General features: G+C 33.2%; 43 protein-coding genes. 41 read left to right on the top strand and 2 right to left on the bottom strand.

Going from position 1 to position 52,162, the window contains the following annotated elements; translation table 11 throughout:
* The 17 genes from JOC47_RS12680 to gatB form a co-directional block, all read left to right on the top strand.
* Positions 1–461, top strand: a 461-nt coding sequence (locus tag JOC47_RS12680) for an InlB B-repeat-containing protein (protein WP_204702461.1), incomplete at its 5' end; no start/stop codon positions are given.
* Positions 462–550: 89 nt separating this feature from the next.
* Positions 551–2,419 (top strand): Ig-like domain-containing protein, encoded by a 1,869-nt coding sequence (locus JOC47_RS12685; protein WP_204702462.1) that lies wholly within the window; start codon positions 551–553, stop codon positions 2,417–2,419.
* Between the two features lie 60 nt (positions 2,420–2,479).
* Positions 2,480–2,905, top strand: coding sequence for a hypothetical protein (locus JOC47_RS12690; RefSeq protein WP_204702463.1), 426 nt, complete (start codon positions 2,480–2,482; stop codon positions 2,903–2,905).
* Positions 2,906–3,147: 242 nt separating this feature from the next.
* Entirely contained in the window at positions 3,148–3,903 is a 756-nt protein-coding gene (locus JOC47_RS12695; protein WP_204702464.1) for a hypothetical protein, read from the top strand.
* A gap of 139 nt (positions 3,904–4,042) precedes the next feature.
* Positions 4,043–4,792, top strand: a complete 750-nt coding sequence (locus JOC47_RS12700) for a curlin repeat-containing protein (protein ID WP_204702465.1) — start codon at positions 4,043–4,045, stop codon at positions 4,790–4,792.
* Positions 4,793–4,929: 137 nt separating this feature from the next.
* Positions 4,930–5,661: a hypothetical protein gene (locus JOC47_RS12705; protein WP_204702466.1), complete on the top strand. Its 732-nt coding sequence runs from the start codon at positions 4,930–4,932 to the stop codon at positions 5,659–5,661.
* Positions 5,662–5,820: 159 nt separating this feature from the next.
* A complete protein-coding gene (locus tag JOC47_RS12710; protein ID WP_204702467.1) occupies positions 5,821–6,738 on the top strand; it encodes a hypothetical protein in 918 nt (305 codons plus the stop codon).
* Positions 6,739–6,864: 126 nt separating this feature from the next.
* Positions 6,865–7,374, top strand: a complete 510-nt coding sequence (locus JOC47_RS12715) for a hypothetical protein (protein ID WP_204702468.1) — start codon at positions 6,865–6,867, stop codon at positions 7,372–7,374.
* An 18-nt stretch (positions 7,375–7,392) separates the two neighbouring features.
* Positions 7,393–7,818, top strand: a complete 426-nt coding sequence (locus tag JOC47_RS12720) for a curli assembly protein CsgF (protein WP_204702469.1) — start codon at positions 7,393–7,395, stop codon at positions 7,816–7,818.
* Positions 7,808–8,650 carry a CsgG/HfaB family protein gene (locus tag JOC47_RS12725; RefSeq protein WP_239551227.1) on the top strand — a complete coding sequence of 281 codons (843 nt, stop codon included), beginning with the start codon at positions 7,808–7,810 and terminating at the stop codon, positions 8,648–8,650. The genes JOC47_RS12720 and JOC47_RS12725 overlap by 11 nt, the downstream gene beginning before the upstream one ends.
* Before the next feature lie 15 nt (positions 8,651–8,665).
* Complete coding sequence (locus JOC47_RS12730; RefSeq protein WP_204702470.1) at positions 8,666–9,679, top strand: Ig-like domain-containing protein; 1,014 nt, start codon at positions 8,666–8,668, stop codon at positions 9,677–9,679.
* Between the two features lie 145 nt (positions 9,680–9,824).
* A complete protein-coding gene (locus JOC47_RS12735) occupies positions 9,825–11,717 on the top strand; it encodes an InlB B-repeat-containing protein (RefSeq protein WP_204702471.1) in 1,893 nt (630 codons plus the stop codon).
* Positions 11,718–11,753: 36 nt separating this feature from the next.
* Positions 11,754–12,416: a hypothetical protein gene (locus JOC47_RS12740; RefSeq protein ID WP_204702472.1), complete on the top strand. Its 663-nt coding sequence runs from the start codon at positions 11,754–11,756 to the stop codon at positions 12,414–12,416.
* A 135-nt stretch (positions 12,417–12,551) separates the two neighbouring features.
* Positions 12,552–13,058, top strand: coding sequence for an ECF transporter S component (locus JOC47_RS12745; protein ID WP_204702473.1), 507 nt, complete (start codon positions 12,552–12,554; stop codon positions 13,056–13,058).
* 100 nt (positions 13,059–13,158) lie between these two features.
* Positions 13,159–13,446: an Asp-tRNA(Asn)/Glu-tRNA(Gln) amidotransferase subunit GatC gene (gatC, locus tag JOC47_RS12750; protein WP_239551229.1), complete on the top strand. Its 288-nt coding sequence runs from the start codon at positions 13,159–13,161 to the stop codon at positions 13,444–13,446.
* Positions 13,447–13,848: 402 nt separating this feature from the next.
* Positions 13,849–15,306, top strand: a complete 1,458-nt coding sequence (gene gatA / locus JOC47_RS12755; protein ID WP_204702474.1) for an Asp-tRNA(Asn)/Glu-tRNA(Gln) amidotransferase subunit GatA — start codon at positions 13,849–13,851, stop codon at positions 15,304–15,306.
* 22 nt (positions 15,307–15,328) lie between these two features.
* A complete protein-coding gene (gene gatB / locus JOC47_RS12760; protein ID WP_204702475.1) occupies positions 15,329–16,774 on the top strand; it encodes an Asp-tRNA(Asn)/Glu-tRNA(Gln) amidotransferase subunit GatB in 1,446 nt (481 codons plus the stop codon).
* 162 nt (positions 16,775–16,936) lie between these two features.
* On the opposite strand, the gene JOC47_RS12765 is transcribed toward gatB, so the two are convergent.
* On the bottom strand, positions 16,937–18,172 hold the full coding sequence (locus tag JOC47_RS12765; RefSeq protein ID WP_204702476.1) for a citrate/2-methylcitrate synthase: 1,236 nt from the start codon (positions 18,170–18,172) through the stop codon (positions 16,937–16,939).
* A 209-nt stretch (positions 18,173–18,381) separates the two neighbouring features.
* Between JOC47_RS12765 and JOC47_RS12770 the strand changes: the two genes are divergently transcribed.
* Entirely contained in the window at positions 18,382–20,574 is a 2,193-nt protein-coding gene (locus JOC47_RS12770) for an alpha-galactosidase (RefSeq protein ID WP_204702477.1), read from the top strand.
* Positions 20,575–20,727: 153 nt separating this feature from the next.
* Positions 20,728–21,726, top strand: a complete 999-nt coding sequence (locus JOC47_RS12775) for an isocitrate dehydrogenase (NAD(+)) (RefSeq protein ID WP_204702478.1) — start codon at positions 20,728–20,730, stop codon at positions 21,724–21,726.
* Here the strand turns inward: JOC47_RS12775 and JOC47_RS12780 are convergent.
* Positions 21,723–22,007 (bottom strand): hypothetical protein, encoded by a 285-nt coding sequence (locus tag JOC47_RS12780; RefSeq protein WP_204702479.1) that lies wholly within the window; start codon positions 22,005–22,007, stop codon positions 21,723–21,725. The two genes, JOC47_RS12775 and JOC47_RS12780, sit on opposite strands and share 4 nt — an antisense overlap.
* Positions 22,008–22,257: 250 nt before the next feature.
* On the opposite strand from JOC47_RS12780, the gene rlmD reads away from it, so the two are divergent.
* The 22 genes from rlmD to JOC47_RS12890 all read left to right on the top strand — a co-directional run bounded on the left by rlmD (position 22,258) and on the right by JOC47_RS12890 (position 51,679).
* A complete protein-coding gene (gene rlmD / locus JOC47_RS12785; protein ID WP_204702480.1) occupies positions 22,258–23,628 on the top strand; it encodes a 23S rRNA (uracil(1939)-C(5))-methyltransferase RlmD in 1,371 nt (456 codons plus the stop codon).
* 385 nt (positions 23,629–24,013) lie between these two features.
* Positions 24,014–24,535 carry a type 1 glutamine amidotransferase domain-containing protein gene (locus tag JOC47_RS12790; RefSeq protein ID WP_204702481.1) on the top strand — a complete coding sequence of 174 codons (522 nt, stop codon included), beginning with the start codon at positions 24,014–24,016 and terminating at the stop codon, positions 24,533–24,535.
* A 248-nt stretch (positions 24,536–24,783) separates the two neighbouring features.
* Positions 24,784–25,263, top strand: a complete 480-nt coding sequence (locus tag JOC47_RS12795; RefSeq protein ID WP_204702482.1) for a free L-methionine (R)-S-oxide reductase MsrC — start codon at positions 24,784–24,786, stop codon at positions 25,261–25,263.
* Positions 25,264–25,387: 124 nt separating this feature from the next.
* On the top strand, positions 25,388–25,651 hold the full coding sequence (locus JOC47_RS12800; RefSeq protein ID WP_204702483.1) for an HPr family phosphocarrier protein: 264 nt from the start codon (positions 25,388–25,390) through the stop codon (positions 25,649–25,651).
* A 32-nt stretch (positions 25,652–25,683) separates the two neighbouring features.
* A complete protein-coding gene (locus JOC47_RS12805; protein ID WP_204702484.1) occupies positions 25,684–26,244 on the top strand; it encodes an outer membrane beta-barrel protein in 561 nt (186 codons plus the stop codon).
* Positions 26,245–26,268: 24 nt separating this feature from the next.
* Positions 26,269–26,868, top strand: coding sequence for a D-glycero-alpha-D-manno-heptose-1,7-bisphosphate 7-phosphatase (locus JOC47_RS12810; RefSeq protein ID WP_204702485.1), 600 nt, complete (start codon positions 26,269–26,271; stop codon positions 26,866–26,868).
* Positions 26,861–27,859: a bifunctional heptose 7-phosphate kinase/heptose 1-phosphate adenyltransferase gene (locus tag JOC47_RS12815; protein WP_204702486.1), complete on the top strand. Its 999-nt coding sequence runs from the start codon at positions 26,861–26,863 to the stop codon at positions 27,857–27,859. Before JOC47_RS12810 ends, JOC47_RS12815 begins: the two co-directional genes overlap by 8 nt.
* Positions 27,852–28,331 (top strand): D-glycero-beta-D-manno-heptose 1-phosphate adenylyltransferase, encoded by a 480-nt coding sequence (gene rfaE2, locus JOC47_RS12820; RefSeq protein WP_204702487.1) that lies wholly within the window; start codon positions 27,852–27,854, stop codon positions 28,329–28,331. Before JOC47_RS12815 ends, rfaE2 begins: the two co-directional genes overlap by 8 nt.
* Positions 28,332–28,665: 334 nt before the next feature.
* Positions 28,666–29,157 (top strand): NADH-quinone oxidoreductase subunit NuoE, encoded by a 492-nt coding sequence (nuoE, locus tag JOC47_RS12825; protein ID WP_204702488.1) that lies wholly within the window; start codon positions 28,666–28,668, stop codon positions 29,155–29,157.
* Entirely contained in the window at positions 29,157–29,699 is a 543-nt protein-coding gene (locus JOC47_RS12830; protein WP_204702489.1) for an ATP-binding protein, read from the top strand. Before nuoE ends, JOC47_RS12830 begins: the two co-directional genes overlap by 1 nt.
* A gap of 5 nt (positions 29,700–29,704) precedes the next feature.
* Positions 29,705–30,070, top strand: coding sequence for an NAD(P)H-dependent oxidoreductase subunit E (locus JOC47_RS12835; protein WP_204702490.1), 366 nt, complete (start codon positions 29,705–29,707; stop codon positions 30,068–30,070).
* A 23-nt stretch (positions 30,071–30,093) separates the two neighbouring features.
* Positions 30,094–31,899 carry an NADH-quinone oxidoreductase subunit NuoF gene (nuoF, locus tag JOC47_RS12840; protein WP_204702491.1) on the top strand — a complete coding sequence of 602 codons (1,806 nt, stop codon included), beginning with the start codon at positions 30,094–30,096 and terminating at the stop codon, positions 31,897–31,899.
* Between the two features lie 24 nt (positions 31,900–31,923).
* Positions 31,924–33,630, top strand: a complete 1,707-nt coding sequence (locus JOC47_RS12845) for an NADH-dependent [FeFe] hydrogenase, group A6 (RefSeq protein ID WP_204702492.1) — start codon at positions 31,924–31,926, stop codon at positions 33,628–33,630.
* Between the two features lie 105 nt (positions 33,631–33,735).
* Positions 33,736–33,879 (top strand): hypothetical protein, encoded by a 144-nt coding sequence (locus tag JOC47_RS12850; protein WP_204702493.1) that lies wholly within the window; start codon positions 33,736–33,738, stop codon positions 33,877–33,879.
* Positions 33,880–33,995: 116 nt separating this feature from the next.
* Positions 33,996–34,670: an RNA polymerase sporulation sigma factor SigH gene (gene sigH, locus JOC47_RS12855; RefSeq protein WP_204702494.1), complete on the top strand. Its 675-nt coding sequence runs from the start codon at positions 33,996–33,998 to the stop codon at positions 34,668–34,670.
* A gap of 418 nt (positions 34,671–35,088) precedes the next feature.
* Positions 35,089–39,099, top strand: coding sequence for an SGBP N-terminal domain-containing protein (locus tag JOC47_RS12860; RefSeq protein WP_204702495.1), 4,011 nt, complete (start codon positions 35,089–35,091; stop codon positions 39,097–39,099).
* Between the two features lie 9 nt (positions 39,100–39,108).
* Positions 39,109–42,891 carry a starch-binding protein gene (locus JOC47_RS12865; RefSeq protein WP_204702496.1) on the top strand — a complete coding sequence of 1,261 codons (3,783 nt, stop codon included), beginning with the start codon at positions 39,109–39,111 and terminating at the stop codon, positions 42,889–42,891.
* 178 nt (positions 42,892–43,069) lie between these two features.
* A complete protein-coding gene (locus JOC47_RS12870) occupies positions 43,070–44,920 on the top strand; it encodes an alpha-amylase domain-containing protein (RefSeq protein WP_204702497.1) in 1,851 nt (616 codons plus the stop codon).
* A 385-nt stretch (positions 44,921–45,305) separates the two neighbouring features.
* On the top strand, positions 45,306–47,129 hold the full coding sequence (locus tag JOC47_RS12875; RefSeq protein ID WP_204702498.1) for an alpha-amylase domain-containing protein: 1,824 nt from the start codon (positions 45,306–45,308) through the stop codon (positions 47,127–47,129).
* Positions 47,130–47,389: 260 nt separating this feature from the next.
* Complete coding sequence (locus JOC47_RS12880) at positions 47,390–48,811, top strand: alpha-amylase (protein ID WP_439109078.1); 1,422 nt, start codon at positions 47,390–47,392, stop codon at positions 48,809–48,811.
* Between the two features lie 140 nt (positions 48,812–48,951).
* Entirely contained in the window at positions 48,952–49,830 is an 879-nt protein-coding gene (locus tag JOC47_RS12885) for a glucodextranase DOMON-like domain-containing protein (protein WP_204702499.1), read from the top strand.
* A 232-nt stretch (positions 49,831–50,062) separates the two neighbouring features.
* Positions 50,063–51,679 carry a formylglycine-generating enzyme family protein gene (locus JOC47_RS12890; RefSeq protein ID WP_204702500.1) on the top strand — a complete coding sequence of 539 codons (1,617 nt, stop codon included), beginning with the start codon at positions 50,063–50,065 and terminating at the stop codon, positions 51,677–51,679.
* Positions 51,680–52,162: the final 483 nt, after the last annotated feature.

Genomic DNA, 52,162 nt, shown 5'->3' on the forward strand with positions numbered 1-52,162 from the left:
ATCTAAAAGCGACAGCAGCTTCAGGTTGGCAGTTTGTTAATTGGGAAGGAGAAGTAGCAAATACAGCTAGTGCTGAAACAACAGTTTATATGGACAGTGATAAGACAGTAAGTGCTGTTTTCGAAGAAATAATCAATGAGGTGCCAGGAACTGTAAATAGTAATAATAGTACTGTAAATTTAAAGGGAGATCTTTTCTATGGTCAAAAATTAAATCAGGATTTAGTTTTAGATAATGATTTAGATATCAGCTTTGTAAGGGTTGATCTGAATATTGTTTTACAAGACTACCAGCAAAATCCAGTTGATGATGGAGAATATTTAATTTCAATATCTTCTGATCTTGATGGAAATATACTCGTAGATCAAAAAATTAGTGTAAGTGATGGCACAGCTTCAGTCAATTTTAATCTTTTAACTGAAGGGAATCACCGTTTAACTGTAACAGTTGATTCTGTTTAACTGTAACAGTTGATTCTGTAGCAATTACAACAGATTTTTTAGTTAATGTTCAGTCTTCAGATTTATATTTTGCTGGTGGAACTTTAGATTTGAATGGCTATGAACTAAATATTAATGGTGATTTTTATCAGGAAAGTGGAGAGATTCTGATAAATAATGGGGGCTTAACAGTAAATGGAGATTATAGATTACAAAGTAAAACTGAATCAGGAGATTTTGAAAAGGGTTCAGGTGTTTTAAAAATGATTAATAGAGATGATTTAGTATCCGTTTTCGGAGATTTTATAGTTCAAAGTAGTAGCAGTCATACTGATCATCTTATAGATGGAACACTAGAAATCAAAGGTGATTTTGAACAAATAGGAAATAATGCAGCTTATGGTAACTATTCTAGGTATAATTTTAATGCCTCTGGTAATCACACAGTAGTTTTTTCAGGAAATAGAAGACAAAATATTTCTTTTGAAAGTACCCAATCAGGTTTTGCTTCGATGAATATTGTAAATAGTGATCTTGATTTTTTGACTTTGATTAAAGGGGGAACACTTAGCAGTAATGCAGAACTGGATAATTCTTTAATTTATGGATTTACAGATAATCTAGACTTAAACGGAAAGGAATTAGTGATTAATGGAGATTTTATTCAAACAGGTGCAGCTGTAGTTGATTTTAATGGTGGAGAATTAACTGTAAAAGAGAATCTAATTCAGGAAGCAGGCAGTTTTAATATTACTTCTGGTCGTTTAAATGTTGATGGAGATTATAGATTGCAGAATCAGGAAATTATAGATGGTCAAACTATTTATTCTAATAGTTCTGCTTTTTTAATCATGAATGATTTTAATGACTATGTTGAAGTTGCTGGTGATTTTATTATGCAGTCTACTAAAGACCACTCTGAACATTTAACAGCCGGTATATTGGAAGTTAAAGGTGACTTTAGCCAGATTGGAAATAGTGCAGCTTATGGTAACTATTCCAGATATAATTTTAATGCTTCTGCTAGTCACAAAGTTATTTTTTCTGGTAATAGCAGCCAGGATATTTCTTTTGAAAATGCAAATAATTCTGGATTTGCCTTAGCTGACTTAGATAATTCTGATCTTAAATTTTTGACTGCTGTTAGGGGTTGGAAGCTCGAAAAAAATAGTGTTATAGATAATTCAGTTCCTTATGGTTTTACAGAAAAATTTGATTTAAATGGAAGAAAATTAACAATTAATGGTGATTTTGTAGAAACAGTTGATGGTACACTTGACCTAAATGGCGGTAAACTTATTATTAAAGGTGATTTTTATCAACCAGCGGGAATCTTAAAGGTAAATAGAGCTTTAGTTATGATTGAAGGAGATTATCGTTTACAAACAACAGCATTTGAACGAGGAAATGCTAAATTAATTATGTTAGAAGAAGAAGATTATATTTTGGTCAAAGGCATCTTTGCCACTCACTCAACTAGTTCACATGAAAATAATCTAAAAGATGGGGTGTTAGAAGTTAAAGGTGACTTTAAGCAGATTGGAAACAGTGCAGCTTATGGTAACTATTCCAGGTTCAATTTTGAAGCGACTGAAAATCACAAGGTAGTACTTTCGGGAACAAAGCAACAAAGCATAAATTTTGATGGATTAAGACAGTCTAAATTTGCTATATTAACTGCTGTTAATGGAGATAATAATCGAGTTGTCTTTAATCAAGATATTAATTTTGATCGAAGGTCAGATGTTACTTTAAATAATAGTTATCTTGAATTAAATCAAGGAAGTTCAACTCAGATTTCAGCTGATTTCATGATGGAAAACAGTAATCAGCATTATTGGTCTTCTCGAGATACAGATATAGCTACAGTTACTAATAGTGGTTTAATTGAAGGTGTTAATAAGGGTTATACAGCAGTGAAAATAACGAGTTCTACAGATTTATCAATATTTATTTATTCATTTGTAGAAGTTGATTAAATAATTAAAAAGATGATTTAAAATTTAGGATGGTGAGGTGGTGGTTATGAATTTTTTTCTATGAAGAATGATGATCATGAAGTTTTTTTAAATGGTGAAAAAGACATACAGACAGGAGCTTTAATTTGTACTCCAGATATTTTTGCTAAAGTATATTTTCTAGAGAAAAAAAGAATTAAGCGGAGGAAAAATTCATCTCTATTAATTAGAATTAATTTAACCCAATTGAATGATTCTAATCTTAGAAAACAATTCATATCTAAGTTAAGTCACAAATTAAGAGCTGGAGATGTAATTGCTTCTGAAGAAGGAAATGGAGTTTATATTTTAGTCTATAATATTGATATTAGTGATTTTTTAATAGTAGTGAAACGGATTATAAAGCTGGCAGCAACTAGTGGTTTCAAATTTGATATAGAAATAGACTGGGAAGAAATTTCAATTAATAATTGTACTTCACCAAGCAAAATTTTGTGTAAATTGTAGAATTTTTTATTTTAACGAGAAAAAAACGAGATTTATTAGAAAAAGAATAGAGAATTGATTAGTATAATTTAAGTAGATTTGAATTTAGGCTTAATCTTGATGAAAGGAGGCGATGAAGATTAAATCATCTCTACTCTTTGGAATAGTAAGATTAATTTACAAGGGGGGGATTATTAGAATTACAGAGAGTCAAGATGAAATAGGTCAGAGAAAAAGAATTAACCAAAGAGGGGGAAATAGCGATGAGAAAATCATTAGTTTTGTCTTTAGCTGTGATGGTGATTTTAAGTTATTCAGGATTAACCTATGCTGCTGGTAATACAGCAACAGTTAATCAAAATGGTACTCATGAGGCATATGTTTTTCAAGGTGGTTTAAACAATGAAGCGACTATTCAGCAAGGGCATCCTGGCAACACTCCTCAAGGACATGTTGCAGATGTTTGGCAAGAAGGAAAAGGTAATGTTATTGATGTTTCTCAAGGTGGACACAAAAACACTGTTAAAGCAATGCAGCTTGGTAAAGCTAACGAAATTAAGGTTGGAAAACAAAGTTATGCCTCTAATACTATTGATATTTTACAGGATGGTGATAAGAATAAAGCAGATATACTAAAGCAAACAGGTGGAAGAGACAATGTAGTGAGATTAGAACAATATAATGATGATAATGAATTTACTTTAACTCAAGATGGCGTTAATAACCAAGTTAAAGGTGTTAAAGAATCTGCTGGCAATTTAAGATTTGCTGCTAATAAAGCAGCTCAACAATTTAATGGAGCATTATTTACAGGCGCACAACTTGGAGATAATAATAAAATTGGACTCCGTCAAGGAAAAAATGATGAAGCATATATTACCCAAAAAGGTAATAATAATATGGTTTTACTTTATCAAGCAGGATCTGAGACTCATATTGCTATTATTGAGCAAGTTGGTAATAATAAAGTTGAAGTTTATCAAACAGGTGATGGAAGTAAATTTGAATTCTATCAGTAAAGATATTAGTTAGAAAAAATATCTCTACTCTTTGGGGGCAGAGATCCGTCAAATCTCTAAGTGGTCACCAATAGATTGGCGGGGAGTCAAGGTGAAACCGACCAGAGAATAATCAAAAACCAAAGAGGGGGAAATAGAAATGAGAAAATTATTAGTTTTGTCTTTAGCGGTAATGGTGGTTATGAGTTATTCAGGCTTGATCTATGCTGCTGATGGTAATACAGCAGAGGTAGAACAAAATGGTACTCATGAAGCATATGTTTTTCAAGGTGGTTTGAATAATGAAGCGACTATTCAGCAAGGGCATCCTGGTAATACTCCTCATGGACATGTTGTAGATGTTTGGCAAGAAGGAAAAGCTAATGTTATTAATGTTTCGCAACGTGTTCATAATAATACTGTTGAAGCAATGCAATTTGGTAAAGCTAATGAAATTAATGTTAGAAGACAATCTGGTTGGGGAAATAATATGATTGATGTTTTGCAAGATGGAGATAAGAATAAGGTTGATATATTGCAAAAAGGTGGTAGAGATAGCGCTGTTAGGTTAGAACAATATAATGATGGTAATGAATTTACTTTAACTCAAGATGGTTATGATCAGTATAAGGGCCATAACAACCAAGTTAAAGGTGTTAAAGAATCTTCTGGCAATCTAAGATTTGCTGGTAATAGAGCAGCTCAACAATTTAATGGTGCTTTATTTACTGGAACACAACTTGGAGATAATAACAAGATTGGATTGCGACAAGGCAAAAATGATATAGGTGTAATTTATCAAGAAGGACAAGATAATATGGCATTACTTTATCAAGCAGGTTCTGTTTCTCACACTGCTACTATTACTCAAAAAGGTGTTGGAAGTAAAGCAGAAGTTTGTCAGAAATAAAGATATACTGATAATGTAATATTTCTACTCTTTGGGGACAGAGATCCGTCGACTCTTTAATTGGTCACCAATAGATTGGCGGGGAGTCAAGGTGAAACCGACCAGAGAATAACCTAACCAAAGAGGGGGAAATCATAATGAGAAGATTATTAGTTTTGTTTTTAGCTGTAATGGTGGTTATGAGTTATTCAGGATTAACTTTTGCTGCTGGTAATACAGCAGAGGTAGAACAAAATGGTACTCATGAGGCATATGTTTTTCAAGGTGGTTTGAATAATGAAGTAACTATTCAGCAAGGGCATCCTGGTAACACTCCTCAAGGTCATGTTGCAGATGTTTGGCAAGAAGGAAAAGGTAATATTGTTGATGTTTTTCAAGGTGGACACAAAAACACAGTTGGAGCAATGCAATTTGGTAAAGCTAACAAAATTAAGGTTGGAAAACAAAGCTATGCTTCTAATACTATCGATATTTTGCAAGATGGCGATAAGAATAAAGCAGATATACTAAAACAAACAGGTGGAAGAGACAATGTAGTGAGATTAGAACAATATAATGATGATAATGAATTTACTTTAATCCAAGATGGAGTTAACAATCAAGTTAAAGGTGTTAAGGAAGCTTCTGGCAATTTAAGATTTGCTGCTAATAAAGCAGCCCAGCAATATAATGGAGCATTATTTACAGGAACACAAGAAGGAGATAATAACAAGATTGGATTGCGCCAAGGTAAGAATGATATAGGTGTAATTAATCAAAATGGTAATGATAATATGGCATTACTTTATCAAGCAGGTCCTGTTTCTCACACTGCTACTATTACTCAAGAAAACAGTAATGGAAGTAAAGCAGAAGTTTGTCAGAAATAAAGAAATGCTAATAATGTAATATTAGTATCAAAATTTTTTAATATCTCTACTCTTTGGGGGCAGAGATCCGTCAAATCTCTAAGTGGTCACCAATAGATTGACGGGGAGCCAAGGTGAAACCGACCAGAGAATAACCAAACCAAAGAGGGGGAAATAGAAATGAGAAAATTATTAGTTTTGTCTTTAATTATGATGGTGGTATTAAGTTATTCAGGCTTGATCTATGCTGCTGATGGTAATACAGCAGATGTGATACAGAATAATGGTGAAAATGAAGCCAAGGTAGAACAGACCGGCGAAAATGAAGTAAAAGTAGAACAGGAAGGTAAAAATGAAGCTAAGGTAAAACAGACCGGTAAAAATAAAGCTATGATAGAACAGCTAGGTGAAAACAAGGCTAATCTAGAACAAAATGGAACTGGAAATGAAGCTTATATTGTACAAAGTTCTATGAATATATCGCTATTATCAACTTATAATGTTGCTAATGTTGATCAAATTGGAAATAGGAACCAAGCAGGTATTATGCAAATGGGGTCTGAAAATGACGCAGATATTGCACAAGATGGGGATAAAAATCAAGCAGGAATCATGCAAATTGGAATTAAAAATGAAGCAGGAATTGCACAAGATGGAGATAGAAATCAAGCAGGCATTGCGCAAGTTGGAACTGAAAACGAAGCTGATATTGATCAAGCTGGAGATAAAAATAAATTAGGTATTATACAAGGTGGAGATAAAAACGAAGCTGATATTGATCAAATAGGTGATAATAATGCTTTCTTAGTTTTACAAGTAGGAGAAGAAAATCAAATCAAGGGTGTTAAAGAAGGAAGCAATGGATTGCGCTTGACTGTTAATAAAGCTGCTCAACAGTATAATGGATCTAAATTTTTAGGTTATCAAAATGGCCAAAGAAATAAAATAGGTTTACGACAAGGTAAAGATGACCTAGGATTCATTAAACAAGAAGGAAGCGATAATATGGCTTTGCTTCGTCAAGCTGGTGCTGTTTCTCATAATACTATTATTAAACAAACTGGTGATGAAAGTAAAGCTAAAGTTAATCAAAAGTAATTAGCCTATCTCTAGCTATTATTTAGTTAGCTATATTGAATAAGATAATAAGCAAAGGCAGTCTAGATAGACTGCCTTTATAAGTATAAGCAGTTATTGAATTAGAATTTTGAAAGGGGGATTAAAATGATCAAAAAAATAATTAGTTTCTTAGTAATTATAATTTTTTTATTTACTATTTCTGCTTTAGCTGAGGATGAAAAATTTAAAGATAGACTTGCCTTAATACGGGCTTCACAAAATTTGAGTGTCCAAGAAGAAAGTATTTCCGAAAATAAAATTGCTATATTTGTGACTGATTTTGGTGCCATTGAGGGAGAAGTTAGTATTGGAGGCAGCTTAGAAATTTCATTGTTTAATCAGCAGACAGCAAGGATGTTAAATGAAATTATTTATTTAAAAGACAAAGAATCCTTAGCAGGTTTTTTATCTTTAAAATTTCTTTATCCTTTAGAGAAAAACTTATCATTTTATCTAGGTGCTGGAGGAGAAGTAACAGGAAAAGCTAGATACCAGGTGTTTGCAGGTTTTAATATAGTAGAAGATTTTTTTGTAGAAGCTAAATATATTAATGAAGAAGGACTGGTTACAGATAGTAATTTTTATTTAGCAACTGGATTACAATTAGCTTTTTGAGAAAGGGGTTGAAAGTAGATGAAGAAAAAAATGGTGCTTTTATTAACTTTAATAATGTTTTTAAGTGGAGGAAATGTTAATGCAAGTAATCATACTATGAGTTGGGATTTTCAGATGTTTAGCAATTATAATTATCGTCAAGTTGCTATGAATGTAGCTCAAATACAAAAAGAATTGGTTAAAGAGGAAGAAGATGCGATTGAAGAATTTAAAGATGATCTTGAGCGCAGATTATTTAGTTCAGCTCAGAGAAAAATTGTAGATATGATTCTTAATGAAGATGAAATTCCTTATGGTAAATTTGAAGCTGGAGATTTGAAAATTACTGTTGCGGAAGATCCGTTAACTGGAGAAGTATTAATTGATATAGTAGATGTAGTGAGTGGTGATAGTACAACTATTAATTATTCTTCTGATGATTGGGCTACAGGATATGATTGGTAGAATTTTATGCAAAGAATTAACTTCTATATATTGGAAGGAAGATAATAATATGAAGAATATGATAAAAATTAGTTTAACTATTCTGATTATAATTTTAGTTACTATGGGAGCTTTTGCTACAGAAGATAATAGTAGAGAAGATTCCGAAAAGTTGCTACAGAAAATTGTTGACTCAGCTGATGAAATATTATCTTCTAAACCTAATGTAACAAAAGTTACCCAATTATTAGCCGCTTTACCTGAACCTGAGAGCAAAGCTAAAATAGCTGTTTATAATATTGTTGATAAAACGGGACAAGTTAAAGATATAGGTTCTTCAGTAGTTACTCAAGGGGCTACTGACATGATGATTACTGCTTTGCAGCGTTCGCGGCAGTTTATCATTTTAGATAGAGTTAATTTTGTTAACTTAATGAATGAACAAAATTTAAAAACTAAAGGAAGATTACGTCAAGGGGAAGGTCCGCAAATTAGTAGGATGACGGGATCAGATTATGTTTTATCAGGGGGGGTTACTGAATATCAAGTAGATAAAGCAACTGGGGGTTTAGGACTTAAAATTGCTGGGGTGGGAGGTTCAAATAAGTATGCGACTGCTTCGACAGCTATAGATTTAAGATTAACGGATACTACAACGGGAGAAGTAGTGTGGGCAGTAAGTCTCAAAAAAGAAATAAAGGGTGAAAAGATAGGTATACAGACCTTTGCTTTTATAGGAAATAATGTTGTTGAATTCGAAACTGGGAAAGGTAAGCAAGAAGTTATCAATTTAGTGGTAAGAACTTTATTAGAAGAAGCCGTCTTTAAATTATATCAGAGTGGGGTGTTTTAGAGGGGAGGGATAGCAGTGAATAAATGGGGATTAGTATTAATTATTTTGTTGAGTTTAGTATTGAGTGCTTGTAGTGATGATAGTGAGTTATCTAATAATAGCAATCGAGTTTATCTGGAAATTGAACAAAGTAATCAATATGGGGCAACTATTAATCCGGGAAACGGTTATTTTGTTTATGATAAAGGAGCTATTGCAAATATTGAGTTAGAAGTAGTTACAGGTTATAACTTTGAGGGATGGCAAGGTACAAATGCTTCTGAATTAGCAGCGGTTGAGTCTAATAATGGACAATGGAAATTAAATATGGATGAAGATAAAAATATTAGAGCTGAATTAAAATTGGAGAATTTTGCATTAGCTACTACTAGTCCTGTCAATGGAGAAGAGGACATCCCTTATAATTTAAAAAAGATAATATTAACTTTTAATAATAAATTGGGGATTTCAACTACTTACCCTCAGATTAATTTCTCTAAGGTAAATGCTTCTGATGATGAAGGAATTGATAATCGTGACTTTGAAATTGAAGATAATCAGTTAATAATTAATTTAGGTGGTAATTTCTTAGATAATAGTTATTTAGAATTTGGTGAAGAGTATGAATTAGAAATTACAAATAGAATTTTAGATGAAAAGGGGAGATCCTTTGCTGTTCCTAACATTAAATTCAAAATAGAAACTGTTGCTCCTGAAGCTCCATTTGTAGGGATAGATCTAATTGATGCAAACAATCAATTAGAAATTTTTTGGCAGAGAACTAAAGATAATTTAAAAGGCTTGGGCGATAAATATGCTGTTGAATATAGAATTTATAGAAGTATTAATGATAAAGAATTTAGTGATGAACCTTATAAGATAATAAGTTTAGCAGAAGGTGATTTTCAATTGGATGATCTTGAAATAATTTTGAGAGAAGATATTAATGAAGATGTGGATTTATTTACTAATATATATTACTATAAAGTTCGAGCAGTCAATGAGTATGGCAAAGTTAGCGAATTTAGCAATATAGTAAGTACTGAATAAACTTGAACTCCCTCGGATTTTGTTGTAAATTGTTATTTATTTTCGATAATAAGAAGGGAGTTTGTACTTGCCTGTAGAAATAAAACCCTAAGAATATATTTTTTTATCTTTTTTCATTTTTTAATCATTAAGGGGGTTAAATTTTATGCTAGGCAATAAAGGAAAGAATACAATTTTAATATTTTTTTTAGTCTTATTATTTTTATTTGTAGTAGGATGTTCTGAAGAAAATAATGATATATCTAAAAGTGAAATTAGAGTAACGGCTGAAGGTGGTAAAGTCACTTTAGAACCTAACAAAGGTGTTTATAAAATCGGAGAACAAGTTACTTTAACAGCAGTGCCTGATAGTAATTATCAATTTAATGGTTGGATAATTAATGGTGATGCTGTTGATAAAGATAGCCCTACTCAAATTACTATTCAGAATCCTATAGAAAAGGTAGAGGCTTCTTTTAATTTAAGTGGTGGAGGAGATAGCTCAGATGATTCCGATGATACAGACCCAGTGCAAACTTATAGTATTAATGCTGCAGTTGCTCAAGCGGACGTAGGTTCTGTGACAATTATTAATGCTGATACAGGTCAGGAAATCACTAATGGTAGTCAAGTGGAAGAAGGTACAATGATTAAATTAGAGGCTAATTCTGAAGTTGATAATTATCAACTTACTCATTGGCTAGTTAATGGGTCTAAAGTTAGCGGTGATACTAATAATCCTTATGTTATTGACAATATTAGTGAAAACTTAACTATAGAAGCTTATTTTGATGATAAAGTTGATATTGCAGCAGAGCCAAGAGGTAGTATCATTTCAGGAGTTACAATCAATATTTATGATGCTGTAGGAAATCAACTTGGAACTTTATATCAAGATAATAATGCCTCTGAAGTAGAAGTAGATGCTGGGCAGGAAATAATTTTAACGACTAGTGTTCAATCCTCTGATTATGGTTTGCATGCGTGGTGGATAGATGGTGAAAAAAGATATGAGCAAGAATTGTCAGAATTAGGTGGAGAACAAGGAATTAAATTAACTGCTAATCAAGATTTTACGGGAATTAATTTATTAGAAGCAGTTTATAGTGAAGTTGTTTATCAAGGGAATTATGAAGATGACCAGGGTACTATCTTAGGTGCTATTCGTGAAGGGAAAGAGGATGGAAAGATATTTGGCCCTTTAACTAAGAAAGATTTAGCAGAAGTAACTTATTTAAATGCTACTGGCTATGATATAAGTGATTTAGATACAGTAGTAGATTATTTAGATAACTTGAAGACCTTAATCTTGAGAAGAACAAATGTTAGTATAGATAATAATGATTTAGATACTATTTCTAAGTTGCAGAGCCTAGAAATATTAAATTTAAATAACCCTGATAATAAAATGAATGTAACTAAAATAGATGGTTTTTCTAAATTATATAAGTTAACTGAATTAAAGACTTTAAGATTGCGCTATAACAAAGTGAAAAATATTGATTTTGTACAAAATATGAATAATTTAACTGAGTTAGACCTATTGGGGAATGATGTGAGAATAGTACAACCACTAGTAACTTTAGAAGATAATTTGGAACGGATAAATATTAAATATAATAAAGGGGTTTATATGACGGAAGCTGAAACTGAAGCAGTGCCCCGGCCAATAAGTGTCCCGATTGATGAACTAGAAACTTTAAGTGGGATTGCTCGTTCAGAATTTGATTCAGATGAAGAGATGAGAGACAAAGTAGAGTTGATTGCTAGTGGTAATAATAGTGATTTACATCGCCTAAATGGGGTTGAGGCTAATATTTATCCTATAGTCACTACTAATACTTCTGGGAACGGAAGTGGTAAAATACTTTTATCACCGGGACGTACTGAAGGAAAGTATTATTATCCCCAGTCTAGAGTTACAGTTAATGTTCAGGCAGATGCAGATTCTCAATATGTAAGTGGAAGTTTAAAAGTGAATGGAGTAGCCCATTCACCAGGAGATGAAATAAATGTAAAGGGAAATGTAAACGTAGAAGCTCAATTTTCCCAACAATAAAAAGAGTGCTTTTTCAAATTAGGGAGGAATTCTTTTATGAAAAAGTTAATACTGATGATTGTAATTTTAGTTCTGATTTTTTCAGTTAATGTATCAGCAAAAACGAATCTTGAGTTTTCTATGGGAGCTATAGGAGGAGAAAATATAAGTGATGATTTTATACCTGGAGGACAACTAAAGATAATAACTGATAAATATAATTACAAAGAGGTATATGATTTTATCGAGTTTAGTTCTAATTTTGGAAGTGGTGATTCTGATTATAATTTTATTTCTTCAGACTTAATACTTTATTCTCAAATAAGAGATCTAGATTTAAAAAATAAATATGTAGGAATAGGTGTTAAACAATTATTTTTGGATAATTCTCAGGCTTCTAATTTTATCTTTGATAGTGATATAACTGCTTATGGGGTTCCACTAGCATTTAAAGCAAAAGAAAATTTTGGTCAATCCAAATTGTTTTTCATTGGAACTATTTTCAAAGGAGTTTATAATATGACAGTTCCGGGGGAAGATGCTGCAAGTGATTTTAATGGATTTAGTATTGATTTAGGGCTTAAATTAAAAATGAATGATTTGAACTTTAAATTAAGCTATAAGCAAGAAGATTATTCATTTGATAGAGATAAAGATGTAATTGGAGCGGAAAATTTTACAGATGATTATAAAGGGCTATTTTTAGGATTTTATTTTTAAAATATAGGTTGTTGATGACTTAATTAAATAATTTTATTTTGTAATTGAATTCGAAATAGCTTATACTTATTAATGAAACAATAAGTATAAGCTATTTTTTATGTTTATAATTATATTATTAGGGAGGTAAATTATATGAACTTTAGCACAAAATTTGTGACTCGAACAGGATTATTATTAGCTTTGACTATTGGTCTACAGTTATTATCTCGTTCCTTAGGTGGTACACAATTAATCACTGGTTCTTTAGTTAATATGATGTTACTTCTTTCAACAATGATTTTAGGTTGGCAAGGTGGTGCAGCAGTAGGTTTTTTTACTCCAATTATTGCTGTTTTATTAGGGATTATGGGGGTTCCAGTTTTAGTTCCAGCAATTATAATTGCTAATTTAGTGTTGGTTATTAGCTATTATTTCATTAATGATTATAATCAGTATTTAGCATTAGGGGTAGGAGCAATTGCTAAATTTTTAGTTCTATCAGTATCAGTCAAATATTTGCTGCAAGTTCCACCACCTGTAGTAAAAATGATGCAGATACCGCAGCTTTATCATGCTGTGATTGGTGGTTTATTTGCTATAGCATTGTTTCGCATTTTAAAGCGAATTGACAGTGATGATAAAATATTTGCAGGTGATTAAGCCTTGTGATATAATTAGTAATTAGTTAAAATATAGAAGTTTTGAAGTGTATAGTTATTAATCTTCTGAAATAAAAGCAAAATTAGAGAGGGGGATAATAATGAAGTTAGATCAAGAAACTGTAGAGAGAGTTGCTCATTTAGCAAGATTAGAGATTGATGAAGAGGAAAAGGAGACATTTACGCATCAATTAAGTGATATTTTAGACCATGCTGAAAAATTAAATGAGTTGGATACTGAAGATGTAGAGCCGATGGCTCATGCTACTGATGTAAATAATGTACTGCGGTCTGATGATGTGAAAGAGTCGTTAGACCAAGATGAGGCAGTAGCTAATGCACCAGATGAAGAAGAAGGTATGTTTAAAGTACCGCAAATAGTAGAATAAAAGCAGTAACTAGAAAAAGCAGTAATGAGTGACGAGTAAAAATAAAAGCAGTGACGAGAAATATAGTAATGAGTGATGAGAAAAAAGAAGTAACTAGAAAAAGCAGTGATGAGTAAAGAATAACAAGAAAAAACAGTGACGAGTAATGAAAAAAAGAAGTAACAGGGAAAATACTAATGAGTGAAAATGTAGAGACTTGGCACTGCCAAGTCTGTATAATAACAAATAAGAATAAGTATCAATTGTAGATTATGAATGATGATATAAGAGTAAAGCAGTAATGAGTAAAAATGGAACTAGATGTGTTTTTTAGTCTTTTGATTGTATGTTTTTAACTCATTACTATTTACTAAATACTCTTTACTGTATTACCTTACTGTATTATCTTAAGGGGGGAAAACAATGGAATTGTATCAATTGCCTGCTCATGAGTTACATGAAAAATTGCTAGCAGGAGAAGTTAGTGCTGTAGAGATTACAGAAGCAGTGTATGATAGAATTGAAGAAGTTGAAGATAATGTGCAAGCCTATTTGAATTTAATGAAAGAAGAAGCTATAGAACAAGCAAAAAAAGTTGATCAAAAATTAGCTGATGGAGAAGATATTAATCCATTAGCAGGAATTCCGGTGGCATTAAAAGATAATTTATCAACTGAGGGAATAGAAACTACTTGTGCTTCTAAAATTTTAGAAGGTTATCAGCCACCTTATAATGCTACAGTAGTAGAAAAATTAGCTGCTGAAGATGTTGTAATGACTGGTAAGACTAATATGGATGAATTTGCAATGGGTTCTTCGACTGAGAATTCAGGAATTAAAAATACATATAACCCTTGGGATATCAATAGAGTCCCTGGTGGTTCTAGTGGTGGTTCTGCTGCTGCAGTAGCAGCTGGAGAGGCAACAATTGCTTTAGGTTCTGATACAGGTGGTTCAATCAGACAACCTGCTGCCTTTTGTGGAGTAGTAGGAATGAAGCCAACTTACGGTTTAGTATCAAGATATGGATTAGTTGCTTTTGCTTCTTCTTTAGATCAGATTGGACCATTTGCTAAAGATGTAACAGACTGTGCTTTAGCCTTAAATTATATTGCTGGGCATGATGAGATGGATTCTACTTCTGTCGATCGTGAGATTCCTGATTATACTGCCAATTTAGATGGAGATATTTCTGGAATGAAGATTGGAGTGCCAGAAGAGTATTTTGGTGAAGGAATTGACGATGAAGTAAAAGAATCTGTGTGGAATGCAATTGAACAATTAGAAGAGCTAGGTGCTGAGTATGAAGAGGTTTCACTACCTCATACTGATTATGGTTTATCTGCTTATTATTTAATTGCTCCTGCAGAAGCTAGTTCAAACTTGGCCCGGTATGATGGAGTAAGATATGGACATCGTAGTAACCAAGCTAATGGACTAATTGAAATGTTTAAGAAGACAAGACAAGAAGGATTTGGCGATGAAGTTAAGCGGAGAATCATGTTAGGAACTTATGCTTTAAGTTCAGGATATTATGATGCTTATTATAAAAAAGCTCAAAAGGTAAGAACTTTAATCAAAGAAGACTTTGATGAAGCCTTTGCTGAATATGATATTTTGATTTCTCCAACTACACCAACGACTGCTTTTGAAATTGGAGATAAATCAAATGACCCATTACAGATGTATTTATCTGATATTTGTACAATCCCAGTTAATTTAGCGGGATTACCTGCTTTATCAATGCCTTGTGGTGTAGACAGTAATGACTTGCCAATTGGATTACAAATCATTGGTGATCATTTTGCAGAAGAAAAGATTTTACAAGTTGCTTATGCTTTAGAACAAGCTACTGATTTAGATGCAGAATTAGAACTGTAAATTAATTTTGGAGGTGAAAAAGATGCTTGAAGATTATGAAATAACAATTGGGTTGGAAGTGCATGCCCAATTAGCTACAAATACTAAGATTTTTTGCGGTTGTAAAAACGAATTTGGTGCTGAGCCTAATACTCATACTTGTCCCGTCTGTTTAGGACTGCCGGGAACTTTGCCGGTTTTAAATGAGCAAGCAGTAGAATACATAATTAAGGCTGGACTTGCTCTAGATTGTGAGATTGCTACGTTTAGTAAATTTGATCGAAAAAATTATTTTTATCCTGATTTACCAAAAGCTTATCAGATTTCGCAATTTGATTTACCATTTTGCGAAGCTGGTGAGATAGATATTCAAGTTGATGACGAAGATCATGAAATTGGAATTACTAGAATTCACTTAGAAGAAGATGCCGGGAAGTTAACCCATGCGGGAGATATTTCTAATGCTGACTCTAGTTTAGTGGACTATAATCGAGTGGGGACACCATTAATTGAAATTGTAAGTGAACCGGATATGAAGAGTCCGCAACAAGCTGTAGCTTACTTGAAAAAGTTAAAAAGCATTTTAGAATACATTGGAGTTTCTGATTGCGAAATGTCGGAAGGTTCTTTAAGAGCTGATGCTAACTTATCAATTGCTCCTAATGGAAGTGAAGAGTTAGGGACTAAAACAGAGCTGAAGAATATGAATTCATTTAAGGCAATTGAAAAGGCGTTAACTTATGAAGCTAAACGGCAAGAAAAGTTATTAGATAAAGGCGAAGAAATAGTCCAAGGAACTAGAACTTGGGATGATGAAGCAGGGAAAACATTAGCATTACGCGAAAAAGAAGAAGCTCATGATTATAGATATTTCCCTGAACCTGATTTGGTACCAGTGATTGTTAAAGATAGCTGGATTAAAGGAATTAAAAATACTATTCCTGCTTTGCCAGACGAAAGAAAAGAACAGTACGTAGAAGAGTTCGGTATTCCTGAGTATGATGCTGAAGTAATTACTGCTGATAGAGAATTAGCTGATTTCTTTGAAGCAGTAGTAGCAAAATTTGATGATGCTAAGGAAGTAAGTAATTGGGTGATGGGAGAATTCTCTCGTTTATTAAATGAAAATGAAGTTACTCCTGCTAATGTAGAGTTTGCTCCTGCAGATTTAGCAAAGTTATTAGAAATGAAAGAAGAAGATGTGATTTCTAGTAAGATTGCTAAAAAGGTATTTGAAAAGATGTTTAATACTGGCCAAGACCCTGAAACAATTGTTGAAGAAGAAGGGTTGAAACAGATTAGTGATTCTTCTGAATTAGAAGAAATTGTGGAAGGTGTTTTAGAAGATAATCAATCTGCTGTAGAAGACTACAAAGGTGGTAATAAAAACGTAATTGGTTTCTTTGTTGGTCAAACTATGCAGGCTACACAAGGTAAAGCTAATCCTCAGAAGGTAAAAGAGTTACTTAGAGAAAAATTAGAAGAATAGAAAAGCAATTGAAAATGGATAATGTAGAATTGATAATTAAAAATAATAAAAAAATAAAAGTTTGAAAAGCAAAACTCCTTCTAGATACCTAGAAGGAGTTTTGTGATTTGATCTTTTGAATTTTAGGTTTTTAATTGTATATTTTCAATTCTCAATTGCTCTTTATTTTTCTTCCCTAATAATGTGGCGTGTATTAAATCCGTCATATAATTGCTTAGGTCGATAGATTTTATTTTTAACTTCCATATTTTCAACCCAATGAGAAGTCCAACCAATTACACGACCTAGAGCAAAAATAGTAGTAAAGTATTTCGGTTCAATATCCATTGCTCTCATTACTAAGCCAGACCAGAAGTCTACATTAGGATAAATATCTTTATCAGCAAATTTATCTAAAGCGGTTTTTTCTAATTTTTTAGCTATTTGATATAAATTATCTAACTCAGGGTCAACATCACTTTGTTCATTGAATATTCTAGGGATTATATTTTCTTTTAAGTATAGTGCTCGTGGGTCATAAGTTTGATAAACGCGGTGACCAATGCCCATGATCTTTTCTTTGTTATTGATTTTTTCTTCTAAGTATGCTTCTACATTTTCAGGGTCCCCTATTTCTTCTAACATTTTAATTACTCGTTCATTAGCCCCACCGTGTAAAGGACCTGATAATGAATTAACTGCAGTAGCTATTGAAGCATAAATACTAGCTTTAGAAGAACCAACTGCGCGAACTGAAAAAGTACTATTATTCATCGTGTGGTCAACATGTAAGATTAATAATTGTTCAAAAATATTAATCCATTTTTCCTGTTTAGCTAATTCTTCATTAAAGCAGTACAAGATGTAACGGGCTAAAGAATCAAAAGTTTCTCCTTCAGCAAAGTTAGGGTCTTGTTTTCTATAAGTACCTAGAATAGTAGGGAATTTTGCAATTAATTGTACAGCTCTGTTGAGATTATGCTGATAATTTTCAACATTGAAACAGCCCGCATCAGCACTTTGTAATTGTAGAATACTAGAACTGAGCATATGCATCGGATGTAAGTCATCATCCATAGAAACTATTGTTTCAGCAATACTGTCATCAAGTTCTTTATGGTCTAATAGATCTTCAGTTAATTCTATTCTTTCTTCTAATAATGGTAAGTCTCCTTTTAATAATAAAAAACAGATTTCTTCGTAACTGCCGTGTTTAGCTAATTCTTGAACTGGATAACCTCTAAAAGTTAGTAATCCTTTATCACCGTCAATATTACTAATGCTTGATTTAGCAACAGGAACACCTTCTAGTCCTGGGAAATAACCTTTTTCTAGTAAGGTAGTGATTAATTGCAGGTATTTCTTTTCTAATTCTTTATCTTCCAGTTTTTTTAATGCATCTTTGATTTGAGGTAGCATCTTTATATCTCTCCTTTATCTAATAATTCACTTTAATTTTTTATATATATTCAAACCAGAGCATATTTATAAATATAATATCATATTTATGACCCAATTACAATCTTAAGTAGTGTCATATTGTGGGCATGATAAGTTGACATAGAATGGAAAATAAGATAAAATATATTTAAATTTTGTAAAATTAATGATGACTAAGGGGGCTAATCATGGGGATTTTTTATAATGATATAAAAAAATATTTTCATTTACAAGCTAAAAATACTAGTTATTTAATTAAAATATCAGAAACGGGCGAATTGCTGCATGTTTATTGGGGGCGTCAACTGCAGTCATTAGAATGGACAAAAGAACAAGAGAGGGCTTTAAACCCTTATTTAGACTATTGGCGACAAGAACATTCTTTTGTAACAGATATAAAACCTAAAGAATATCCTGAATATGGGCATGCGGATGTTCGGCAGCCAGCTTATCAAATCCAATTGGAAAATGGCAGTAGAATAAGCAAATTAAAATATCAATCCCATGAAATTTATGCGGGGAAAAGAGAATTAGAAAATTTGCCTGCTACTTATGTAGAAGATTCTGCTGAGGCAGAAACTTTAGAAATAACTTTAGTTGATGAAATTACTGATTTAAAGGTTATTTTTTCTTATACAGTTTATGAAGAATTTAATGCCGTAACAAGGTCAGTTAAGTTCATTAATGAAGGTAAAGAAAATTTGAATTTAACACGAGCTCTAAGTGCTAGCTTGGATTTTAAAGATAGCAATTTTGAACTATTGCAATTATCAGGGGCTTGGGGAAGGGAAAGATACATTGAAAGACGAAATTTAGTACCAGGTTTACAGGGGGTTGAGAGTAAAAGAGGAGCTAGTAGTCATTCACAAAATCCATTTATTGCTCTGCTGAGGGAGGATACAAATGAAGAACAGGGTGAGGTTTATGGATTCAGTCTTGTTTATAGTGGTAATTTTTTAGCCCAAGTAGAGGTTAATAAATTTAATCAAACAAGAGTTTTAATGGGGATTAATCCTTTTGATTTTAATTGGTTGTTAGAACCTGGGCAGAATTTTCAAACCCCAGAAGTAGTGATGGTTTATTCTGGTCAAGGTCTTAATCAGATGTCACAAACTTATCACCAATTATATCGTAAAAGATTAGCGCGAGGTGAATTCCGCGATAAAGAAAGACCTATCTTAATTAATAATTGGGAAGCTACTTATTTTGATTTCGATGAAGAGAAAATTTTAGAAATTGCAGAAGCTGGAAAGAAATTAGGTTTAGAGTTATTTGTATTAGATGACGGTTGGTTTGGTAGAAGAAATGATGATAGTTCTTCTCTAGGAGATTGGTTTGTAAATGAAAATAAACTGCCTCATGGTTTAGATACTTTAGGTCAAAAAATAAATGATTTAGGATTAGAATTTGGATTATGGTTTGAAGCAGAAATGATTTCCCCAGATAGTGATTTATATCGTGCTCATCCTGATTGGTGTCTTCATGTTCCCGAGCGAGACCGTTCTACAGCCAGAAATCAATTGATTTTAGATTTAGCGCGACCAGAAGTTTGTGACTATATCATAGAACAAGTATCTAATATTTTATCTAGTGCTCCAATTACGTATGTTAAATGGGATATGAACCGTAATATGACTGAAATTGGCTCAGCTAATCTTGTTGCTGAGCGGCAGCCAGAGACTGCACATCGTTATATCTTAGGTTTATATCGAGTGCTAGAAGAGTTAAATACTAAATTCCCTAATGTGCTATTTGAAAGTTGTTCTGGAGGCGGAGGAAGATTTGATCCCGGGTTACTGCATTATATGCCTCAGACTTGGACTAGTGATAACACTGATGCTATTGAAAGGCTGAAAATTCAATATGGGACTAGCTTAGTTTATCCTTTGAGTTCTATGAGTGCTCATGTTTCAGCAGTGCCAAATCATCAAATGAAGCGCACAACTCCTTTAGATACAAGGGCCAATGTAGCTATGTTCGGTAATTTTGGCTATGAACTTGATTTAACTGAATTAACAGATGAGGAGAAAACAATGATTAAAGAGCAAGTCTCTAACTATAAAAATATTAGAGAATTGGTGCAGCAGGGCCAATTTTATAGATTACTAAGTCCCTTTGAAAATAATAATGATACCGCTTGGATGGTAGTATCTAAAGATAAAAAAGAAGCTTATGTAGGTTACTACAACGGCTTAGGTGAAGCTAATCCACCTTCGTTTACTCTGCAGTTAAAAGGTTTAGATCCCGAATTGAAGTATCAAGTAGATAATGAAGAGATATACCCCGGAGATTTATTAATGTATGCAGGAATAGATTTGACTCATAGATTGTGGGTAGGAGAGGACTTTCGAAGTGTAACTTTGAAATTAGAAGCTATTTAAATCGCAAAATTTTTAGCAGTTTATTCATTTAGGTTAATTTGGTAGTGAGTAGTCTAATTGACATCTGACAAAAGAAAATATATAATGAAAACAGCTTGAATTTATATTTATGCATTAAAACTAATTAAGATAAGAAGTGAGGAGTGAAAATGAATGTATAATGTAACTTTAATTCCGGGCGATGGAATTGGCCCAGAGGTAACAGATGCAGTTAAAGAAGTGATTGCAGCTGCAGGTGTAGAAATTGATTGGGAAGAGGTAAATGCTGGAACTAATGTAATGGAAGAGTATGGAACACCATTACCTGAAGAAGTATTGGAATCTATTAAAAAGAATAAGGTAGCCCTTAAAGGGCCAATTACTACCCCAGTTGGTAGTGGATTTAGAAGTGTTAATGTGGCTATTAGACAGAAACTTGATTTATATGTTAATTTAAGACCAGCCAAGATTTTAGCAGGAGCGCCAACAAAATTTGAAGGATTAGATGTAGTTATTTTCCGAGAAAACACTGAAGGATTATATGCTGGAATTGAACATAATGTTGGAGATGATGCAGCTGAAAGTATTAAGATTACAACTCGCAAAGCTTCAGAGAGAATTGTCAGAGCAGCTTTTGAATATGCACAAGAGAATGATCGGGAACAGGTAACTGCTGTTCATAAAGCTAATATTTTAAAATTAAGTGATGGTCTATTTAAAGAGGTAGCAGAGGAAGTAGCAGAAGATTATCCGAATATAGAATTTAATAATAAAATAGTAGATAATATGTGTATGCAGTTAGTGCAGTATCCAGAAGACTATGATGTGTTAGTATTACCTAATTTATATGGTGATATTGTATCTGACTTATGTGCAGGACTAATTGGAGGTTTAGGCTTAACTCCAGGGGCCAATTTAAATGATGAATTAGCAGTATTTGAAGCAGTACATGGTTCTGCTCCTGATATTGCTGGAGAAAATAAAGCTAATCCAATTGCGATTTTATTATCTTCTTGTTTAATGTTAGATCATTTAGGAGAAGAGACCGCAGCACAAAATATTGAATCAGCTATTGAAGAAGTATTACAAGAAGCTGAAGTATTAACAGGAGATTTAGGTGGAAATGCTAGTACAGATGAAATAACAAATGAAATTATTAGTAAATTAGACTAGATAGAATAATTTTTTCTTTGTTTTTTTCGTTTACGTTGATTTTGTTCTTCTTGAACTTTATCTTCTTTAAGTTTGGAGAAAATTCCAATGATTATAATTATAGTTACACTAGCTAAATAGAGCCATAACAGGGGATTATGTTGGAACCAAGAACTTTCAATTAAATTACTCTCTTTAATTGGTTGTGATATTTTTTCGTTAAGACCATAAAAATAGTAAGCAGCATATACTAAAGTAGTTAATAATAAACAAACTATGGTTCTTAGATTAATCAGTTTCATATTTAGCACCCCTATGATAAGTCGACCTTAACTGGTCGACTTTATTTTGTGATTAAATAAAAAATGTTTTTAATTTTAATGTTTTAGCTTGTAACTATTTTCTCATCACTCATTTCTCATTATATATTATAACAAGAATGCTCTGTTTTTGCATCTTTAAAACTAATTTGATATTATTTTGACGTTTGAGCAGGGAATAATACTTTTTATAAAGAATTATTATTAATAGAATTATTGAAGGAGGAGTAACATGAGTAATCAGCCAGTTAATAAAGGCGATATAGAAGTGATTGACTTAGATAATATAGCCTATGGTGGTGATGCAGTAGGTCGCAAAAATAATTTTACTATTTTTGTTCCTCAGGGAATACCTGGTGAAAAAGTTAAAATAAAGATTACGGAAGTTAAGAAAAGTTATGGCCGGGGAGAAATAATTTCTGTAATAGAAGAAACTGAAGAGAGAATTATTCCTACTTGTGAGGTCAGTGAACAATGTGGAGGATGCCAAATTGATCATATTGATTACCAAGCTCAATTAAAGTATAAAAGACAGATGGTAGAAGATGCTTTAGAACATATTGGAAAGTTAGAAGGGGTAGATGTTAATCCGGTATTAGGAATGGAACATCCTTACTCTTATCGCAATAAAGCTCAATTTCCTGTGGATATAATAGATGAAGAAGCAGTAATTGGATTTTATGCAGCAGGTAGTCATGATGTAATTGCTCATCAAGATTGTCAGATTCAACATCCAGTGATTAATCGAACTGCTAGTAGAGTGGTAGAACTAATTAATGAATATGATTTATCAGTTTATAATGAAGAAATTCATCAAGGATTAATACGCCATTTAGTTGTTAGGATTGGTGTCTGCACTAATCAAGCTCAGCTTATTTTAGTGACTAATGGGCAAGAAATACCTTATCAAGAAGAAATTATTGAGACATTAATGTCTGAAATACCAGAATTAATTAGTATTCATCAAAATATTAATACTGCAGATACTAATGTAGTATTGGGAGAAAAAACAAAAGAATTAGCTGGTGAAGATTATATTATAGACTATATTGGAAATATTAAGTATCAGATTTCCCCATTATCATTTTTTCAGATTAATACTCTGCAAACGAAGGTTTTATATGATCAGGTATTAGAATATGCAGAATTAACAGGGGAAGAAAAAGTGCTTGATGCTTACTGTGGTTTAGGTTCTATTTCACTTTATGTCGCTGGAGATAGCAAAAAAGTCTATGGAATTGAAGTCGTAGACGAAGCAATTGATTTAGCTCGGAAGAATGCAGAGTTGAATGAAATTGAAAATTGTTCTTTCGAAGTGGGGAAAGTTCGCGATGTATTACCGCAGTTGAAAGAAAATTTTCAGCCAGAAGTAGTGATAGTAGATCCACCACGTAAAGGATGTCATGAAGAGGTTTTGGAAAGTTTTATAGAATTGAAAGCAGAAAAGATTATTTATGTGTCATGTAAACCGACTAGCTTGGCCCGTGATTTGAAATATTTAACTAGTCAAGGTTATGCGGTTGAAGAAGTACAACCTGTGGATATGTTCCCACAGACCTATCATATAGAAAACGTTGTAAAGATAGTGAAGAGTGACAAGTGAAGAGTAAATAGTAAATAGTAATGAGTAAACAGTAACAAGTAAAGAGTAACAAGTAAAGAGTAACAGTAAAGAGTAAATAGGAAAGAGGAAAGAGGAAAATCAAGAGCAGAAAAAAACAGTAACGAGTAAATAGTAATGAGTAAAGTCAAAAGCAGTGATCAGTAATGAGAAACAAGAAAAGGCAGGAGAGAAAAGAGAGACGAGTAAAAAAAGTCAAAAGCCGTGAAGAGAAAAATCAGTAAAGAAAAAAGTAAATAATAAGCAGTAGATTTTAATTTAGGTTTCAAATTGTTTGGTTTTGATTTTATATTTTACTCATCACTCATTACTTTTTACTAATTACTACTCACTAATTACTGTTTTATCCTTAAGGGGGGTATGCCAAATGAAATTAGTTGATAAGAAGATTGCAATGTTGGCAGGGCCAAAGTATGAAGATTTGGAATTTTGGGTAGTTTATATGAGAATGATTGAAGAAGGAGCAGATGTAACTATTGTAGGGCCAACTGAAGGGACAGAGTACACAAGTAAATCTGATGGTTTAACAGTAGAAGTTGAAGCTGCTGCTAGTGATGTAGATAGTTCTGAATTTGATGCCGTGTTAGTTCCTGGTGGTTGGGCTCCAGATAAGATTAGACGTGATGAAGGTGTAGTTGATTTAGTTAGAGAAATCTATGAACAAGATAAAATTGTAGGAATGATTTGTCATGCTGGATTAGTAGGTATTTCTGCAGGGATTGTAGAAGGTAGTGAAGCTACTGGTTCGCAAGGGATTAAAGATGACTTAGTTAATGCTGGGGCCAAATGGGTAGACCAAGCAGCAGTTAAAGATGGTAATTTAGTTTGGGGTCGCGTAGTTAAGGATATCCCTGATTATTGTAGAGTTTTGATAGGAGCACTGCAATAAGCAAAAAGTACAGCATATAGGTTGCGCACTTAATTAGCTCTAAGCAAAGTGTCTAGGGCTACACGAAGGGTCTCATGTTTTTTGAGACCCGGAGGGGCCACTGAGAGCGAAGCTAGATAATTAAAATTGATTTTGATTTAATTAAGTTTGGCATGATATATTTAAAATGATTTTAGATATATCATGCCTCATTAAATCATAAATATTTATTTCAATCATATATTGTAATAATTTGGGGTGTTTAGACCATGGATAAAGAAAAAAGTTATCAAAAAATAATACAGATGTTAAAATCGCTATTAGAAGATGAAAATAATTTGATTGCTAATTTAGCTAATAGTTCTGCAGTATTATATAATAATTTAGCTGATATAAATTGGGCTGGTTTCTATTTGCGGGATGATGATGAGCTTGTGTTAGGTCCTTTTCAAGGCAAGAATGCTTGTGTTAGAATAGAAAAAGGAGCAGGTGTATGTGGTACTGCTTGGGCTGAAGAAAAAGTGCAGTTAGTAGCAGATGTCCATCAATTTCCCGGTCATATAGCTTGTGATCCAAATTCTAGTTCAGAAATAGTAATTCCGATTATTATTAATGAAAGAGTTGTGGGAGTGTTAGATATTGATAGTCCAAGTAAAAATAGATTTGATGAACAGGATCAACAATATTTAGAAAAAATTACAAGGGTTATAAAAGAAAAAACGGATTTTTCAACTGGTTATTTTAGTTGATTTTAACATCTTTGACTGATACTTGCAGGTAGATGCTTAAAATCAATTTGAATAAAGGAATTCAGTTTAAAGTCGAGAACTAATAATTAATGTGAGAAACTTTAAAACTTTTGGGGGGATTTCAGTGAAGAAAAAAGAAGTAATTATTAGCAATGAGGTAGGATTACATGCGCGACCAGCATCTTTACTAATTAATAATGCTGTTCAATTTGATTCAGAAATGAAGATGATTTATGAAAATCAAGAAGCTAATTTAAAAAGTATTATTAGCTTGATGTCTTTAGCAGTAGGTCCTGGGGAAGAAGTTACAATTAAAGCCGAAGGTGCAGACGAAGAAGAAGCTTTGTCTAAGATTATTGATATTATTGAAAATGGGTTTAATGCCTAGTGCCAATATTATTTTTAGTAGGGAGGATTACAATGAAGCAAATAAAAATAGTATTAATTTTAGTAATTGCTTTGCTAGTATTAAATACTAATTTAGTAGCAGCTATGGCACAAGCTGAAATTGACCAAGACCAATTTTCTTTAGGTTATGGGATTCAGACCTTAGAGAGAAATATTAAAGCCTTGAATTTTGAGGCTGGATATGGTTTTTCCCCTAATTTTGGCTTAGATACTATATACACGTATAAAGATGATGATATTCATTATTTAGATTTGAATTTCAAGTTTGCTATGTTGGATAATTCTAATTATGATTTAGCTGCTGTAGTTGGCTATCATACAGAATATAGTGATTCTGACTTTAGTAATGAAGCACCGCGCTTAGGCGTATTATACTCTAGACCAGAGAATAAGTACCTTGATTTTAATTTTGGTTTAGATTTCTTATTAAAAGAAGAAGAGAATTATTTAGGATATACATTTGGTTTTGATTATATGTTAACTAATAGTTTGTTTGTTGAAGTAGCTCATCGCAAAATTTCTGGACAAGAGGGTACTGAAGGATTAAATATTTCTTTAAGACATTACTTTTAGGACAAGATAGAAGGAGAGATAAGAATGGATTTAAATGATGTAGGGGTCTTTATGGATCGAGATGGTACAGTTAGTAAAGAGATTGGTTATGTTAATCATCCATCTCGTTATGAATTATTACCGCACACTGCAGCTGCAATTAAGAAATTAAACAATTATGATATTAAAGCTATTTTAGCAACTAACCAAGCTGGAGTAGCTAGAGGTTATTTTGAAGAAGAGATGATTACTAAAGTCCATAATAAATTGGAGAACTTGTTAGCAGCTGAAGATGCTTATTTAGATGAAATTTATTACTGTCATCATCATCCTGATGTAGGTGAAGGTAAGTTTAACAAAGACTGTGATTGCCGTAAACCGAAGCCCGGAATGTTACTACAGGGAGTTAAAGAATTAGGTGTTGATTTAGAAAAATCTTATATGATTGGTGATAAAATTAGTGATGTGGAAATGGCTCATCGAGTCGATGCGCAGGGTATTTTGGTATTGACTGGTTACGGTCGTGGGAACTATGAAAATGATCGTGATGAGTGGGATACTGAACCTGATTATATAGCAGAAGACTTACTTGATGCAGTAGAATGGATTTTGATGGACCTTGGAGTGACTATAGATAATGACTAAGTTAAAAGAATATTTACCACAATTTAACAATCAGAACATTTTAGTCTTAGGTGATATGATTGCTGATGAGTTTATTTCTGGACAGCCAGAAAGAATTTCTCGTGAGGCACCAGTTTTAATCTTGGAACATCAAAATCATGAGATTCTACCTGGAGGAGGAACAAATGCTGCTAATAATGTTTCTTCCCTAGGAGGACAAGTTTATGTAGCTGGTGTAATTGGTGATGATCGAGTTGGTCGTCAATTAACTCAGCAATTAGAAAATGAAGGAATTGAGACTGATGGTCTAATAATAGACCATAGTCGTCCTACGGCTGTTAAAACTAGAATCTTAGCTGGGGGAGAAGAAACAGTTAAACAACAAGTAGTGCGAGTGGACAAGTTAGAGACACATCCTATTTCTGCTGAGATAGAAAATAAACTATTAAATTATATTGAAGAAATCATTGATGAAATAGATGCTATTTTGTTATCTGATTATGGTAATGGGGTATTTACAGATAGCCTTAAAGATAAGGTTGTTGAGTTAGGTCAAAAAGAAGATAAACTGATCACAGTTGATTCTCGCTACAGTCTTAAGAGCTTTGAGGGCATTACTATTGCAACTCCTAATCGAGAAGAAGCAGAAGAAGCAGTAGGCTTTGAATTAGAAGAAGCTCAACAGATAGAAAAGGCGGGGCAAGAATTGAAGGCTGATTTAGATGCAGAAGCAATGTTGATTACTTTAGGTGGAGAAGGGATGCAAATCTTTACTGATGAAGGTTCAACTCATATTCCTCCGTCTAATTATGCTGAAGTTTATGATGTCACAGGCGCTGGAGATACAGTAATTGGTACTTTAACTTTATCTTTAGCTAGTGGAGCTTCAATGGTTGAGGCAATGAAATTATCTAATTATGCAGCAGGAATTGTTGTTAGAAAATTAGGTGTTGCTACTACTAATCAAGCAGAAATGTTGAAAGAGATGGAAGAGGGAGATCAAGATGGATAATAAGGTTTATAAAATAGAAAAGTTAGCTGAAATTTTAGCTGAAGAAAAAGCAGCAGGAAATCAGATAGTATTTACTAATGGCTGCTTTGACTTGCTCCATATTGGGCATACGAGATATTTGGCCCAGGCTAAAGCTAAAGGAGATATATTAGTAGTGGGATTAAATAGTGATTCTTCTGTAAAAAAATTAAAAGGAGATAAACGTCCTTTGATTCCACAGGATGAACGAGCTGAAATGTTATCTAATTTGGAAATGGTAGATTATGTGACTATTTTTGCTGATGAAACAGCTAAAAATGTGATTGCAGAGCTAGAACCTGATATTTATGTTAAAGGCGGCGATTATAGTATTAATAATCTTCCTGAGGCTGAAGTAGTACAGCAATCTGGAGGAGAAATTGAATTAGTATCTGAAATCAAAGGTGCTTCAACTACTAATATAGTTAATAAAATTTTAGAAACTTATGAATGAAATTACTTAGATTAATAGTATTAAGAAGTTGATGTAGTCTTAAATTAAAATGGGCGCTCGCCCATTTTATTTATATTTTCTTGCAAACAAATCAATTTTATATTTTTTAAATTAAATTAGTTCTTTTCAATGACCACTTATAGTTTAAAAAATTAAATACCCCTTGGTAGATTAAGTTTCTATGTCAAAAAATGATATAGAAAACTTTGCCTATTAACTACTTGTTAAATAAATATCAATTTTGACAAGGAGCTATCTCACAAAGTATAATAACATAGAGATTAAGGGGTATAGTGAACTCATTCACAAAGAAAAAGACAGGAGGTCAAAAGTTATGGCATGTCAATGTGGAAATGAAGAACAGAACCGAGAAGAATTTTTAGCCCCACTACGTGAACTTTTAGAAGATTATGAATCTAAAGAGAAGTATTTGATTCCAATTTTGCAGGATGCGCAGGAAGAATATGGGTATTTACCTAAAGATGTATTACGGGAAATATCAGGCTTTTTGAATTTATCTTTTAGTCAAGTTTATGGGGTGGCTACTTTTTATTCACAGTTTCATTTAGAACCGCGTGGAGAGAATATTATTAGAGTTTGTATGGGAACTGCTTGTCATGTTCGAGGTGGAGAGAAGATTTTAGAGAAGATTAAGGATGAATTAGGTATTGAAGATGGTGGCACTACTGATGACTTGCATTTCACATTAGAATCTGTTGCTTGTATTGGAGCTTGTGGATTAGCTCCTGTAATTATGGTTAATGATGATACTCATGGACGCTTAACTCCTGAACAAGTTCCAGAAATTATAGAAGAATATAAATAATGAGAGAACTATCGCTTCATATTTTAGATATTGTACAGAATTCTATTGCAGCTGAAGCTGATTTAATTAGGCTTAATATAGTGGAAGATTATGAAGCTGATAAACTAGTAGTGGAGATAATAGATGATGGTACAGGGATGAAAGAAGAAGATAAAGAACAGGTTTTAGACCCTTTTGTAACTTCCCGAACTACAAGAGAAGTTGGTTTAGGTTTACCATTGTTTAAAGAAGCAGCAGAACAATGTGCTGGTAATTTTTCTTTAGACTCTACTCTTGGTGAAGGTACAGAATTAAAAGCAGTTTTTCAACACAGTCATATAGACCGAGCACCATTAGGTGATATTGTAGGAACAATTATAAGTTTTTTAGTTTCTAATCCCGATATTGATTTAGTTTACCATCATCAAGTTGATGATGAAGAATTTAATTTTGATACTAGAGAAGTAAAAGACAGATTGGGTGACGTAAAAATAAATAGTCCCGATATAATTGCATGGCTTAAAGATTATTTAACTGAAGGATTAAGACAAATTCGGAGGTGATGATTGTGAAATCATTGGATGAATTAAAAGAATTGCGTGATAAAGCTCAAAAGGATATTCAAAATCGTGATACAGGAGATAAAGTAGAAATCATTGTTGGAATGGGTACTTGTGGTATTGCGGCTGGTGCAAGAGAGATATTGCAAGAAGTTATGAAAGAGATTGATAAACGCGATTTAGATGTAAGAGTTAGTCAGACAGGATGTATTGGCATGTGTGAAAAAGAACCATTAGTTGATGTTAAAATGCCAGGGCATGATCGTGTTACTTATGGTGAAGTTACAACTGATGATGTAAGTAAAATTATTAGTAATCACGTTGTAAATGGCAATGTAGTAGATGATTTAGTAGTAGCTAGATTAGAAGAGTAATTAACTTTAAGGAGGTAGAAAAAGTGGAACAGTCAATTTATAGATCCCATATTTTGGTCTGTGGAGGAACAGGTTGTGTATCTTCGGGCTGTAAAGAGGTTCAAGAGGCTTTAAAAGATGAACTAAAAGAGAAAGATTTACGAGATGAAGTAAAAATCGTTGAAACAGGATGCCACGGTTTTTGTGAAAAAGGTCCAATTATGGTTATGTATCCTGAAGGGGTCTTTTACTGTGAAGTGACTCCAGAAGATATGGAAGAATTAGTTGAAGAGCATATCTTAAAGGGGCGTACAGTAGAGCGACTATTATTTACTGAACCTACTTCAGATGATACGATTCCATCTTATACTGATATAGATTTTTATAGTAAACAGCAACGAGTTGTTTTATCTAATTGTGGTAAAATTGATCCAGAAGAAATTGAAGAATATATTGCTAAAGATGGTTATGAAGCTGTCGGTAGAGTGTTAACTAATATGGAACCACAAGAAGTAATTGATGAAGTTAAAGATGCTGGCTTAAGAGGTCGTGGTGGGGGCGGATTCCCTACTGGCTTAAAGTGGCAATTTGCTGCTGATGAAGATAGCGATAAGAAATATGTAATTTGTAATGCCGACGAAGGAGACCCTGGTGCATTTATGGATCGAAGTCTATTAGAGGGAGATCCACACCGGATTATTGAAGGAATGATCATTGCTGGTTATGCAATGGGAGCAGATGAAGGATATGTTTATGTGCGAGCAGAGTATCCTCTAGCTATCGATCGTTTGCAAAAAGCAATTGATCAAGCAGAAGAATACGGCTTATTAGGAGAAAATTTATTTGATAGTGGCTTTGATTTTAAATTACAGATTAAAAAAGGTGCTGGAGCCTTTGTTTGTGGTGAAGAAACTGCTTTAATGGCTTCTATTGAAGGTAAACGTGGTATGCCAAGACCTCGTCCACCATTCCCAGCGCAAAAAGGACTATTTGGTAAACCTTCTAATATAAATAATGTAGAATCCTTTGCTAATGTGCCTTATATTATGAGAGAAGGTGCTGATGCTTATAATAGTATTGGTACAGAAGGTAGTAAGGGAACTAAGGTATTTGCCTTAACTGGTAATATTAATAATACTGGTTTAGCAGAAGTTCCAATGGGCATTACAATTGAAGAAATTATTTATGATATTGGCGGGGGCATTACTGAAGGTAAAGACTTTAAGGCTGTTCAAATTGGAGGACCATCAGGTGGTTGTCTAACACAGGAACATTTAGACTTACCAATTGACTATGATTCCTTAATCGAAGCTGGAGCAATGATGGGTTCTGGTGGATTAGTAGTTATGGATGAAGATACTTGTATGGTTGACGTAGCAAGATTCTTCCTTGACTTTACCCAAAGTGAATCTTGTGGTAAGTGTACTCCATGCCGTGAAGGAACAAAAAGAATGTTAGAAATCTTAGAAAAGATTACTTCAGGTGAAGGAGAAGAAGGAGATATTGCTCAACTAGAAAGATTAGCTGAGAATATTAAGAGTACGTCTTTATGTGGTTTGGGACAAACTGCTCCTAACCCTGTATTAAGTACGTTAGAATATTTCCGAGATGAATATGAGGCTCATATATATGAGGATAATTGTCCGGCTGGTGTTTGTGAAGAATTGACTGGTGATTATTATGTAATTGATGAAGATACTTGTATTGGTTGTACTGCTTGTGTAGATGTTTGCCCAGTAGATGTGATCAGTGGCGAACAAGGAGAAGCACACGTGATTGATGAAGAAGGCTGTATTACATGTGGTGCTTGTGCAGAAACTTGCCCAGTAGACGCTATTTCTCAGGCCTAAGAAATTACTAAAGGAGTGAAAAAAATGACGATTACTTTAACAATAGATGATCAGGAAGTTGAAGTAAAAGAGGATGCTACTATCTTAGAAGCAGCAAAGAAAGTAGGAATTGATATTCCAACTCTTTGTTACCATCCTGATTTAACAGAATTCGGTTCTTGTCGAGTTTGTGTGGTGGAAAATGAAGAATCTGGTGACTTATTGGCTTCTTGTGTAACACCAGTCAGTGATGGAATGGAGATCAGCACTAATAGTGCTAAAGCTAGAACTGCTAGAAGAACTAATTTAGAATTATTATTGGCTAATCACCCTAATGAATGTTTAACTTGTGACCAAAATGGTATGTGTGAATTACAAGATGCGGCTTATAATTTAGGAGTTACAGAAGTTAGCTTTTCTGGAGAGACTACTGACTATGAAGTAGATGATGTGGGACCATCTCTAAAACGTGAACCTAGCAAATGTATTTTATGCGGTCGTTGCGTAAGAGTTTGTGAAGAAGTTCAAGGTGTTTCTGCTTTAGAATTTACAGAAAGAGGTTTCGATTCTGTAGTAACAACTGCTTTTGATATGCCGCAGAGTGAAATTAATTGTGCTAATTGTGGTCAATGTGCTACAGTATGTCCTACAGGAGCAATTACTGAAAAAAGTTGTGTTTCTAAAGTATGGGGTGCATTAGAAAATGAAGATAAGCATGTGATTGTACAGACTGCACCTTCAATTCAGGCTACTGTTGGAGAAGAGTTTGGCATGGAAGAAGGTTCAATTGTAACTGAAAAATTAGCAGCAGCCTTAGATAAGCTTGGCTTTGATAAAATATTCTCTACTGATTTTGCAGCGGACTTAACTATCATGGAAGAAGGTAATGAGTTTATCAAGAGATTCCAAGGCGATAAGCACTTACCTCATATTACGTCTTGTTGTCCAGGTTGGGTTAAGTTCTGTGAGCATAATTATCCTGACTTAATTGAAAATCTATCTTCTGCTAAATCTCCAATGTCTATGTTCTCTGCAATTGCTAAGAGTTATTATGTAGAAGAAATGGATTTAGATGAAGATGAACTTTATGTAGTAGGAGTTATGCCTTGTACAGCTAAGAAGTTTGAGATGAATCGAGATGAATTAATCGAAACTGGTTCTGAAACTGATGCTGTTATAACTACAAGAGAATTAGTACGGATGATTAAAGAGGTTGGCTTAGATTTTGCTAACTTAGAAGGACGAGAATATGATGATATGATGGGAACTTCCACTGGTGCAGCTAATATCTTTGGAACTACAGGTGGAGTTGCAGAAGCATCCCTTCGAACTGTGAAAGAAAAATTAACTGGAGAATCTCTAGGTCGTCTTAATTTAGGATTTGAAGGAATTAATGAAGCTGAAATTGAAATTGGTGATGAGACAGTTAATGTAGCAATAGCTAATGGATTAAGTAATGCTGCTGAAATTTTAGATGAAGTACGTGAAGGTAATTCTAAGTATGACTTTATCGAAGTTATGGCTTGTCCTTATGGTTGTGTTGGTGGCGGTGGTCAGCCAGTACCTGCTACTGACGAAAGAAAACAAAAACGAGGTGAAGGATTGAAAAATATGGATGGGGCTAAAACAATTAGAAAGTCTCATGAAAATCCAGAAATCCTTAAGTTATATGATGAGTTCTTAGGAGAACCATTAGGTGGAGAATCGCATCACTTATTGCATACAAGATATAAAGAGCGAGAAAGAAATTAACATTTGTTACTCAAAGGTGGGTAGAAAATTTTTCTACCCACCTTTTTTTATTAATAAATATATGCTATAATATTAAATATACTAATCCCTTATTGGAGGAATTTAATGAAGATTCATAAATTGTCCTTTATAGAATTAGGATTATTACTTAGTTTAGTTATTATATTAGTAGTTATAATCTATAAAGTAAGTGGCGGAAATTTAGAATATTTATTATCTGATTTATTAGGAATATTGACATTTAATTGAATTATTTATGTAGTATGGTTGAGTTTGCGTTGACTTTTTGGTGAAAATATAGTATAATTGTCAATGTTTACTAATGATATGACCATCATAAAAAAATATACTAAGGTGGGGATATAATGAGCGGCCAATATGATCAGCAGCCTGACTGGAGTAGTAAATATGAACAAATGGAAGAACATAATGTAATTGCATTGGCACAGGATGGAGATAAACTGGCAGAAGAGTATTTAATTGATAATAATATTGATATTGTATATGCAAAATCTAAGTTATTTTATATTAAGGGGCTTGGAAATGATGATGTGATTCAAGAAGGACTTGTTGGACTCTACAAGGCTATTCGAGACTATAAGGTTAAGCGAGAAGCTTCTTTTCGTGGATTTGCCCACTTGTGCGTTAATCGTCAACTAATTTCGGCAATTAAAACAGCTAATCGTCAAAAACATATGCCGCTTAATAATTCAACCTCTATTGACAAGAAATTAAAGTATTCTAAAGATGATGGAGGAAGAGGTCGAACTTTACTTGATATATTGCCAGACCAGCAAAATGATCCGGAAAAGAGTTATGTTAACTCTGAATTAGTCAAAGAGGTTACTTCTCAATTGCGGGACATGTTAACTGATTTAGAATGGGAAGTATTTGATCGTTATATTCAAGGTAAATCATACAAGAGGATTGCAGATGAAATTGAAAGTAGTGTTAAGACGGTTGATAATGCACTACAGAGAGCCAGACGTAAAATTGATGAGTTAAAGCAGAATATAGAAGCAGAATTATATAATAAATAACTTTTATGAGTTGCCCAGAATGTGGGCAACTTTTTTAATTTTTTGCTAATAAAAATCATTAGTAAAGATATTAATCGCCAATCGCTTTGTGGCGATTTTTTTATTGTATAAGTAAAATAGCCTCTTATGTTAATAATTTACATTTAATGGTTGAAATTTGAACAAAAAGGGTGTAAAATTTAAATTGTAGTAACTATAATTTTATAATTTTTAAATAATTTCAAGTAACCTACTATAAGTAAATTAATCGTAGTAACCACAGAATAAGATTATAATTATTAATAAGCATACTCAAAGTATTTTTATGCTTTGAGTATTTCTGTTTTTTGGAGGTGAAATTATAAAACATTAATTAGAGATTAAAGTAAAATTATGAAATGTTAATTCTAATTACAAATAATCAGGGGGGATATTTTGCATGAATGCTTTCTCAAAAGATAATGTTTTAGTTTTATTGTTAGTATTTTTATTAACTTTATTATTGATTTCTGGATGTAGTAGTAGCGATAATGATTCAGATAATATCAATAATGAAACGGCTAAATTAAATATTTCTGTGCCGCTGCCAAATTTGCAGCCTGACATTGCTATCCAAGCAATCACTGATGATTTTAGTATTGATAAAATAGAGGTCTTAGTAGTTAATCAAAATGATACAGATGATGAATATCAAAGAAGTAAAAAGATTAATGCTGAGACTAAAAAAATGGCTTTTAGTTTTAATGAATTGAGAGTAGGAGAAAGTTATAATATTACTATTAATGCAGTAGATAATAGTGGATACAATGTTTACAGTGGAACTGATACTGTGACAATTTCTAATGGAAGTAATATTGCTAAAATAGATTTAGATCTTTTAGCAGCTCAAGGATTAGTAGTTAATTTAAAAGGTATAGCAGAAGATAGTTCAGGTGAAGTAAGGTTAGAACCTTCTGATATAGAAGCTAAAGCTATTTCTGCAGATATAGAGAGAGTTGAATTTAATAATAGTTTAGCAGCTAATGATTATACCTTATTGATTGAGATTAATAATAAAGTAGTTAAGACTAGTGAAATTAGTTTAATGCCGGGAAGAATGACGATTATTAATGGGATTGATATGAATAATCCAGATGTATATTTAAAAGAAAGCGATTTAGAAATAACTTGGGGCCAACCTGGTTCAGGAATTGGAGTCAGTCCTAGAGCAAAGGACTTTGTTAATCAAATTGAAGTAGCTATCAATTCTACAGCAGATGTTTATTATACTCTTGATGGCAGTAATCCAAGAAATAATGGTCAAATATATAACGGAGCGATTACAATTGGCGCCAGCATGGCCGTAGGAGAAAGAAAAACTTTAAAAGTGTTTGCTGAAGGAGAAGATGGGGGAGTTACAAAGAATAGTTATCAATTTACTAAAAAGTATGCGCAGGCTAATCCAAATCAGACAACAATGAAATTAGGAGCTTTATATACACCACAGTTTACAAGCTTTAGAATTTGGTCTCCTGATAGTAAAGATGTCACTGTAACTGTTGATGGGAAAGAACATCAATTAAGAAAGTTAGCTTCTTTTGCTGGCTATGAAGATATTTATCATAGCAAAATAATGGGAGATCTAGAAGGGGCAGAATATCAATTTAAGATAGATGAGCAGGCAGTTAGAGATCCTTATGGTGTAATGGCTAAAGCTGATAAAAATGTGAATATAGTAATGGATGTAAGTAGTGTGCAGCCAGATGGCGGTTGGAGTAGCCGACCAGAATTAAAGCAACGAGAAGATGCAGTTATTTATGAGATGCATGTTAGAGACTTTACTATAGATGATAGTTCTGGAATTAGTGATGCTAAACAAGGTAAATTCTTGGGAATGGTAGAAGAGGGAACTACAATTCCAGGGACTAGTATTACCACAGGAATTGATCATTTGAAAGAATTAGGTGTAACTCATGTCCAAATTATGCCTTTTTATGATTTTGCTACTGAAATGTACAATTGGGGTTATGATCCTCATAATTATAATGTCCCAGAAGATCAGTATGCTCTAGATCCTGATAATTATCACCAACGGGTCAAAGAGGTTAAGGAAATGATCAATCAGTTACATGCTAATGGTATTCGAGTAATTATGGATGTTGTTTATAATCACACTTATTCTAAAGAGATGTTTAGAGGAATTACTAATCAATATTATACTGATGGTGATTGGTCTGGTTGTGGTAATTCAGTTGATACTAGTGTAGCAATGGTTAGTAGAATGATTAAAGATTCTTTAGAATATTGGGTTGATGAATATAACGTAGATGGTTTTAGATTTGATTTAATGGGCATTTACTATGAAGATGCAGTTAAGGACTGGAGCCAACATTTAAATGAAAAATATCCTGAACGAAACTTATTACTTTATGGAGAACCATGGGCAGCATCTGGTACACCTGGTGATACAGTTAGTTATGGTGATATAGCTAAGTTAGCTTCTGGTCATATTGGTTCATTTAATGACCAAATTAGAAATGCTATTATTGGCAGTAATAAAGATGCTTTAGTAGATAGTTATATGTTTAATCGAGGAACTAAAGCCCCAATAATTAAAGATGTAGTTACAGCATCTAATTTAGGTGGATTTGATTTTGCCGATCCCGAGCAGACAATTAATTATGTTTCAGCGCATGATAATTTAGCACTGTGGGATAATATCAAATATGAATTTGCTAATGATGATAATTTAGATTTGAGTACTCAAAAAGCATATGCAACTCGCATTGATAAATTCGCGATGGGGATTGTTGGAACTTCACAGGGAATTCCGTTTATGCATGGTGGAGATGAGATGTTGAGGACTAAAGTTCCAGTAGGAAAAGATATTACTAATCAAGATGTATTCCATCATGTAGAGAACAGTTATAATGCTCCTGATGAATATAATAAAATAGATTGGAATTGGAAGACGGAATATGATAATGATAGTAATGGATTAAATGATGTTTATGAATATTACCAAGATTTAATTGCTTTAAGAAAGAACCATCCTGCATTTAGAATGAACACTTATGATCAAATAGATAGAAATGTAAGTAGTTATGTAGCAGATGATAATTCTAAGGTAGTAATTGCAATCATCGATGGAGCTAAGGTCGGAGATAATTGGGAAGAAATAAGAGTGATTTATAATTCAGGGGCTGATTATAGTTATAAACTACCTGCAGGTGAATGGGAAAAGGTATTTACTGCTGAAGGTAGAGTAACTGAGGAGGTTTCAGGTACTGTGAATTGCGAAGGTACAGCAGTAACTATTTTTGCAGGGCAATCAAGCTCAACTAGTGTTAATTTGACTATTAAAGGTCCGCTTGGGGAGCAGTTGGCCCCTGGTACAGAAGTGATAGCTAGTGTTAATAGTGGAGTAGAAAAGTTAAAAAAGATAGATGAAAATGGTCAGATTAAGTTTAGTGATTTAGCAGTCCAAGATACTTTATTTAGTTTAGAAGTAACTGAAGTAGGGAAAACAGAAGTAAAATTATCTTTAAGTGAAACAATTAATAATTTTGAAGTCAGTCTTGAATCTTTACCATATGTTGATGGAGAGAAAGAAAGTAAATGGGAAGATGATGCTAAAGTATTTACTGACCCAACTGCAGATAATTTTTATGGTAGTAGTGGTGACAGCATAGATTCTATTTATCTCACAAATAATGAAGAAAAATTATATGCTTATATTAGTTTGGATAGTTATACTTGGGGAAAAGAAGCTATGTTTTATATTGATGTAATAAAAAATCAGTCAGGAATAACAGACTTTAGCTCTACTACAGATTGGAGTTGGGGTAATGCTCATGCGATCTTGCCGGATTCTGTTGAAGGAGTTTTATCAGTATTTGGAGATAGAAGTGGTTATGGATTTTATACTTTCTTAGCTGGTGATGAAACTGAGAAAAGTTCTGTAGTAGATATAGCTTATAAAGATGGAAATATAGAAATGAGTGTCCCGCTAACAACTCTTGATTTAAATAGCGGAGATCAGATTAAAGTATTTGCATCAATTAATGATGGACCTAATTCTATTCATGATGTAGTACCTGGCACCGGAACTGATGATGTAATTAGTGATGGAGAGAGAGTATTTGATTTCTCTAATTTAACTACTGAGACCAGTTATGTAATTGGTGGTGGTACTCCACGAAGTAATGAAAAAGAGATAACTGATTTTGAGTTAGCAGAAGAAAGAGGAACTGTAACTATCAATAATAATAATAAAACAGTCAAAATAGAAGTAACATCAGAAACAGATTTAAGTAATTTAACTCCTATAATTGAGGTCTCTGATGAAGCTACAGTAGATCCTGAAAGTGGAATAGAGCAAAATTTTGAAATGCCAGTTACTTATACAGTAACTGCAGAAAATGGTACGAAACAAGGTTGGCTTGTAATGGTTACTAAAAATGAAAGGTAGGTAATTTTAATGTCAAAAGTGTTTACAAGAAGGAAGAGTTTATTATTAGTAATATTAATCTTAAGTTTAACTACTGTAGTTGCTTGTAGTAGTAGTGATGATAATAAAAATACTCCAGCTGATGCAGAATTAAAAGTTAGTCTTGAGGATTTTAATAATGATAGTCAACTGGACTTAACTATCAAAGAAATAACAGTCACTTTAACTAATCAAAATGATAGCAGTGATAAAAAAGAAAAAACTAAGAATTATGATCAAGGAAATGTAGCCTTTAATTTTAATAAATTACAGCAAGATACTACTTATAAGATAGATGTAGTTGCTATAGATGATGAAGGCTATGAAGTTTATTATGGGGATGATACTGCTATAATAAGTAGCAGTAGTCAAACTAAAACTATTGAATTAACTCAAACTAAAGCCAAAGGATTAGTGATTAATTTTAAAAATATTCCAGAGGAGGCGGCTTCAGGAGAGCTAAAACTAAGCCCAGCCCAAGAAGAATTAATAGCAGCAATTGACTTAAATGATAAACAAGCGCAATTTAATGATATTATAGCTGGCAATTATGCTTTAGAAGTAGAATTATTTGATGCTGAAGAAAATTCAATCTACCAAGAGCAGACTGATTCTGATTTAAGCGTGTTACCAGGTAGAGTTACTAATATTACTATCAATTTAAGTACGGGAAATGAACTGATAGTTGATATTAATTGGGGTTCTACAATTGCCCCTCAGGCTCCAACAGGAGTAGCGGCTACTGCTACAGAATCTGGTATTAAATTGAATTGGGATGATAATGCTGCTCAATACATGGTTTATCGGGGTCAAAGTAACGAGCGGAAATTGCCTTTAGCACGCAGTAAAAATAATATTTATACAGATAGTACAGCAATAGCAGGTACTAGTTATTATTATTGGGTGCGGGCTATTGGGGATGATGGTTTAAATAGTGATTTATCAACTGCGGTTACAGCAACAGCTGTTCCTCATCAATATGAAGGGGTTAAAGTACATTTTAAAGATGCAGCCGGTACTCCAAAAGTTTATTCTTGGTATCATAGTGATGGAGAAAAGGTTGAACCTAATGGCGGTTGGCCTGGCGCAGAAATGAAGTATGAAGGTAATGCTTGGTATTACGCTGAATTTCCAGAAGTTACTGATATAAGTTTAATTTTTATTCCAAGTACAGGAGAAAGTGACCAGACCCCTACTTTAAGCAGAAGTCAAAATGAATGGTGGTATCAAGATGGTCAGTGGTATTCTGCTTGCCCAGAAAAATCTCAGAAACCCGAAGTAGCTTTTGATTTGAGCGAAGGAACTTATAAAGGTGAACAAGAACTTGAGATTTCTCTAATTGGTAGTAATTTAAGAGATATAAGTGCAGAATTTAATGGTCAGTCAGTTACTTTGCATGATACAGAGAATAAGATTGATAAGACTACTATTCAACTAGGAGATTATCTTGCCAATGGTGAAACAGCAGAAATTACAGTTACTGCAACTAATGATGCAGGGACTATTACTACTACAGCAACTTATACTCGTGAGGATAGTTATGAAGGAGATTTTGTTTTTTATTTAAAATATAGTGGTTCTGATACTCCTAATATGTATGCTTGGCTTGATAGTGGTGAACAACCACTTGGTTCTTGGCCAGGTTCGGCAATGACTGATGAAGAAAACGGATATTATGTTTATAAATTTGATAATGTTGACTTTGAGCAATTAAATTTAATATTTAACTGGACTGGGGGGCAGACAGACGATCTTTCTGTTGACTCTAAGGGGCAGTATTGGTATGAAGATAAAGATGGAGATGGTAGCAAAGAGTTATATAAGAAAGATAAACCTACAATTTCAATCACTCCAGCTAGTGGAGTTTACCAAGGATCTAAAATGATTCAAATTAACTTAAAAGGTAATGGATTTACTATTTCTGATGCTGAGTATGAGTTCAATGGGCAAATAGTTGATTTGACTGATAAACCCCAAGAAACTATAACTTTAAGTGATTATGTAGATGATGGGGCCAGTGCAACGTTAACAGTGACTGCAGAAAACGAGGTAGGAACTGTTACTAAAGAAGTAAATTACACCAGAGATGATAATGCAGTTGTAGAGGCTACTGGATTCACTTGGGATAATGCTAATGTTTATTTTGTAATTACTGATCGGTTTTATAATGGAGATACTAGTAATGACAATTCTTATGGCAGACCTCAAGTAGATGCTGCAGGAAATGAGATTGGAACCTTTCATGGAGGGGATATTCCAGGATTAAAAGAAAAAATAGATAGTGGATATTTTGATAAACTAGGAGTTAATGCAATTTGGATTACAGCACCATACGAACAGATTCATGGTTTTGTTGGAGGAGGAGATGATGGAAGTTTTGCACATTATGCTTATCATGGCTACTATGCTTTAGATTATACAGCTTTAGATAAGAATATGGGGACAGTCGAGGAATTTAGAGATTTTGTTAATACTGCTCATGAGCATGAAATTCGAATTGTGATGGACGTAGTAATGAATCATCCTGGTTATAATACAATTAAAGATATGAACCAATATAATTTTGGTGGCTGGAAGAATAAAGCTTTAAATGATGATTGGTCTCCGACTAAGAAAGAAAATTGGCACAGCTATCATAAGAGCATTGACTATGCAGGTTCTGCCGAGCAGTGGGCCAACTGGTGGGGGCCAAATTGGATCAGAGCTGGTATTGCTGGTTATGATTCAGGAGGAGATGATGTGCTAACTGAAGGTTTAGATGGACTGCCAGATTTTAAAACAGAATTAGAAATAGCAGCAGAATTGCCAGCGGTTTTAAAAACAAAGTGGAGTCAAGAAGATAGTAGTTATGAGGATTGGGTAGTACCAACAGCTCAAAATTTAAGACGAGATTTAGGAATTGCTCCAGCAGATTATATTACTAAATGGTTAGCAGCTTGGGTAGAAGAGTTTGGAATTGATGGTTTTAGAGTCGATACTGTTAAACATGTCGATGAAGAGCAGTGGGGGCAGTTAAAAGAAGCTGCTCAAAAAGCTCTAGAAAGTTGGCGTGATGACAACTCTACTGCGCCAGGAGCAGATTGGGATGAAGACTTCTGGATGGTAGGAGAAGTTAATCCCCATGGTGTGGATAAGAGTGATTATTTTTATGATAACAATGGTGATGGAATCACAGATTTTGATGCTGTAATTAATTTTAATTTTCCTAAAGATGGTGACTTATCTGAAATTGGTGCTTTATGGCAGGATTACGCTGATGAAATTAATAGTGATCAGCAATTTAATGTGATGAGTTATATTTCCTCTCATGATACCCAATTAGGAGCTTTAGGCAATAAAATTGATGCTGGTACAGCATTGTTATTAGCACCGGGAGTAGTACAGACTTTTTATGGTGATGAGATAGATAGACAGCCTAGTACAGGTGACTTTGATGAAGTTCAACAAACTAGGTCTGATTATCCTTGGTATGAGCAAGAAGAAGATGTTTTAACTCACTGGCAGAAGCTGGGCCAATTTAGAGCTAATCATCCAGCAGTAGGAGCAGGAAGCCAGATTGATTTAGGAGATGACACTTATTTAAGAACCTTTGGCAGCGATAAAGTAGTTATTAAGATTAATGCTTCAGGTGCTACTAAAATTGATGTCAGTAAGGTTTTCGCTGATGGTGTTACTTTGAGAAATGCTTATACTGCTTCACAAGACGAAGTAAGTGATGGAAGTATTGAGTTTGAAGCTCAAAATGGGGTGATTTTGTTAGAAAAAATTAATTAATATAATATGTATAACTAAGACAGGGAATTTTCCCTGTCTTAGTTATTTTTGAGTTCATAGCTTATAAATCATGACTCATAGCACATAGCTTAATTTCCATTTTTAATTTAGATAAAGGATAAATTAGTAATATCTCGAATAATTATAAATAGAAATAATTTGAAAGGGGAGATATAAATTGGAATTTAATAAAAGAATAGTTATTTCAATAATGTTAGTAATTTTAATATTTACATTTGTAGGATGTAAAGAAGAAACAGATTTTGCTGCAAAAGAAGAAGTTAGTTTTACTGTAGTTGGCTCTAACTTAGCTAATTATCAAGAAACTGGAGTTGAAGCAGATACTAAAGAGCTAAACGTAAAATTCAATCAACAACTAGCAGAAGTAGAAGTTAGTTTATTAAAAAATGGAGAGCAGGTCACTGGATTTAAAACTAATATCGATAAGCAGCAGTTAAGTATCACTAGTTTGAAATTAGTGCCAATCACTAATTATAAACTAGTAATAGTAGCTAAAAGTGATAGCGGGCAAGAAATAACTAATAGTTATCAATTTGAGACTAAACCTGCCTCATATCCGCAGGTAGAAAACCCTAATGAAACTTTATTACAAGGTTTTTATTGGGAAATGGCAGGGTATCCTTATTTAGATAAATATCCGGAAGAAAAGAATTTGTGGGAACTTTTAGCCAAACGAGCACCTAAATTTAAAGAATTAGGTTTTACTTCAATTTGGATCCCCCCTGCTAATAAAGCTGATAGCGTCAGAGACGAAGGATATGCTGTGTATGATTTATGGGATTTAGGAGAATTTAAGCAAGCAGGTAGTGTGAGAACAAAATATGGAACGAAAGAAGAATTAGAAACAGCAGTAGCAGCATTACATGAACAAAATATTAAGGTTTATTATGATGCGGTACTGAATCATAGAATAGGTTTGGGTAAGCAAAATGTGGAAAGTACTGTTTTAAAATCTGGTAAAGAGATTAAATCCTATACTAGTTTCCCTAATTTAAAAGGGCGAGAAAAATATTATAGTCAAGCAGAGAAGTGGGATTGGAATTGGAAACAATTTGATGGAGTAGATTATGATGCTGAAGATGGTCCGATTTCACCACAAGCCTTTAAAGATAAGACTTGGGATGATACTTATGACAAAGATTATTTATTAGGGGCAGATGTTGATTATGAAAATAAGAAAGTGCAACATGAACTTAAAGAATGGGGTGCTTGGTTAGTCAATGATATTGGATTTGATGGTTTTAGAATAGATGCTGTGAAACATATTGATTCTAATTTTATTGACCAGTGGTTAACCCACATTCAGAAAAATAGTGAGAAAGATGTATTCTTTGTCGGGGAAGCTTGGATTAAAAACAAAATGGGATTATCATTTTTCTTATCTGATGTTGATAATAAAGATTTAACAGTTTTTGATTTTCCTCTGCGCAATACATTTAAAGATATGATGACAGGTCTAGTTAACATGTCTGCTTTAGGAAGTGCAGGTTTAGTTAATGACCCTAATTATAGCGACCGAGCTATTACATTTATTGATAATCATGATACAGGCAGAGATAAAGTCGAATATAATGCACCAATTACTAGATTTAAGATGCAGGCTTATGCTTATATTTTAACTCGGGCGCAAGGAAAACCAATGGTATTTTGGAAGGATTATTATCAGAATGGATATCAAAGTGAACTGCATAAATTACTAGAAGTAAGAAAATATTATGCTTATGGCCCAGGTAGAGAAGTTAATAATAATAGTAAACGCGTCTATTCTTATGTACGAGAAGGGTTAGAAAGTAAACCACGTACTGGCTTAGTAGCAATGATTAGTTCAGGTACATCAGGTGAAGTAGTCAGCAAAAGAATTAAAACTAATAAACCAAATACCACTTTTTACGACTATACAAGAAATATAAAAGAGACCGTAACTACAGATGAAAATGGATATGCTGAGTTCAAAATTCGCCTATCCGAAAAAACCGGATGGAGTATATGGGTACCCAGCTCAAAATGAAGCATATAGATTGCGCACTTTAACTAGCTCTAAGCACAGCGCTTAGGACTACACGGAGGGTCTCACGCTTTTCGAGACCCGGAGGGCTAGAACATGTAAGCAATGAAATATAGATAACAAGACCAAAGAGCAATTTGGATTAAAAGAGCATCTGGGTACCCAGCTCAAAATGAAGCATATAGATTGCGGGATCACAGCAAATTGCAAATGAATTGTATATTGATTGCGCAAAGTAATTAGTGTTAAGATGAAGCGCTGTGGGCTACACGGAGAGTTTTGTGAGCAAAACTCGTAGACACTTAACTAGCTCTAAGCACAGCGAATTGGGCTACACGAAGGGTCTAGAATAGATTACGAAAATAGAGAGGGGCTTTATATTTGGGAGATGAATAATAAAAAGATATTAAGTTTAATTGTGGTTTTATTGTTATTGACTTTTAGTGGAGGATGTTTGCAACCTCAAGAATTTGCAGTAATAGATTCTAATTTAGCTAATTATAAAGAAACTGGAGTAACACCTAAAGTAGAGAAAATAAAATTAAAGTTTAGCCATAATTTAGCTGCCGTTGAGGCAAATTTAATTGAAAATGATAAGCGAGAATTAGACTTAAAGGTGCAAAAGAACGGTAAAAAATTATTGATTACTGGTTTTAAATTAAATCCGATTACTAACTATGATTTAACAATCACAGCAGCAGATAAACAAGGAAAGAAGATAGTAAATGAATATCAATTTATTACTGAAGCAGCTTCTTATCCCCAAGTAGATAAACGAAATAAAACATTATTACAGGCTTTTTATTGGGAAATGAATAAAGGAAAGTATGGTGAGAAATATCCTGAAGAGAAAGAATTATGGCAATTATTAGCTCAGCGTGCTGTTGAATTTAAAGAGTTGGGAATTACTGCTTTATGGCTTCCTCCAGCTAATAAAGCTCATAATCAAGAAGATGAGGGTTATGCTGCTTATGATTTGTGGGATTTAGGTGAGTTTGATCAAGCTGGAACAGTAAGAACTAAATATGGAACTAAAAAAGAATTAGAGCAGGCAGTTAAAGATTTGCATCAGCAGGATATTAAAGTATATTATGATGCTGTGTTAAATCAAAGAATTGCGCATGGAAAAAATAATTTAGAAACTGCTCCATTAAAAGGTGGCGACCAGATCAAATCCTATACTAAATTTAGCCCTTTAAAAGGACGAAAAAAGTATTATAAGCAGTCTGAAGAGTTTCAATGGAACTGGAAGGCTTTTGATGGTGTAGATTATGGGGCTGAAAAAGGTGAAATTGGTGCTAGGAATTTTAAAGGTAAATCCTGGGATGATACCTATGATGTAGATTATCTGATGGCTTCTGATGTAGATTATGAAAATGAAAAGGTACAGCATGAACTTAAAACCTGGGGTAGTTGGATAGTTAATGATATTGGTTTTGACGGTTATAGATTAGATGCAGTAAAGCATATAGATGCTAATTTTCTGTCGCAGTGGATGACTCATATTCAACAAAATAGTGAGAAAGATGTATTTTTTGTCGGAGAAGCTTGGATTGAAAATAATATGGGTTTAAAATTTTTCTTAAGCTCTATTAATAATGATAATATGAATTTATTTGATTTTCCTTTACGTAATGCATTTACTTCAATGAGTTTTGGTAATTTGAATATGGCAGCTTTACAGTCAGCTGGTTTTGTAAATGATGCAATGTATGGTGATAGAGCAGTAATGTTTGTAGATAATCATGATACAGGTCGTGATGAAGCTTCTTATAAAACTCCAATTATTCATCGAGAGTTGCAGGCTTATTCTTATATGCTGACTCGAGATAAAGGATATCCAATGGTTTTCTGGAAACATTTATATAATTCTGATTTGCAAAAAGACTTAACTCGATTATTAGAAGTGAGAAAGTATTATGCTTATGGTCCAGGAAGAGAAGTTGATAATAACACACAGAAGGTATATTCTTATGTGAGAGAAGGCTTAACAGGAAAACCAAATACCGGATTAGTAATGATGATTACAACGGGAACTTCTGGTGAAATCGCAACGAGAAAAATTAAAACTAATAAAGCTAATACTACTTTTCATGACTATACTAGAAATATCAAAGAAGCTATTACTACAGACGAAAATGGTTATGCAGAATTTAAAGTACGTAAAACCATAGATGCTGGATGGAGCATCTGGGTACCTAGCAAAAAGTAGTGCATATAGATTGCGGAATCACAGCAAGTTGTAAATGAGTTGTATACTGATTGCGCAAAGTAATTAGTGTTAAGATGAAGCGCTGTGGGCTCCACGGAGAGTTTTGTGAGCAAAACTCGTAGACACTTTAATTAGCTCTAAGCACAGCGCTTAGGACTACACGAAGGGGTCTTCAAATTTTATCTTAAGAAAATGATTAATTTAGTCGTGAGTAATGGGCTGTTAGCTCAAAGTTCACGATTTATTGTTTAATAAAAGGGGTGATTAGTTTGAATGAAGTATTAATGCAGGCATTTTATTGGGAAATGAATCAAGGACGATATGCTGAAGAATATCCTGAAGAAGAAAATTTATGGCAGTTATTAGCTCAGCGGTCAGAAGAATTATCTGAAGTGGGGATTACTTCTTTGTGGTTACCTCCAGCGAATAAAGGAAAAGCTGGCAGCTATGATGTGGGTTATGGAACTTATGATTTATGGGATTTAGGCGAATTTTATCAACAAGGAACAGTAAGAACTAAATATGGTACTAAAGAAGAATTAGAAGAAGCTATTAAAGAGTTGCATCAGCAGGGAATTGATGTTTATTATGATGCAGTATTAAATCATCGTTTAGGAGCTGACGAATCGGAAGTTGTAGAATTGAAGTCTGGTGATTTAGCTGAGGTATGGACAAAATTTAAATTTCCTGGTCGTGATAAGTATAGTACTTTTGAATGGGATTGGCAGTGTTTTGATGGTATTGATTGGGACCAGAGAACAGAAAAAGGAGGTAAATATTTATTTGTTAATAAACAGTGGGATAAATCCTATGCTGAAGATTATATTATGGGAGCAGATATAGATTATCAGAATTCTGATGTCAGAGCTGAAGTTAAAAAGTGGGGATATTGGATAGTTGAAGAGATTGGTTTTGATGGTTTCAGATTGGATGCCAGCAAGCATATAGATAATGATTTTATTGCTGAATTTATTTCATATTTACAACAAAAGTCAGAAAAAGATTTACAGTTTATAGGGGAATCTTGGGAAGAAAATCCTAATTCATTAATTGCTTATTTAGAGCAAGTAGGAACACAAGATTTAAGTGTTTTTGATTTTGCTTTAAGAAATGAATTTACTAAATTACGTGATGGCAACTTAGATTTAAGGTGGCTTGGGGGAGCAGGTTTAGTTAACCAAGCGGGATATGAAGAACGAGCAGTTACTTTTGTAGACAGTCATGATACAGACCGAGATAATGAAGATAAATCAATTAGTAAGCGTAAACAGCAGGCATATGCTTATATTTTAATGCGTGAAGATGGTTTACCTTGTATTTACTGGAAGGATTATTATATTTGGGGCTTGAAAGAGGAACTAGATAAACTAATAGATGCCCGACAAAAGTTTGCTTATGGACCAGGCTATGAGACTAATACGAATGATTATAATACTTATTCTTATATTAGAGAAGGAAGTTCTGAAGTTCCTAATAGTGGATTAGTAATGATGATCACCCAATCTGACGAGGGAGGAGTAATTACTAAGGAAATAAATTCCCTACAGTCGAATACAACTTTTTATGATTATACAGGAAATATAGAAGGTACAGTTGAAACTGATAATAATGGTGTAGGAGAATTCAAAGTTCAAGCTCAAGCAGATGCCGGATGGAGCATCTGGGTACCTAGCAAAAAATAAAGCATATAGATTGCAGAATCCCCTTTCAACCTCATTTTTTGAGGTCCAGAGGGGATTCTGTATTTTTATAAAAATCTTCTAATTTTTATTTTGCTTCATAATAATAAATAACAAGTAGATTATATAAAGGGGCGAAAATTATGAAAGTGTGTAAATTATTAGTCTTATTTTTATTGATTAGTTTAGTAGTTACTAATACTGTTATGGCTGAATCTAAAAAAATATTTGAAATGAATGACCCACTTGGAGATGATTATGGAGCCGGAACTTATATTTATCCTCAACACCAACAATTCAAAGATTATCAGGGGTTATTTGACTTAAGTTTTTTTAAAGTAATGGCTAATGAAAAGCAATATATTTTTTATTTTAAATTTAAGCAGGTTACTAATCCTTGGCATGCACCTTATGGTTTCAGTCATCAGTTGATTCAAGTCTATATTGATAATAGTGATGGAGGAAGTAAAGAAGTTTTTAAACAAGGGGCCAATGTTAAATTTGAAAAGCAACATCCGTGGAATCAATTATTAAAAATTACCGGTTGGAATGTTGAGTTGTTTAATTTAGATGACAAACAAAAGGATTATAAACTTTTAGAATCAGCAGCAGTTAAGCTGGAAGAAAAAAAAGTAATTAAAGTTACTATTCCGCGAAAAAAATTAAAAGATTTATCCGAAGCCTATTATTATGTATTAGTTGGCTCTTTAGATGGATTTAATTATGACAATTATAGAAAGGTTACGGCTGAAGGAGGGGCATGGAACTTTGGTGGAGGAACTGATAGCGATTTAAATCCTAATGTAATTGATACTTTGGTCCCAGAAGGATTAAGTCAAAAGCAGGTGTTAGGTAGTTTTGATACAGAAGAGGGACAGTTAGCAACTTTGCGAGCAGTTGGCCCAGAATTAGCTTTGCCTTGGAAACTAGTTATTATTTTTGCCTTTAGCATTATATTCTTATTAACTATTTTTGGAATAATAATAAAATTTATTAATAAAAAGTTTATTAAATGCATTTAATAAATAAATTACTTTAAAAAAGTATATTTTGTGATAAAATATAAATAAATATCTATAAGTGGAATAAGTTGTTAAAAAATGATATTGTTTAAAAGCATTTTATAAGTTTATAAGTATATAAAATGACATGCCGCTATTTTCTAATAAAAAGTGAATGCGGTATGTTATTTTATTTTTTATAATATTAATCTAATAAAACAAAATAAAAAAAGTTATCAGGAGGTAATAATTAATGAAGAAGAAAAGAATAACAATTTTAGTTTTAAGTTTAATTTTATTGTTGGGTTTGGTAGGATGTTCAGATGATGATAGTGTAAAGAAATATAATTTAACAGTAGAACCTAAAACAGATGGGACAGGAGAAGTAACAGTAGAACCTTTAAAAGATAAATATGAAGAAGGTAAGGAAGTAACTCTGACACCTAATGGAAAAGGAGAACATAATTTTGACCATTGGGAAGGTAGTGGTTATGATGGAAATACAGATAATCCGCTAATATTAGAGATGACAAGTGATATTACCTTAGTAGCAGTATTTAAAGATAGTATAGCTCCATCAAGTCCGACAATAGAAGGTATAAGTGCTGGAAAATATAATAGCAATCAGACTTTTACAATATCAGGAGTAAATGAAGCAAAAATAGAGTATTCAACAGATGGAGGAACAAGTTGGACTGAATATAGTTCCGAAGTGACATTATCAGAAGAAAAGACTTATGATTTGGTAGCCAGACAAACAGATGAAGCAGGAAATACTTCAAGTAATACAGCTACAATTACAGTAACAATTGATAAAACTGCTCCTGATTGGACAACAGGTCCTAATATCACAACAACAGCGGATACAAGTAGTGTAGGAATTAGTGCCCAAGTAGATGAAGGAGGAACAGTTTATTATAAAGTTATTTTTGATGGGATAACAAAGCTAACAGCAAGTGAAGTAAAATCAGCCGGAAATAGTACTTCAATTTCAGCAGATATAGAAAAAGAGATTACCATTGATAGTCTTAATGCAGGAACAAAGTATGATATTTTCTTTGTAGCAGAAGACAATGCTGGTAATTTACAGAGTGATAGTATAGTAAAAAAAGTAGATGTTAGTACTACTATAACAGCACCAGAAATGGTAACAGTATTATCAGGAACAGCAGCAGATGGAAGCACCTCGATAGATTACGATATAGAAATGGGTAAGTATGAAATAACTCATGCAGAGTTCATTAAGTTCTTGAATAGTGCAGGAGTAACTTCAGATGGTAGTTATGAAGGAAAAGAAATAATAGATATGGATGCTATTGATTGTGCAGTAGGATATGATGATAGATTTTATTTTGCCGGGAGTGGGAAAGCAAAAGTTGAAAATACTCCAGTAATAGAGGTAACTTGGTATGGAGCAGTAGCTTATTATAATTGGTTAAGTGAACATGAAGGATTAACTCCAGCTTATGATTTGAATAATTGGGAGTTAAAGACTTCAGATAAATCTGTTTTAGAAGGATATAGGTTACCGACTGCAAATGAGTGGTGGTATGCAGCTCGTGGTGGAGCTGATGGAGACAATACAACTTATGCTGGTAGTGATAATATTGATGAGGTAGCTTGGTATGGAGAAGACTGGAACATAGGTTCGACTCATCCAGTAGGCGAACTAAAGGCAAATGAACTTGGTATATATGATATATCAGGAAACGTGTGGGAGTGGAGCAACACCCCCTATGGTTCTTCCCGAGTTGTTTTGGGTGGCAGCTGGGGCAGCGACGCAGTCAGCTGCGAGGTGGACAACTTTTACGCTAGTGATCCGTCCTTTGGCGATTTTTACCGCGGTTTTCGTCTTACCAAGACGAAGTAGGCGAGATGAACGAGCTTCAGAAGAAGGTTTTCCATCCTATATTATATCAATTAATAATCAGTTGAACGAAATTATTCAGTTAAAGCTCTAATCATTAGCTAAATTAAATCCTAATAAATGTTTTTTGAAATTTGAAATGCATTAATATGATAGATGAAATTGATCAGTTTATTAATAAAAGCAAATTGATGCAGGACTTCTGATAACAGCAGATTAAAGGCATCCCAGTCTATGATCATAAATGAAGGGTGGGATGTTTTACATAAAGATTTAGTTTTAATTAGAAGTTTAGGAGCATTAACGGGGACGTCGTGAATCTGCGGGACGTTAACTGAATTAAGTGTAAAAGTTTATAATGATGGGGATACAGGAGGGGTTTCTAAACAGTTTAATTATTTATAATCAAATATACTTATTTTGATGTATAAATAGATAGATTTTGGTTATATTATTAATAGGTGATAAAAAATGAAACTATCAATT

Source organism: Halanaerobacter jeridensis, assembly GCF_016908315.1.
Classification (GTDB): Bacteria; Bacillota; Halanaerobiia; order Halobacteroidales; family Halobacteroidaceae; genus Halanaerobacter; species Halanaerobacter jeridensis.

Coding starts and splice junctions, on each gene's coding strand:
- JOC47_RS12690 (WP_204702463.1), top strand. CDS start 2,480: ATGAAGAATGATGATCATGAAGTTTTTTTAAATGGTGAAAAAGACATA.
- JOC47_RS12695 (WP_204702464.1), top strand. CDS start 3,148: ATGAGAAAATCATTAGTTTTGTCTTTAGCTGTGATGGTGATTTTAAGT.
- JOC47_RS12700 (WP_204702465.1), top strand. CDS start 4,043: ATGAGAAAATTATTAGTTTTGTCTTTAGCGGTAATGGTGGTTATGAGT.
- JOC47_RS12705 (WP_204702466.1), top strand. CDS start 4,930: ATGAGAAGATTATTAGTTTTGTTTTTAGCTGTAATGGTGGTTATGAGT.
- JOC47_RS12710 (WP_204702467.1), top strand. CDS start 5,821: ATGAGAAAATTATTAGTTTTGTCTTTAATTATGATGGTGGTATTAAGT.
- JOC47_RS12715 (WP_204702468.1), top strand. CDS start 6,865: ATGATCAAAAAAATAATTAGTTTCTTAGTAATTATAATTTTTTTATTT.
- JOC47_RS12720 (WP_204702469.1), top strand. CDS start 7,393: ATGAAGAAAAAAATGGTGCTTTTATTAACTTTAATAATGTTTTTAAGT.
- JOC47_RS12725 (WP_239551227.1), top strand. CDS start 7,808: ATGATTGGTAGAATTTTATGCAAAGAATTAACTTCTATATATTGGAAG.
- JOC47_RS12735 (WP_204702471.1), top strand. CDS start 9,825: ATGCTAGGCAATAAAGGAAAGAATACAATTTTAATATTTTTTTTAGTC.
- JOC47_RS12740 (WP_204702472.1), top strand. CDS start 11,754: ATGAAAAAGTTAATACTGATGATTGTAATTTTAGTTCTGATTTTTTCA.
- JOC47_RS12745 (WP_204702473.1), top strand. CDS start 12,552: ATGAACTTTAGCACAAAATTTGTGACTCGAACAGGATTATTATTAGCT.
- gatC (WP_239551229.1), top strand. CDS start 13,159: ATGAAGTTAGATCAAGAAACTGTAGAGAGAGTTGCTCATTTAGCAAGA.
- gatA (WP_204702474.1), top strand. CDS start 13,849: ATGGAATTGTATCAATTGCCTGCTCATGAGTTACATGAAAAATTGCTA.
- gatB (WP_204702475.1), top strand. CDS start 15,329: ATGCTTGAAGATTATGAAATAACAATTGGGTTGGAAGTGCATGCCCAA.
- JOC47_RS12765 (WP_204702476.1), bottom strand. CDS start 18,172: ATGCTACCTCAAATCAAAGATGCATTAAAAAAACTGGAAGATAAAGAA.
- JOC47_RS12770 (WP_204702477.1), top strand. CDS start 18,382: ATGGGGATTTTTTATAATGATATAAAAAAATATTTTCATTTACAAGCT.
- JOC47_RS12775 (WP_204702478.1), top strand. CDS start 20,728: ATGTATAATGTAACTTTAATTCCGGGCGATGGAATTGGCCCAGAGGTA.
- JOC47_RS12780 (WP_204702479.1), bottom strand. CDS start 22,007: ATGAAACTGATTAATCTAAGAACCATAGTTTGTTTATTATTAACTACT.
- rlmD (WP_204702480.1), top strand. CDS start 22,258: ATGAGTAATCAGCCAGTTAATAAAGGCGATATAGAAGTGATTGACTTA.
- JOC47_RS12790 (WP_204702481.1), top strand. CDS start 24,014: ATGAAATTAGTTGATAAGAAGATTGCAATGTTGGCAGGGCCAAAGTAT.
- JOC47_RS12795 (WP_204702482.1), top strand. CDS start 24,784: ATGGATAAAGAAAAAAGTTATCAAAAAATAATACAGATGTTAAAATCG.
- JOC47_RS12805 (WP_204702484.1), top strand. CDS start 25,684: ATGAAGCAAATAAAAATAGTATTAATTTTAGTAATTGCTTTGCTAGTA.
- JOC47_RS12810 (WP_204702485.1), top strand. CDS start 26,269: ATGGATTTAAATGATGTAGGGGTCTTTATGGATCGAGATGGTACAGTT.
- JOC47_RS12815 (WP_204702486.1), top strand. CDS start 26,861: ATGACTAAGTTAAAAGAATATTTACCACAATTTAACAATCAGAACATT.
- rfaE2 (WP_204702487.1), top strand. CDS start 27,852: ATGGATAATAAGGTTTATAAAATAGAAAAGTTAGCTGAAATTTTAGCT.
- nuoE (WP_204702488.1), top strand. CDS start 28,666: ATGGCATGTCAATGTGGAAATGAAGAACAGAACCGAGAAGAATTTTTA.
- JOC47_RS12830 (WP_204702489.1), top strand. CDS start 29,157: ATGAGAGAACTATCGCTTCATATTTTAGATATTGTACAGAATTCTATT.
- JOC47_RS12845 (WP_204702492.1), top strand. CDS start 31,924: ATGACGATTACTTTAACAATAGATGATCAGGAAGTTGAAGTAAAAGAG.
- JOC47_RS12850 (WP_204702493.1), top strand. CDS start 33,736: ATGAAGATTCATAAATTGTCCTTTATAGAATTAGGATTATTACTTAGT.
- sigH (WP_204702494.1), top strand. CDS start 33,996: ATGAGCGGCCAATATGATCAGCAGCCTGACTGGAGTAGTAAATATGAA.
- JOC47_RS12860 (WP_204702495.1), top strand. CDS start 35,089: ATGAATGCTTTCTCAAAAGATAATGTTTTAGTTTTATTGTTAGTATTT.
- JOC47_RS12865 (WP_204702496.1), top strand. CDS start 39,109: ATGTCAAAAGTGTTTACAAGAAGGAAGAGTTTATTATTAGTAATATTA.
- JOC47_RS12875 (WP_204702498.1), top strand. CDS start 45,306: ATGAATAATAAAAAGATATTAAGTTTAATTGTGGTTTTATTGTTATTG.
- JOC47_RS12885 (WP_204702499.1), top strand. CDS start 48,952: ATGAAAGTGTGTAAATTATTAGTCTTATTTTTATTGATTAGTTTAGTA.
- JOC47_RS12890 (WP_204702500.1), top strand. CDS start 50,063: ATGAAGAAGAAAAGAATAACAATTTTAGTTTTAAGTTTAATTTTATTG.